Raw genomic sequence first — 57,671 nt, 5'->3', positions numbered from 1 at the left:
TCAACACCAACGTGATGTCCCACGTGTCCGATCTGGTCGGGCCCGAGCGTCTCCTCCAGGTCGGGGTGGCCCCGTACGCGACGGTAGAGGCCGGCAGCGCCGACGGCCTGGACGGCTACCTGCACGGCGTCGGGCGGCAACTGCCGCTGCTGGCCCCGGAACTCGACGACCCCGAAGCCTTCCGCGCCGTTCTCGGCACCGGCACCGACGTCTACCTCACGGTGGACATCGACGTCCTGGACCGTTCGGTGATGTCCTCCACGGGCTATCCGGCGGAGGTCGGCCTGGGCACCCGTGACCTGCTGCGCCTCATCGACTGGGTGCTCCGGGACAGCCGGCTCGTCGGCTTCGACCTGGTGGAGTTCGCCGCCCCCGCCGACGCACGCGACGCCACCACGCTCTCGGACGCCGGCCGCGCCGTACTGGTGTTCCTGCATCTCCTCAACTGGGCATGCCGCCAGGCGGCAGAGAGGGCGTGACGATGAGCGGAGCAACCCCGGACCGGATCGCGTTCGAGACGGTCGAGGTCCAGGCCAACACCTTCCAGGAGACCCTGATCGGCCTGGAGTACACCACCGGCCCCGGCCGGCCGGCGGACCTGTTCTCCCAGGCCTGCGTGGAGCAGTACGCCGACCTGCGGCTCGACCGCTTCGGCTACCTGCTCGCGCAGGTCTTCGAACCGAACGTCCTGCACGAGGTCGCCCTCCTCGCCGGCCTGTCCTACGACTCCCTGGCCGACCTGAGCCACCGGCCGACGCAGCCGGTCGCACGGCTGGCCGCGCTCGTCGGTGACACGGCCGACCTCCCGGTGACCGCCCTGGTCAACACGGCGGCCGCGCTGATCAGCGTCTCCCGCTTCGACCGCGCCGAGCGCCTGCTCGCCGACGCCTACGCCAGGGCCGCCACACCGCGCGAGCGGTTCGAGGCCGCCATGCTCGCCTTCGTCGTCACCAACCGGCGCGACGACGGCGCCGACTCGCCCCGCCAGTTCGACCGCATGCGCGAGGCCGCCGAGACCGGCGAGGTGCCCGAGGACCGCGTCCTGGACGCCTGCTCCCAGGCCGTCGTCTGGTACCTCAAGCGCAAGGAGCTGCCCGAGGCGGAGTACGAGTGGTTCCGCGCCACCGGCACCCGGCTGGCCGAGGCACGCGACCGGCTCGATCCCGGCGCGATCTCCTCCTGGTACCGCGCCCTCGCCATGGTCCCGGCCTCCGTCGGCGAGAAGGAGACCACACGCCGCTACATGGAGTACGCCCGGGAGGCGGCGGAGGACACCATGGCCCGTCGCCCCCGCGCCTACGAGACGCACTTCCTGAAGACGTACCACGAGTCCTCGCTCAAGGAGCACATGTATCTCACGCGCGACCTCGACCGGGCCGAGGAGGCGGGGAGAGCCCTGATCGACCTCGACCCGGCCTGGGCCCCCAGCTACGGCGAAGTCGCCGAGGCCTACGCCGCCTTCGGCCGGCCCGAGCAGGCAGCCGACCTGTACGAGCAGGCGGTCGCGGCCGGTCCGCCGTACGTCGGCCACCACATGCTGCGTGCGGCACGCTGCCACCGCAAGGCCGGCGCCGCCGACCGTGCCCTCGCCCTGCACCGGGACCTGGCCCGCCTCGCCCCCGACGACGAGCAGGTGCTGCGAGCCGGTCTCGACCTGGCCGACGGCCTGGGCGACGACACCTCCCGGTCCCTGTTCCGGGCCGCGCTGGAACGACTCGGCCACGACGGCTCCCGGGGCGCCGGGCCACAGGCGGGGGACCAGTAGCCGCCATGGAGCACACCCGGTTCACCGTACGGAACTACACCGGCTACACCGCGCTGGTCTTCGGCCTGGGCGTGGTCTCGGTGGGGTTCGGGGCCCTCGACCTCATCATGGTCGCGCCGAAGGGCCTGGACCAGGCGGCGGCCGTCGGCCAGGCGGATGTGCTGATCTCGGCGATCTACGCCGTCTTCATCGGTGTCGTCGACGTCTTCAGCAGCCGGCTCGCCATGGCCGAGGGCGAGCAGCGGTCCAGCCACCGCCTGCCGGTGCTCGGCAGCGCCCTGCTGCTGATGCTGATCCCCTGTCAGCTGCTGGGCCTCGCCCTCGGTCTGGGCATCGAACCACTGCTGCGGGCCACCGGGCAGAAGGCCGAGCTGGTCCCGCTGGTCGGCGACTACGTACAGGTCCGCACCTACGGCATCGCCCTGGTCCTCGGCTACATCGTCATCAGCGAGTCGCTGAAGATCTGCGGCCTGAAGAACCTGTCGGCGGTCAACCTGGTCTTCGGCCTCGCGGTGAACGCCTCCTGCAACTGGGTCTTCCTGGACACCGGCGCGGCCCGGCTGTTCGCCTCCCCGGCCCAGGCCGTCGCCGCGTCGACCCTGGTCGCCCAGGCGGTCATGCTCACCACCGGCGGCATCGTCCTGGTCCGCCGGCTGCGCACCCGCCCGGACCGCTTCGTACGACCCCGACGCCACGAGGTCCTCACCGAGTTCCGCTCGATGGCCCGCACCGCACCCGGCATCGGTCTGCGCCACTTCAACGACTACATGGGCACGACCATCCCGTTGCTGTTCATCGGCACGCTCGGCGTGGTCCAGTTGGCCGCCGCCACCGTGGCCACCAAGATCTACACCCTCTTCTGCCGGGTTCCGCAGGCCTGCTTCGCCGGGTCCTTCGTCTTCTACGGCTACGCCCTGGGCCGCGGCCCGGACGACCTCGGCCGCACGGTGCGCAAGATGCGCCTGTACGCCGCCGTCCCCACCGCGGTGGCGACCGCCGTCACCGCGCTGCTCGCGCCCTGGCTGGTCGACGCCTTCGCCAGTCCCGGCCTCGACCGGGACCTCGCGCGCAGCCTGCTGCTCGCCTATCTCCTGTACGTCCCCGCCTACTTCTTCGAGCAGGTCTTCGGCGAGATGCTCACGGTCCACCAACGCGGCGGCCTGCTGTTCGTCTCCTCGACCGCGGTGACGTACCTGCTGACCATCCCGCTCGCCTGGTACGCGGTGTTCGCCCTGGACTCCACCTTCCTCGCCGTCGCCTGCAAGGGCATCCCCACCGCGGTCCTCGCGTTCGTCTTCTGGCGCGCGCTGCGCCGCACCGGCCGGCCCGGCGCGGACCGGGCGGAAAGCGAGATGAGCCTTGCCCAGTGATCTCCGGGCCGGCTCGGTCGGCCTGCCTTCCTTCCGCCACGACCCGGTCAAGTCGGTGCTGCCCGGCCGCGGCGGCGGCGCCTTCCACTGGGACCGCGAACCCGCCGTCTGCGGGTACCGCCGCCTCACCCACGACAGCGCCCACCTCGGGCGGACCGTCCCCGTCCCGGTCAGCTCCACCCCCGCCGTCGTCGCCGGCGTCGGCGTCGTGGTCGCCAGTGACGACGGCCGGCTTCGGTTCTTCGACACCGGCCTCGGCCGGATCTACTGGGAACGCCGCCTGGACCGCTCGGTGTACGCCTCCCTCGTCGTCGACCAGGCGCGCCGCCATGTCATCGTGGCGACGACCAGCGGGCTGATCGCCTGCTTCGACCTGCGCGGCACCCTGGTGTGGTCGCGTAAGGCCGAGTTCCCGGTCTTCGCCACACCCACCGTGCTGCCGGGCGCCGACCTGCTCGTGGTGGCGGCCTTCCACAGCCGGTGCCTGGGCCTGGCCCTCGGCACCGGCGAGATCGTGTACGACCGCCCGCTGCCCCGCCCCTGGTCGGCGGCCCACGGCGGGGTGGCCGCCTACCGCGACCCGTACGCCAGCCCGGTCCCCGTGGCGGACGACACCGCCGCGCTGTGCTGCGGCGAACACGTCGTCGCCCTGGCCGCGGACGGCACCGAGGTGTGGCGGCAGGAGATCGGCCACCCCGTCAAGGCCTCACCCGCGCTGCTGCCCGACACCGGCCGGCTGGCCGTCTGCCCCGTCGACGGGCGCTGCGTCCTCCTCGACGCCAAGTCCGGCCGTCCCGAGGCGGAGGTCCGGCTCGGGGCGAAGATCACCGGCAGTCCGGCCGTCTCCGGGGAGGTACTGGCCGTCGGCACCCAGCTCGGCACGGTCACCGGCCTGACCTCCTCGGGCGAGGTGCGGTGGACCTCACCGCAGGGCGCGCCCCGCTCGTACACCTCGTTCACCGTGCTGCCCGACGGGAACTTCGTGGCGACGGCCGAACGCGGCAACATCGTGTGCCTCGGGCGCGAGGACGGCCGGTTCCTGTGGGAGAGCAGCCAGGTGCTCGGCCTGCCCGACCACGAACCGGCCCTGGACATCACCCCGGTGGCAGTGTCCTCGGGCAGCATGTACGCCGCGTCGTACGGGGGCGACCTCTACCAGTTCCTGTTCCAGCCGTGCGACGAGGAGTGACCTCATGTCCGTAGACCCCGTTCTGGCGCCGGACCGGGAGAGCCTCACCGCCATGGAGGAGGCCCTGGAGGCGATGATGAGCAGGCTCCGGGAGATCGTGGACGAGCCACGGCTGACCCAGGAGACGCTGGTCGAGATCACCTCGATCTACAACAACGTCGCCTACATCTTCCTCTACCTGGAGGCCAACGACGAGTTCGTCGACTTCGAGCGCCTGCTGCCCTGGCGCGATGCCTTCCACAAGGACCCCGAGCTGGACCGGCGGATCCTGCAGAAGCTGCTGCGGCTGCGCTGCCCGGACCCGGAGGCGGAGGAGTCCCGGCTGGCCTACGTCGCCCAGCTGAGCGCCAAGCGGGAGCCCGCGGACGTCGCCGCCGAGAACGAACTCGACGCCCTGCTCACCGAGGCCAAGGGCGTCCTCGACGACGTCCAGCGCGACCAGTCCCGGCTGCTGGAGCGCCTGGGTGCGCCCGCCGGCTCGGGCACCCCGTCGGCCGTGTTCTACAAGCTGTCCAGCCAGGTCGGCAGCCCCGCCACCCGCGGCAAGCTCGCCCGGGCCTGGCAGGGCGCGCGCGACGCGCATCTGCCGCGGCTGCTCGGCCTGGTCGACGGGATGATCGAGACGCGGCGGCGGCAGAGCGCCGCGCAGGGTCACGCCAGCGTGCTCGCGCGGACGTTCACCAAGTGCGCCGTCCAGGAGGCCGACGTGGCCGCCTTCCTGGAACGCCACCTGGCACGCGCGCTGACCGCCCACCTCGAACTGGCGGACGAGATACGGCAGTGGTGCCCAGACGCCGGCGACGAGCCGTTCGCGCACTTCCCGCACAGCGTCCGTACGGCCACCGGCGGCGCCAAGCCGCCGATGTTCGACCTGGACGACTGCCTGGACTACATCTTCACCGTCGCCCGGCACGTCTTCGGCCTCACCCTGACCCGGCAGACGACCAGCGCCGCGCAGGTCGTCACCGTCGTCGTGCGCTCCGAACACGGCGAGGTCGGCCACATCAACTTCGACCTGTGGGACACCGGGAACAAGACGATCGGGGCCAACCACACCAAGGGCATCCGCAACCGCACCGACTTCAGCGGCGTGGTGCAGCGGCCGGTCGCCTACGTCTCCTGTCGGTTCCGGCCGGGAGCCGACGGCGCGGGATGGATCACCTTCCAGAACATGCACAGCCTGTTCCACGAGTTCGGGCACGCCCTGAACCACCTGCTGATCCGCAAGCGGATCTCCAACCGCTCCGGCCTGGAGTACCTGCCCCTGGAACGGCTGGAGCACCTCAGCATGTGGTGCGAGAAATGGGCGTACCACCCCGACCTGGCCCGGTACCTCTCGCTCACCCCGGCCGCGGAGGAAGGGCTGGCCCTGTGCCGGCGCATCAAGATGATCGAGTACCGGCGCACCTACCTGGAGCGCGCCGTGCTGGCTCTTCTGGACTTCGACGTCCACCGGCGCGCCGACGGCGGCCTGGAGGAGTCCTTCCGGCGCCTGGACGAGCGGTTCGGTATCGGCCGCCACTGCGCCCTGGGCGACTTCCCCGGCTACTTCACCTGGCCCATGTTCACCGCCAACCCCGGCGCCAACTTCGCCTACCTGTTCGGCAGCGCGGACAGCGCCGAGAAGTTCGCCCCCTTCCACCGCACCCCCCTCGCGGACGTGACGCCCGACCAGGCACCCGGACTGTTCCTGCCGTGCTTCGACTTCGACGCACCCACCACCCGGCCGGACAGCGAGGCCCTGTTCGCCTTCTACGACACCGCCCGCCTCCACGACGGCACCGCTCCCTCGGCACCGGCCGGGACCCACGGCGCTTGGCACCAGGGGGCAGACGCGTGACGACGATCCCGCACGGCTACATCCGCGCCGTCCTCGGCCCCCGCGAGGAGGTGCTCGACGGCATCCTGCGGCGCTCCCTGCTCGACGACCGGCTGCCGACCATCCAGGTCGACGACAACGCGGGCCGCGTCCTGCAACTGCTCACCCTGCTGCGCCGGCCCCGGCATGTGCTGGAGATCGGGACGCTGTTCGGCTACTCCACCATCCACCTGGCCCGCGGCCTGCCCGAGGGCGGACGGGTGACCACCCTGGAGATCGACCCGCGGGCGGCCGAGGCCGCCCGCCGCAATCTGCGCACGGCGGGGGTCGAGGAACGGGTGGACATCGTCGTCGGCGACGCCCGCGCCCACCTGGAGACCGTCCCGCCCGAGAGCGTCGGCCTGGTCTTCATCGACGCCGACAAGAAGTCGTACCCCGACTACCTCCGGCTGTGCTACCCGCTGCTGGAACCCGGCGGCGTGCTGATCGCCGACGACGCCTTCGCCCAGGGCGACTTCACCGCCGAGCGCACCGAGGGGTCCGACGAGGACCTCCAGGCGAAGGCCATCCACCGTTACAACCGCGCGGTCGGGCGCAGCGCCCGACTGTTCTCCGCATTCATCGGGACCCAGAGCGGTCTCCTGGTGAGCGTCAAGGAATAGACATGGCCCAGCACGCCCTCGTCACCGGAAGCAGCCACGGCCTCGGTGCCCACCTGGCCGCCCGACTCGCCGCCGACGGCTGGAAGGTGACCGGTCTCGGGCGCCGCCCCGCGACCGAGACCCCCGGCACGCCCGGGGTCGACTACGTCCAGGCCGATCTGTCCCGCCCCGAGACACCGGAGCGGATCACGGACCTGCTCGGTGAGGCACCCGACCTGATCGTCCACAACGCCGTCGGCTATCCGCCGCGCCCCGCCCACGAGTTGTCCCTGGCGGAGCTGGAGGACGTCTTCCGGGTCAACGCCCTCACCCCCTACCGGCTGACCCTGGACCTGCTGGCCGCCACCCCCGACACCCGGTTCACCTCGGTCGTCGTCATCAACTCGGAGTCGGTGTTCCACGCCGACCGCGACTCCGGCGCGTACGCGGCGAGCAAGGCGGCGCTGCGGGTGCTGACCAGTTCCCTCGCCGACGCCTGCCGCTCCCGCAACGCCGGCGTCGCCACGCTGCTGCTCGGTCCACTGGCCGACCCGGACAAGGTGGCCCAGCTGCGCCGTGTCGCCGCCCGCCGCGGCGTCGACGAGGCCGAGATCACCCGGGTGTTCCTGCGCAAGTCGAACCCGAACCTGGTCATCGAGGAGCTGATCGACTTCGACGCCTGCTACCGCAGCGTCCAGTACCTCGTGGGCCTCGGGCGGGCGGCCAACGGCATGCTGTGCCGGCTCGACGGCGGCTCCGCCGGTTCACTGATCTGAGCCGGGGGAGCGAGGAGCGCCGTATGCCGAAGGTGACGTACCGTCTGCTGGGCCGCACCGGACTGAAGGTGTCGAACATCGCGCTCGGCGTGGCCACCTTCGGCTCGCAGTGGGGGCCGCGCTGGACCATGCCGTCCGCCGAGGCAGACGCGCTGCTGGGCGTCGCCCTCGACCACGGGATCAACTTCTTCGACACCGCGAACGTCTACAACCGGGGCGAGAGCGAGACCTGGCTCGGCCGGGCGCTGCGCGACCGGTCCGCGCGGGACCGCGTGGTGATCGCCACCAAGTGCGGGTACCGCACGGACCCGCGGGACGTGAACTCCGGCGGGTGCAGCCGGCGCAACGTCGTCGCGTCCGTCGAACGGTCGCTGCGCCGCCTCGGCACCGACCACATCGACCTGCTCTACCTGCACCTGTGGGACGGTGTCACCCCGGTCGAGGAGAGCCTGGCCGCGGCGGCGGACCTGGTCTCGGCCGGGAAGATCCGCTACGTCGGGCTGAGCAACGTACCGGGCTGGTACGCCGGTCAGGCCGAGGCCGTCGCGCGGTGGCGGGGCTGGCCCGTCCCGGCGGCGGTCCAGCTCAACTACAACGCGCTGGAGCGGACGATCGAGCACGAGTTCTTCCCGTTCACCGCGGCCACCGGCGTCGGCCTGGTCGCGTGGGGACCGCTCGCCAACGGCCTGCTGACCGGCCGGTACCGCGTCGACCTGGAGGAACGGCGGATCACCGGCGACGGGCGGGTGACGGAGACCTTCACCACCGGCGACGTCGACCCGTTCCGCCCGGCCGTGCCCCGTGTCATCGCGTGCCTGACCGACCTCGCCGCACGGACGGGGCACACGCCCGGACAGCTGGCCCTGGCCTGGATCCTGAGCAAGCCGGAGATCACCAGCGTGGCCGTCGGCGTCTCCTCCGGCGGCCAGCTGCTGGAGAACCTGGCCGCGCTGGAGATCTCCCTGCGGCCGGAGGACCTCACCCGGATCGACGAGGCGAGCGCGCAGCCGACCCCGTACCCGTACACCTTCCTCGCCGACGACATCCAGGCACTGGTGCATGGCCCGCAGCAGGTGAGGGCAGTGCGGCCCACCACTCCGTAGCGAAGGGGAACCGTATGACGTCAGACGTCCCGTTCGAACAGCCGTCCTTCGACTTCGGTCTGTTCTTCTCCGCCTACTGGCGCAAACGGCCGCTGTACGTCCCCGGCGGCGCGAAGGAACTGCTGGACCGCGTCTGGACCGACGACGACTTCGACGCCGCCCTGGCCGGAGCGCGCGCCGACGGCACGGAGGTCAAGGAGCGGCCCGGTGAGGTGACCTTCATCGAACAGGTCTCCCGCTTCGACACCGGCCTGCGCGACCACGCGGACCGGCTCGCGGAGGTCTTCGGCGCGCCGCAGGCCTGGTTCGACGCGATCCGCACGTACGCGCGCAGCGGCATCGGCGCCCACTTCGACCACAGCGACAACTTCGTGCTCCAGCAGAACGGCACGAAGGAGTGGACCCTCGCCTCCTCCCGGCACCTCGACCGCCGGACCGTCATGCGGCGCATGATGAACCACCCCGGTGTGGGGGCCCACGAAATGCCGGATCACGACAGCGTCCGTTTCACCGTCGGCCCCGGCGACCTGCTGTACATCCCCCTGCTGTGGCTGCACTCCGGTGTCTCCCGGAGCGACTCGCTCAGTGTGTCCCTGGTCTGTCCCGCCGTCTCACTCCAGGCCGCCGTCCTGCCCCTCCTCGCCCAGGTGCTGCGTGCCCGCGGCGTCGGTCACCAGCCGGTCCCGGCGCTCCACACCGGACTGTCCGCGCAGCAGCGCGCCGACGCCAGGGCCGCCCTGGGCCGCGCGACCCGTGCCTTTCTGGAGCGGATGAGCGACGACGCGATCGCGGACGCGGTCCTCGCCCTGCAGAACCGGCGCCTGCCGGGGGAGGACGGCTGACGCCCGCCCCCACTTCACGCAAAAGACCCCCTCTCACCAACGTTTCCGCAGGTCAGAGGGGGTCTATCAGTGTGGAACCCAGGGGAGTCGAACCCCTGACATCCGCCATGCAAAAGCACATGCACCGAAACCCGAGCGTCGCCGAGTCTCGCCGAGCGACTCCGTTCTCCTTCGGGAGGCGGGGCCGCTTTCGTCATGCCTGGATACGCTCAGCTCATGATTCGCGCAGTGATCTTCGACGTGGGCGAGTGCCTTGTAGACGAGACGACCGAGTACGGGACCTGGGCCGATTGGCTCCAGGTCCCGCGCCACACCTTCGCCGCGATGTTCGGCGCCGTCATCGCCCAGGGCCGCGACTACAGGGAGACCTTCCAGGAGTTCCGGCCCGGATTCGACCTGTACGCCGAACGCGAGGCCCGCGCGGCCGCGGGGAAGCCGGAGACCTTCGGCGAGGACGACCTCTACCCGGACGTCCGCGACTCCCTCGCCGCGCTCCGCGCAGACGGCCTGTGGTTGGGGATCGCCGGGAACCAGACGGTGCGCGCGGGCCGGATCCTGCGCGAGCTGTTCACCCCGGACGTCGACCTGATCGGCACGAGCGACGACTGGGGCGCGTCCAAGCCGGACCGTGCTTTCTTCGACCGCGTCGCCGAGGTCGTCCCGGCCGAGCCCGGCGAGATGCTGTACGTCGGCGACCGCATCGACAACGACATCCGTCCGGCTGCCGCTGCGGGGATGCACACCGCGCTCGTGCACCGCGGGCCGTGGGCGACGATCCAGTGGAACACCGAGGAAGCGAAGAAGCTCCCCACCTTCAGAGTGGAGAGCCTGCTCGAACTGTCGCCGCTCATCGCACGGTTCAACGAGCCAGAGCGCTGACCGTCGTAGACCAGCCGTACAGGCGGTCGTCCAGGTCACGGACGCACTGCTCGTGTTGGTGCGACGCCAACGAGCGCCGCACCTCCCGCACTCGGTCCATGCCCATCGCGTACCACGTGCGCTCCAGCTGATCGAGCGCGCGGACTGCGTAGCCGCAGGCGGCCTCGGGATCGCCGGCCGCGGCCTCGACCGCGGCCAGGTCACCAAGGAGGACGGTGGTCTGCTTCTCATCCTGCGGGCCGAGCGCGTCGAGGGCTTCAAGGAGCGTGGCCCGGGCCTGCGGTAGGTGACCGGCGCGCAGCTGAGTATTTCCCTTGAACGCGGCCAGGCGGATCGGGGAGAACCAGTCCAGCCACTCCGGCGAGGGGTGATCGCTGCCCCGGGCCAGTACGTCCTCGGCGTGCCCGATCAGGTGCAGCGCGGTGCGGGGGTTGCCGCAGCGGGTCTCGCATTCCGCCTCCACCGCGTCCAGCCACGCGAGCAACTCCGCCGAGGCCGGTGCGCGCCGGGCGTAGGTCCGGGCGGCCACCATCCGCTCCACCGCCTCCTCCCGGCGGCCGTCCCAGCCGGGGATGAACGCGGTGTGCGCCAGGATCGCGGCGCCGAGCAGAGGATCGTCCGCTTCGCCGGCTGCCTGGAGCGCCCGCAGCAGAGTGTGCGCGGCCCGGTCGGGCTCGCGCAGGTCGAAGAACTCGATCCGACCTGACAAGAGCCATGTCTCGGCGAGCGCTGCGGCGATGCGCTGGCGGGTCTGGCCAGCGGCTTCGGGGAGGAGGGCGCAGCCGAGTGTGGCGTGCGCGATTGCGGCCGGGTGCAGTGTGGCCGGGGCGACGGACCAGTACAGGCGGCGGTGCGAGCGGGTGACGGCTTCGAAGTCCTCGGCCGCTGTCGCGGGTTGTACTGCGACGGTCTGCGTAGGGACGGCAGCGAGGCCTACGGCGGCTGCTGTCCCGGCCGGCACTGTGCGGCGCGGATGCCCTGCGGCCCCACCAGTAGGGGTGAAGCCGAGCGCTTCGAGGTCCTGGCCGAGGAGCCGTGTGAGAGCCTGAGCCACCTCCGGCTGTGGAACTGGCGGATGGTCAGACTCCCACCGTCGGACCTGCCGGACACCGACCCTGAGGGCATCCGCGAGGGCCTGCTGTGAGTGGTAGCCGGCCGCTACCCGGGCGGCCTTGAGTCGGGTGTTGCGTGCGGGGCGTGCCACTGCTGCACCTCCGTAGCCGAGTGCTGGGGCAAGTGTCGCCGGACGCCCTCTCGTTGGCCAGTCGTCACCCGAGTGAACCAAGAAAAGTCCTCTTTGCGACGCACAAGAGACCCGTTCAAGTCCTCGGATTCATGCAATTACAGGGCCAGCCTGGTGTGTGTCCGATCACACCTGCTGCGGAGGAATCACCATGCCCACCGCTCCACCCGTGGACGCCCCCGAGTGGGATGCCGTCCGCGTCCCCCGACAGCTCGGCCTCTCGGCGATGGAGATCCTCGGCGCCCGCGCCGGCGCCGTTGTGGAGGACCCTGCATACAGCGCCCTGTACTTCTTCACCCCGGTCGGCACCGCAGATACGTGGGATGTGGGCAACACGGTTGCCCTCAAGTCCGGAGTGTCCGTTCCTGTCCCGCCGGCCCGCCGCACTGAGGGCCCCGGCCCGTACTGGCGGATCTGCCCGAGCGACGACGGATGGTGCACCGATCCGGCCACGCTCGCCGCGGCCATCGAGGACGCGTTCCGGCCGCGCATGGGCGAGGGAGCGCGCCGGATGATGACCCCGACGCAGCCTCTCGCGGTCCTGCCGCTCCCCGAGTTCCACACCCTGTCGCAGGACCAAGTGCGGGGTATGGACTGCGCCTACGACGGGGTGACGCTCACTCAGGCAACGTCTGTCGACCTCGGTGAGCGACGCCTGCGCCGGGTCGGGGACCGGACGAGTTGGTTCCCGCGGGCATGCCGCCGGTGCGCCCTGGAGCAGGCGATGACCTCCCTCGTGGCCCACAGCCAGTCGTGCGAGCAGTGCGTGGACGACGGCAACCTCTGCGCGGACGGGCTCTGCCTGGTTCGCGCCGTCCGCGCGGCTCGCAAGGAAGGCCGATGAGCGAGCAGCCGAAGCCGCTCGCAGTGCGCCGGGCGGAGGCCGCTGGCTCGGTGATACGGAAGGCTGGCTACTGCGATCTGGAGCACCCCGCGGGCCGCGCTTGGTGCACGCGGCGCCCCCACACCGACCGGCAGCACGTGGACTACTACAACGGCCGTCAGTTCCTCGGGGACGCCTCCGGAACCGAGTGGGAGGAATAGACCCCGCGCCCGGCGCACGCCGATCGTGCCGGGCACGGATGTACTCCAGCGGCACGAGGTCCAGCTGCACATATGTGCGCTAGGTCACCGAGACATTGCCGTGAGTGACTACATGGAGGCAAGCTGGGGCACGTGCCACCTGGGCGTGCCGCCCCCATCGCATACTGATGGCGGCCGGTGTACCTGTGTCCGCCGGCCGCCATCCTCGCTCCGGTCAAGCCGGAGCGGACCGCCCCACCCCCAGCCCGGGGTGGGGCGGTCCACGTTTGTACGAGCGATCCCCGCCGATGCGCTCGGTGGGGATCGCCGCCCGCGGGCCGGGTCTCCCGTGCGGACTCAGGACACAGGAACACCCTCCGAGGTGAATCCTCGGAGGGTGTCTGACCTGCTGTGGAGCCTAGGGGAGTCGAACCCCTGACATCCGCCATGCAAAGACGGCGCTCTACCAACTGAGCTAAGGCCCCGGAAAGGGAGCGCCCGACCGGAGGAATCGCGTTCCGACGGGTGCCGCAGACCAGAGTACCGGGTCACCCCCCGTATCCCGCAAAAAGATTAGGGGTCCCCGCGGATGACCACTCTCCGTAAGATGCTCGGCGTGGTTCGCTACAGCGAACCGCGGTTTTCAGGGGAAGCGATGGGGAGACGCAATGGACGCCGCACAGCAGGAAGCCACCGCGAGAGCGCGGGAGCTGCAGCGGAACTGGTACGGGGAGCCGTTGGGGGCGCTCTTCCGTAAGCTGATAGACGATCTCGGGCTGAACCAGGCGCGGCTCGCGGCGGTCCTGGGCCTGTCCGCTCCGATGCTCTCGCAGCTGATGAGCGGCCAGCGCGCGAAGATCGGCAATCCGGCGGTGGTCCAGCGGGTGCAGCTGTTGCAGGAACTGGCGTCCCAGGTCGCGGACGGCAGTGTCAGCGCCGCCGAGGCGGCCGAGCGCATGGACGAGATCAAGAAGTCGCAGGGGGGCTCCGTGCTCAGCAGCAACACCACCCACACCACGAACAGTTCGGGTGTGCCCACGGTCAGGCGGGTGGTCCGCGAGATCCAGTCGCTGCTCCGCTCGGTGGCCGCCGCGGGCGACATCATCGACGCCGCGGACACCCTCGCCCCGAGCCACCCCGAACTCGCCGAGTTCCTCCGCGTCTACGGCGCGGGCCGCACCTCGGACGCCGTCGCGCACTACCAGTCGCACCAGAACTGACCGGCCGGCCGGCGCACCGGAGGGGGTCCGGTGCGCCGGCCGGGCACGGGGCACGGGGCCGGGGCACGGGGGTTCGTCGGGTCAGGGGAGGAGCGGCGGCTGCATGGGTGAGGTGTTCGCCGGCCGGTACGAGCTGGCCGATCCGATCGGTCGCGGCGGCGTGGGCGCCGTATGGCGGGCCTGGGACCATCGCCGCCGGCGGTACGTGGCCGCGAAGGTCCTCCAGCAGCGGGACGCCCACGCCCTGCTCCGTTTCGTGCGGGAGCAGGCGCTGCGCATCGACCATCCGCACGTGCTCGCCCCGGCCAGCTGGGCCGCCGACGACGACAAGGTGCTGTTCACCATGGACCTGGTCGCCGGCGGCTCGCTGGTCCACCTGGTCGGCGACTACGGCCCCCTCCCACCGGCGTTCGTGTGCACCCTGCTCGACCAGTTGCTGTCCGGGCTCGCCGCCGTGCACGCGGAGGGCGTCGTCCACCGGGACGTCAAGCCCGCCAACGTGCTCCTGGAGGCCACCGGTACGGGCCGGCCGCGGCTCCGGCTGTCCGACTTCGGCATCGCCATGCGGCTCGGGGAACCCCGGCTGACGGAGACCAACCTCGTGGTGGGCACGCCCGGCTATCTCGCGCCCGAGCAACTGCTGGGCGCCGAACCCGACTTCTCCGCCGATCTGTTCGCCGTGGGCCTGGTCGCCCTGTACCTCCTCGAAGGCGCCAAGCCCGACGTGAAGGCGCTGGTGCGGTACTTCCTGGAACACGGCACGCCCGGCGCGCCCAAGGGCATCCCGGAACCGCTCTGGCAGGTCGTGGCCTCGCTGCTCCAGCCGGACCCCGCGAACCGTTTCCGCACGGCCACGGGGGCGCGCAAGGCGCTCGCCGCCGCGGTGGAACTCCTGCCGGAGCCCGGACCGGACGACGAGCTCATCGAGATCTTCGACCAACTCGGGCCGCTGCCGCCGGGTTTCGGTCCGGACGGCCCCCTCCAGCAGGCGTCCGGTGTGGCGTTGGACCTGATCCCGGGCGAGACGGCGGAGACGACCACCGAGAGGGTTCCCGAAAGGCCGCCGACAGTGGGCGGGTTGACGGGTTCCGGTGCGGGCTCCGGCACCGGTACGGGTACGGGCTCCGGTACGGGCACGGGTTCCCGTACGGCCGCCCGCACCGGCTCCCTCTCCGACACCGGCAGCTTCCGCCTACCGCCGCCCCAGCAGCCCCCGGCCACCGATCCGTACCCCACCCCGTACCCCCACCCGCACCCGCACCCACACCCGCACCCGGTGCCGGGCGGTGTCCCGGACCCCCGGGTCGACACCACCACGGCGGCGTACACCACCCGCGACCCGCGGGTTCCGCCCCCGCCCCCGCCCGAGGCCCCACCCGTCCGGGGCCGGAGGGCGCGGCGCGCGGCCCGCCGTCCCGGGCCCCCGGCCAGGGTCGCGATCCCGGTGCTCCTGCTGGCGCTCGCCTGCTACGCGGTGGGTTTCTGGGCGCTGACCCGGATGTGAGCCCGCCGGGCCGCCACCCTCCAGCCGCCGAGGAGCAGCAGCAGCGCGGTCCCCGAGCCGATCCCGCCGACGGCGACCAGCCGCATCGCCCGGTGGCCGGAGCCGTCCCCGGCACTCCCGGTCGCCCCGGTCACCGCGGCCTCCCGGTCCCGCTCGGTGATCGTGAAGACGTCGTCGGGCACGGGCCGGCCCGCGTATCCGGGCCCGGCGTGCGCCTGCCCTGCCACCCGTACCCGCAGGGTCACCGGGAACGGCCCCTGCCCGAACGTGCCGGCCAGCTGCGTGCTGAGGTGGACGACGAGGTAGTAGTCCCCGGCGAAGCGGACGGAGGTCACCCCGGCGGGCACGGCGTAGCGGTTGGCGTACTCCACCGGCGGCAGCGGGGCGAGGACGGCGGACTTCGGGGCGCCGGTGTAGCCGAGGGAGGTGTCGTCGACGTAGCCGCGCACGGGGTTGTAGAGGGAGAGGTTCAGCGCGCCGCCGACATAGCCGTGGCCGGGGGCGCCGGCCAGGTCGGCGGAGGCGTGCAGGCGCCGGCCCCAGTCCAGCGCCACCTTGTAGAAGCGGGTCTCACCGGGTGCGAGGGTGCTGCGCCAGACGCCCTGGCCGAGGGGGCGGGCGGTGCTGAACCCGGTGCCGCCGGGGCGCTCGCGGGGGATGCCGGTGACGGGCTCCGGGGTGGCGGAGTCCCAGGTCCCCGGCGCGGTGGTGGGGCCGGCCCGGGTGAGGCCGGGTTCCGTGGCGGGCGCGAGCTCCAGGTCCCACCGGGCGGCCGGGGCCGCCGCGTCGGAGCCCTCGGCGTCGAGCCGTTCGACCAGCACGTAGTACGTCCCTCCGCCCTGGCACAGCGCCTTGCCGGCCTCGCGCTGCGCGAGGGCGGTGACCGGGCGGGGGCTGAGCCCGGCGCCGAAGCGGGCGGAGGCGTAGGAGCAGGGTGTGCCCCCGGCGTCCTGGAGCGAGACGCGGATGCCGTCGGTGGCGGAGACGGTGGTGTCCGCGGGCGGTACGGCGGTGACGGGGACGTACGCCGTGTCGGCGGCGGTGAGGCGGAGGCGGTAGTAGAGCCTGCCGGCGCGCGGCACGGAGCCGCGGTAGGTGCGGCCGGGGTCCAGCAGGGGGGCGTCCGCGGTGGGCCGCGGCGCGCCGGTGACGCTCCGAGCGCCGGGCGCGAAGGCGTACGGCACCACCCCCGGGGGCTCGGCAGCGGTGGCCCGGACGCCGGCCGGCGGGGCGAGTGCGGCGCACAGTGCCAGCAACAGGACCAGGGCGCGCCGGGCGACCAGGGCCTGCCACCCCACCCCGGCCGCCCTACCGCCTCGCGCCCCCACCGCCGTACCGCCTCGCCGCACGCGCCACCACCCCCGGTACCGGCTTCTGTCGTCGGACGGTCCCCCGCGGACCGCGGGGAACATCCTGCCCCGGCCGCCGCTGCGCCATCCGGGCAACGCACGCGCCCGTCCGAAACCCGTCCGGCGCCCCTGAGGCCCCGGCGCGCCCGCTAACCCACCCGCCGGGTGCCCGCAACCCGGGGGGAACGCAAAACCCCGACCGCGTGGGCGGCCGGGGTCGGTTCAGATCGGGTACCGGGACTCACGAACCCGTGGGCACGGAGTCAGTCGCCTCCGTCCACAGATCCTGCTCGGCGCGATCCGCCTGGATCTGGCGGTACACGAGGAGCCCGCCGATGGCGGCCAGTGCGACCAGGAGCAGCTTCTTCACCGCGCGACCTCGTCTTTCCTTGACGTAGGGGACCTCTGGCGCCCGACTATACACACCGACCGATATCGATCGGTGACCTGCGTCGGGGCCCAACTCCCGCCTCTTCACGCGCAATAGGCCAGGTCGCGGGCCGTTCCGGCCGGAGGGTGACGGCGCCTCCACGGACGGTTACTTTGCTCCCTCTTCGCTCACCCTCAGCGCGTTCTGCGGCGATTTCCGCTCTCTTGCGGCCGTTCGGGTGGTGTTCATCTGAACATCGACGCGCCACGGGCGGAGGTCCACCACTTCGCGGCGCTCATACACATCATGAGGAAAGTACGCAAATCGCCCAACCCGAAAGTGAGGGGCCATGACCGCGAACAAGGTCATGAAGCTGTGGACCGCCATCGTCACCGCCTTCCTCGCGCTGTGCACGGCGCTCGGACTCGTCACCGCCGCCTCCGCGACCGCCACCGCGGCCGGACCCCGGACCGAGAGCCCCCGCACCGACACCGCGCAGCGCACGACCCCGACGATCCCGGCGGCACGCCACTGGGCCTGGTCCTATGCCAAGGCCCTGCCCCCCACGATGAAGCAGCGGATCCGGGCCGAGGCCCACGGGAAGACCCCCGGCTGCCGGCACCGTCCACTCCCCGACAGCCAGGCGGAGACCACGACCGAGGACCACCTCTCGGGCTCCCTCGACTGCTGATCCTCCCCCGCCGCAGTACCGCAACGTCTCGACCGCACGGCGACTTGCGTACGCACCACAGTCGACACGTCACAGACCCCCGGCCGGGCTCGGCCGGGGGTCTCGCGCTGTTCCGGGATGCGTCATCCTCGTACGGCAACGACCCACACCCGCACGGAAGGTGGTGAGCGCTGCCGTGAACCGGCGCGTCACCGTAGTCACCGCTGTCCACGGCCCCTCCGCCCGGTTCCTGCCGGAGGCGTACGCGTCCCTGTGCGCGCAGCGGCTGCCCGCCGGCTGGGAGTGGGACTGGGTCGTGCAGCAGGACGGCACCACCGAGGAGGTCCACCCGCACCTGCCGGACGACCCCCGGCTGTCCTTCCGCCGGGGCCGGCCGGGCGGGCCCGGGGTCGCCCGCACGATCGCGCTGGCGCGCGCCGAGGGCGTGTACGTGAAGGTGCTGGACGCCGACGACCGGCTCACCCCGGGTGCGCTCGCCCGGGACGTGGCTGTGCTGGAGGCGCACCCGGCCGTCGGCTGGACCACGTCCCGCGTCCTGGACCTGCTGCCCGACGGCTCCACGGCCGGCTTCCCCGGCGATCCCGACGACGGCCCGATCGAGCGCGGCAGCGTCCTCGACCGGTGGAAGCGGAACGACTTCCGGGCCCCGGTCCACCCGGCGAGCCTGTGCGTACGACGGGAGCTGCTCACCGCGCTGGGCGGCTGGATGGCGCTGCCCGCCTCGGAGGACACCGGTCTGCTGCTGGCACTGGACGCGGTGAGCCGCGGCTGGTTCTCGGCCGAGCCCGGTCTGCTGTACCGCAAGTGGGAAGGGCAGGTCACGGGGCACGCGGCGCACGTCGACCCCGCCGAACGCGCGGCCCGCACGGCGGTCGCCGAGGCCCGGGCCCGCGCACTGGCCGCTTTCGGCTGGACCTACCCGCCGGCCCCTACCCGCTGAACGGCTCCTCCTCGGTGAGGAGGATCGCCTGCGAGGGACACCTCTCCGCCGCCTCCCGCACCCCCGGCTCGTCGGCCGCCTCCACCACGCCGGCCCGTACGACGCCGTACCCGTCCTCGAACGCGAACACGCCGGGCACCCGGTACGCGCACTCGCCGGAGCCGTAGCACAGGGACCGGTCGACGGAGACCTTCATACGCCCTCCAGGCGTCGGCAACACCCTCCGGACCGACCCTGCCCACCGGCACCCTCGCCGAACCGGCCCGCCGTGCCTACCCCCGTCCGCCCGCCGTGGCGAGCCAGTGGGCCACGCGGCGGATCGTCGGCTCGTCCAGGCGGTCGGTGAGGGTGCGGACCGCCTCGCCGTCCTGCGGGCCCAGGTCGTACAGGCCCGCCTTACTCAGCCCGGCCATGAGCACCTGGTGCCGGCGGTCCGTCATGCGCTCGGCCAGCCGGACCGGCTCCGCGGCGCCCGGCGCGGGCCGCTCCGGCGCAGGGGCGGGGGCCGTGGCGGACGGGGTGTCGCAGAGGCGCCAGTCGCCGTCCCCGGGCCCCCACAGGGCGACGGTCGCCTCGGCTCCGCGCGCCCGCAGGGTCCGGGTCATGTCCCCGACGGCGTACAGCACCGGCTCCCGGTACGGGGACTCGGCGCCCACCGTCCAGGTGCCCCGGTCGGGCTCGTGGAACATCGCCACCCAGCGGGGTGCACCGGGCGGCCGCGGGCACCGGGGACGCTGCTTCTCCATGGGACACCTCACCCCTTCGGAAAGGACCGGCGGAGCGACCGTAACTGACACACCGTCAGATCACCAGGGGTGCGCCACCGGTCCCGCACGCCCGGCACCGGTCCCTCCCCTCGTGGGGACCGGTGCCGGACGGTGCCGGGCCGTCGGCCCGTGCCCTGTCGGCGCTGCGGCACGGGTCGAAGTGCGGGGGCGGACGGCGTCCGGGGCACCCGGCTCACCCGCCGGGCACGGCACGCGGTGAGCGAATTCGGCCGAGAACGTTCGGCGTCGTGGGCCGTCTCCCCGAGCACCGGGCCGGTGGCCTGTCCGGACGAGGGGTGACGGGTCCACTACCGGGTCCGGATCCTGCCATCTACGGCCCCGCAGGGGGAGGTTCCGGTCTCCGGCCCCGCCCTTCGCCGCAGGTCAGCCGTATAAGGTGAGTTTTCCGGTCCGGACGTCCACACGTGGGGGAAAGTAAGGGGTGGGACCTTGAGTTCCGACTCAGGGGCACGCACAGCCTTCGCCGAGCGCCTCGCGCTGCTGTACAAGGAGGCCGGAAACCCTCCCCTCAAGAGCGTCGCCGAGGCGGTCGTACGACTGCAGCGCGTCGACGAGCGCGGCCGGCCCGTACGGGTGTCGGCGCAGCGGATCAGCGACTGGCGCCGGGCCCGGAACGTACCGGCCCAGTTCGCCGCCCTCGCCGCGGTGCTGCAGATCCTGATCCCGGAGGCGCGGCGCCTGCGGCCCACCCCGGTCTCCACCGGCCTGTACGACCCCGCCCACTGGCAGCGGCTGTGGGAGCTGGCGCTGACCGGTCCGAGCGGCGAGCGGCCCGCGCCGCCCGCCCAGGAGAACCGTCGGCCACCGGCCCAGGCCCCGCCGGTCGCCGGCGGCGTGTGCCCGTACCGGGGGCTGGCCCCGTACCGGCACGAGGACGCCCGCTGGTTCTTCGGCCGGGAACGCAGTACGAACGCCCTCGTCGCCCAGCTCCGCGCGGCCGAGCGGACGGGCGGCCTGGTGATGCTGGTCGGCGCCTCGGGAGCGGGCAAGTCGTCCCTGCTGAACGCCGGCCTGGTCCCCGCGGTCCGCAACGGCTCCCTGGACGCTCCGACGGCCGCCACGGCCAGCGCGACGGGTGCGGCCGGTACGGCCGGTGCGACCGATGCGACCGGTGCGGCCGGTGCGGCCGGTGCGGCGAACGAGACGAACGCGGTCGGCGCGACGAACACGGCGGGCGCGACGAATGCGGCAGGCACATCGAGTGCGGCGGACGCGACGCATGCGGCGGGCACACCGAGTGCGGCGGACCCGGCGGCCCGGGCCGGCACCCCGCACCCCCCGACAGCACCCGGCACCGCCCGCTCCCGGAAAGTCCTCCAGTTCGTCCCCGGCGCCGACCCGCTCGGGGAGCTGACCGGCCGCATCCCGGAGCTGGCCGAGGTCGCCGCCGTCGCGCGCCGGGCCGAGCGGAAGGCCGCGGAGAACCCGGCGCTGCCCGGCAGCGGCGCCCCGCACCTCGCGAGGGCCGTGCGCGAGGCGATCGCGGCCTGGGCGGGCCACGACCGGGACCCGGACGCCCGGCCGGTCGTCATCGTGGACCAGTTCGAGGAGGCGTTCACCCTCTGCGCCGACGAGGCGGACCGGCGCACCTTCATCCAGTTCCTGCACAGCGCCTGCACCCCGCCCGCCGGTTCCGCCGGACCCGCCCCCGTCCAGGTCGTCCTCGGCATCCGCGCCGACTTCTACGAGCAGTGCCTGCGCTACCCGGAACTCGCCGACGCGCTACAGCACCGCCACATGGTGCTCGGCCCGCTGACCAGCACCGAACTGCGCGAGGCGGTGACCGGCCCGGCCAAGGCGGTCGGGCTGGAGCTGGAGCCGGGGCTCGCCGAGCTGATCGTGCGCGAGGTGAGCGCCGACAGCCCGCGCGGCGCGCACGACGCGGGCGTGCTCCCGCTGCTGTCGCACGCGCTGCTGGCCACCTGGCAGCGCCGCAAGGCGGGCAGGCTGACCCTGGCCGGCTACCGCGCGGCGGGCGGCATCCAGGGCGCGGTCGCGGCGACCGCCGAGCGTGCCTGGTCCGGCCTGGACCCGGCGGCCCGCACCGCCGCCCGGCTGCTCCTGCTGCGGCTGGTCCGGCTGGGCGAGGACACCCAGGCCACGCGCCGGCGCGGCACCCGGCGGCAGCTGGCGCAGGAGGCCGCGGACCCCGGCAAGACGGAGGAGTCCCTGGAGGCCCTGGTGCGGGCCCGGCTGGTGACCCTGGACGCGGACACCGTGGAGATCACCCACGAGGCGCTGCTGCACGCCTGGCCCCGGCTGCGGCACTGGATCGACGAGGGCCGCGGCGACCACCTGCTGCGCCAGCGGCTGGAGGAGGACGGCCGGGCCTGGGAGGACTCGGGCCGCGACAGCTCCCTGCTGTACCGGGGGTCCCGGCTGGAGCAGGCCCGCAACTGGGCCCGCTCGGCCGGGGACACCTACCTGACCCGCAGCGCGGTGGAGTTCCTGGCCGCCTCGGTACGGCTGCGCACCCGCTCGGTGTGGCTGAGCCGGGCCGCGGTGGCGGCGCTGGTCGTGCTGGCCGTGCTCGCCGCCGGTTCCGCGGTGCTCGCCTTCAAGCAGCGCGACGACGCCGTGTTCGCGCAGGTGCTCGCCGAGGCCGACCGGGTGCAGCACACGGATCCGTCGCTGGCCGCCCAGCTCGACCTGGTCGCGCACCAGCTGCGCCCCGGCGACGAGGGCACCTACAGCCGCCTGATCTCCATCGTGAACGCGCCGCTGGCCACCCCCCTGTCCGGTCACACCGGTGCCGTGTACCTGACCTCGTTCAGCCCGGACGGCCGCACCCTGGCCACGGCCGGCTACGACCGCACGGTCCGGCTGTGGAACGTCAGCAACTCCCACCGCCCGGCCCCGCTCGGCAAGCCGCTCACCGGCCACACCAGCTGGGTGAGCAGCGCCGTCTTCAGCCCGGACGGCCGCACCCTGGCCAGCGCCGGCGACGACGGCACCATACGGCTGTGGAACGTCACCGACCCCGGGCACCCGGCCCCGCTCGGCACACCGCTCACCGGGCACCGCGGCACCATCTACCTGGTCGCCTTCAGCCCGGACGGCCGCACCCTGGCCAGCGCCGGCGAGGACCACACCGTACGGCTGTGGGACGTCACCGATCCGCGCCGGCCGGCCCCGCTGGCCACGCTGCGCGGGCACTCTGCGGCGGTGCGCTCCGTGGCCTTCAGCCCGGACGGCCGCACCCTGGCCAGCGCCGGCGACGACGACACGGTCCGCCTGTGGAACGTGGGCGGTACGACGGCCGGGCGCGGCCGGGACGCGGACCACGACGGCGGCACCGCCACCGCGCCCCGCCGGCCGACGGTGGTGCGCACCCTGCGCGGGCACACCGACCTGGTGCACTCGGTGGCCTTCAGCCCCGACGGGCGCACCCTGGCCAGCGGCAGCGCGGACGACACCATCCGGCTGTGGAACGTGACCGACCCCGCCCGCGCGGCGGCGATCGGCGCCCCGCTGACCGGCCACACCGGGCCGATCTGGTCCGTGGCGTTCAGCCCCGACGGCGGCCGGCTGGCCGCCGCGAGCGCCGACAGCACGGCCAGCCTGTGGAACGTCGGCGACCCGGCCGCGCCGTCCCAGATCGGCGAACCGCTCGCGGGCAGCAGCGGCGAGATGTACGCGCTGGGCTTCAGCCCGGACGGCCGTACCCTCGCCACCGGCAGCGGCGACGGCAAGGTGCGCCTGTGGTCGGTGCCGACCTCGGACATGATCGGCCGCGGCGGGGCGTTCCGCCCGGACGGTCGGGTTCTGGCCACCGCGGCCCGGGACGGCCGGGTCCGGCTGTGGAACGTGGCCGCGCCCGGCCGGCCCGTGCTGCTGGGCAAGCCGTTCATGCGGCCCGACGGCGGCAACCGTTCGATGATGTTCTCCCCCGACGGCCGCACCCTCGCCGTACTCAACGGCATGAGCACGCTGTACCTGTGGAACGTCACCGACCCGTCGCACCCGGTCCGCGCCAGGACCGTCGCCCTGCGGACCCGGTTCGCGGGCCCCCGCACCCTGTCGTACAGCCCGGACGGGAAGGTGCTCGCCACGGCCTACGACGACCGCACCATCCAGCTGTGGAACGTCGCCGACCCCACCCGTGCCGTCCCGCTCGGCAAGCCGCTCACCGGCCACCGCGGCTTCGTCGACGCCGTCGTCTTCAGCCCGGACGGCCGCACCCTGGCCAGCGGCAGCGCGGACCGCACCATCCGCATGTGGGACGTCACCGACCCGGCCCGCGCCGTCCCGCTCGGCAGGCCGTTCCCGGCACACGCCGGCCCGGTCAACGCCCTCGCCTACAGCCCCGACGGCCACACCCTGGTCAGCGGCGGCGACGACGACCTGGTCCGGCTGTGGGACGTCACCGACCCCGCCTCCGTGAGCGCGCTGGGCGCCCCGCTCACCGGCCACACCGAGGCGGTCACGTCCGTGACGTTCAGCGCCGACGGCCACACCCTGGCCAGCGGCGGCAACGACAACACCGTCCGGCTGTGGAACGTCACCGAGCCGGACGCGGCGACCGCGATCGGCCAGTCGATGAGCCCCAACGCCAAGACGGGCGCCTTCCTCTCCTTCAGCCCGAGCAGCCACGTCCTCGGCGTCTCCAGCGGCAGCGACACCATCCGCCTGTGGAGCCTGGAGGCCGACGCGGCGATCCGGCACATCTGCTCGGTCACCCGGGGCGTCCTGACCCCGGACCGGTGGCACGAGTACCTCTCCCGCCTCTCCTACGACCCCCCGTGCGGTCGATGATCGGCCAACCTCCCTGATTCACTCCGGACTTGGCCCCACGAAACCAACAACCTTGTTACCCTTGGCCATAGCCCGGTCGCTGGTGCATCCCCCGTCGCCAGCGGCCGGGTCTTCCGCGTGCCCGCGGAGCAGCCATGACGGCACTCCGGCACCAGCCGTCCACGGGGGGACCATGAACATCCGCATCACCGCCGCCGCACTCGTCGCGGCCGCCGCCGTAGCGCTCACCGCCTGCTCCACCAGCAGCGACTCCAGCACCAGGAGCGCCCCGAGCCCCAAGGCCCACGCCAGCAAGGCGACCACCGCCGGAACTCCCGCGGAGAAGCCCGCGGGCACCTCCACCGGCATCCCGCCCGAGCCGAACCCGGCCAAGCGCGCCGAGCTGCTGCGTGCCCTCGCCGCGGCCAACCCCGACATCGTGAAGTACGAGGACAAGGCCGTCGACGCGGCCCGCAACCAGTGCTCGTCCCTCAACGGCGGCGCCACCCGCCCCGACCAGGCCGCCGCGCACCGCTTCACCTACCAGGACGTGACCACCACCGAGGCCCAGGGCAGGCAGATCAACGAGGCCCTCAAGGGCCTCCGCTTCTGCACCACCTGACCAACAGAGAAAAACCCCCGGTCCTGGTGGACCGGGGGTCTTCGTGCTGGTGGGGCTAACAGGATTTGAACCTGTGGCCTCATCCTTATCAGGGATGCGCTCTAACCAACTGAGCTATAGCCCCGCCGCGCTCTGCGGTGTGTGTCCCGCGCGCTGACTCCTGAAGATTAGCGCACGACCGCGCCAGTCCCAAAATCGGTTGCCGGGGGACCGCGGAACGCGGGTCAGGCGGTCACTCGTCCTCCGCGAGGGTCAGCTCGATGCCGCCGACGAAGCCCGCGGAGAGGTTGTAGATGAACGCGCCGAGCGTCGCGAGGGCCGTGGCCAGGACGACGTCGATGACGGCGATGATCATCGTGAAGGTCAGCACGTGGGGGAGGGACAGGAACGCCTGGAGGTCGAAGCCGTTCGCCTCGTTCGAACCGGTCGCCTCCGAGATCGTGCCACCGACCGTCGAGAACACGCCCATCGCGTCCATGACCATCCACAGCACCGCCGAGGCGACGATCGTGCAGATGCCGAACGCGATGGAGAGCAGGAAGCTGACCTTCATCACCGACCAGGGGTCGGCCTTGGCCACCCGCAGCCGCGCCTTGCGGGTCCGCGGCGCCGTCCGCACACCCGTACGCGGCTTGCGCACCGCGCCCGCCGGGGCCTGCGCCGGGTAGGCCTGCGGCGGGTGGTAGGGCCCGTCGGGCTGCTCCGAGTGCCGCTCACCGGGAAGCGGCGACGCCGGCCGCGCCTCACCGGCCGCGGCCGGACCTCGGGTGTCCGTCACAGTTCCCCCCTGGGACTTCTGCCGGGATTTCCTGGTGCCGCTCGTGCCGCTCGTGCCGGAGGACTCCGCCACGGAAGCCTTCACCGGCTTCAGGTTCGTCGTGTGCGGATCGCTCGCGCTCCCCGCGCTCGCACTCTCCGCACGCGCGGCGGAGCCACGGCCGCCGCCGTCCGTTTCCGTACCCCTCGAGGTACCGGCCGATCCGGCGCCCGTGGCTCCGCTCACGATGACTCACTCCTCGTGCTACTCGGCCGAGGGCGCCTCACCCTCGTCCGTGCCGGCGGTCGCGGCACCCTCGGCGGTCTCGTCCACGGCCACGTCGCCGTCGACTTCCTCCGCCTCGCGTCCGGCCTCGGCGTTACGTGCGATACCGACGACGGCATCGCGCTTGCCCAGGTTGATCAGTTGGACGCCCATGGTGTCACGGCCCGTCTCCCTGACCTCGCTGACTCGCGTACGAATCACACCGCCGGAGAGGGTGATCGCGAGGATCTCGTCGTGCTCCTCGACAATCAGCGCGCCGACGAGTGAACCGCGGTCCTCCACGATCTTGGCGGCCTTGATACCGAGGCCGCCGCGGCCCTGGACGCGGTACTCGTCGACGGCGGTCCGCTTCGCGTACCCACCGTCGGTGGCAGTGAACACGAACGTACCGGGTCGGACCACATTCATCGAGAGAAGCTCGTCGCCCTCCCGGAAACTCATCCCCTTGACACCGGAGGTGGCGCGCCCCATCGGGCGGAGGGACTCGTCCGAGGCGGTGAACCGGATCGACTGCGCCTTCTTGCTGACCAGCAGCAGGTCGTCGTCGGCCGAGACCAGCTCGGCGCCGATCAGCTCGTCGTCCGAACCGTCCTCGCGCTCGCGCAGGTTGATCGCGATGACACCGCCCGAGCGGGGCGAATCGTAATCCTTCAGTGGCGTCTTCTTGACCAGGCCCGACTTGGTGGCCAGCACCAGGTACGGCGCCGCCTCGTAGTCCCGGATGGCCAGGATCTCGGCGATCGCCTCGTCCGGCTGGAAGGCGAGCAGGTTCGCCACGTGCTGGCCGCGCGCGTCCCGGCCGGCCTCGGGCAGCTCGTACGCCTTCGCCCGGTAGACCCGGCCCTTGTTCGTGAAGAACAGCAGCCAGTGGTGCGTGGTGGAGACGAAGAAGTGGTCGACGATGTCGTCTTCCTTCAGCTTCGTGCCCCGCACGCCCTTGCCGCCGCGCTTCTGCGCCCGGTAGTCGTCCGTCTTGGTCCGCTTGACGTAACCGCCGCGCGAGACGGTGACGACGATGTCCTCCTCGGCGATCAGGTCCTCGATGGACATGTCACCCTCGTACGGAATCAGCTTGGTCTTGCGGTCGTCGCCGTACTTCTCGACGATCGCCGCCAGCTCCTCGCTGACGATCCCGCGCTGACGGACCGGGGAGGCGAGGATCTGGTTGTACTCGTTGATCTTCGCCTGGAGTTCGTCGTGCTCCTGGACGATCTTCTGGCGCTCCAGGGCGGCCAGCCGGCGCAGCTGCATCTCGAGGATGGCGTTGGCCTGGATCTCGTCGATCTCCAGCAGGCCCATCAGGCCCGTGCGCGCCACGTCGACGGTCTCGCTGCGCCGGATCAGCGCGATGACCTCGTCGATGGCGTCCAGGGCCTTCAGCAGACCGCGCAGGATGTGGGCGCGCTCCTCCGCCTTGCGCAGCCGGAACCGCGTGCGGCGGACGATGACCTCGATCTGGTGCGTCACCCAGTGCCGGATGAACGCGTCCAGGGACAGCGTGCGCGGCACGCCGTCGACCAGCGCCAGCATGTTGGCGCCGAAGTTCGTCTGCAGGTCGGTGTGCTTGTACAGGTTGTTCAGCACGACCTTGGCGACCGCGTCCCGCTTGAGGACGATGACCAGGCGCTGACCGGTGCGCGAGGAGGTCTCGTCGCGGACGTCGGCGATGCCGCCGATCTTCCCGTCCTTGACCAGGTCGGCGATCTTCTGCGCCAGGTTGTCCGGGTTCACCTGGTACGGCAGCTCGGTCACCACCAGGCACTGGCGGCCCTGGATCTCCTCGACCTCGACCACCGCGCGCATGGTGATCGAGCCGCGCCCGGTGCGGTACGCCTCCTCGATGCCCTTGCGGCCGACGACGAGCGCGCCGGTCGGGAAGTCCGGGCCCTTGATGCGCTCCATGAGCGCGTCCAGCAGTTCCTCGTGGGAGACCTCGGGGTTCTCCAGGTACCACTGGGCGCCGGCCGCGACCTCGCGCAGGTTGTGCGGCGGGATGTTGGTCGCCATGCCGACCGCGATGCCGGCCGAGCCGTTGATCAGCAGGTTCGGGAAGCGGGCCGGCAGGACGGTCGGCTCCTGGGAGCGGCCGTCGTAGTTGTCCGTGAAGTCGACGGTCTCCTCGTCGATGTCGCGGACCATCTCCATCGACAGCGGCGCCATCTTGCACTCGGTGTACCGCATCGCCGCGGCCGGGTCGTTGCCCGGGGAGCCGAAGTTGCCGTTGGAGTCGACCAGCGGCATCCGCATCGACCACGGCTGGGCGAGACGCACCAGGGCGTCGTAGATGGAGGAGTCGCCGTGCGGGTGGTAGTTGCCCATGACGTCGCCGACGACACGGGCGCACTTGTAGAAGCCGCGCTCGGGGCGGTAGCCGCCGTCGTACATCGCGTACAGCACGCGGCGGTGGACGGGCTTGAGACCGTCCCGGACGTCGGGCAGCGCACGGGACACGATGACGGACATCGCGTAGTCCAGGTACGAGCGCTGCATCTCCGTCTCGAGCCCGACGGGCTCGACACGCATCGCGAGCTCGCCGCCCTCCTCGGGCGTCACGGGGGTGTTCTCGTCGGCCATGGCTGGTGAAGATCCTTCCTGGTGCGGTCAGCTGAGACCGACTCAGATGTCGAGGAAGCGGACGTCCTTGGCGTTGCGCTGGATGAACTGGCGCCGGGCCTCGACGTCCTCGCCCATCAGCACCGAGAACAGGTCGTCGGCCTGGGCGGCGTCGTCCAGGGTGACCTGGCCGAGGACCCGGTGCTCCTGGTCCATCGTGGTCACGCGCAGTTCCTCGGCGTTCATCTCGCCGAGGCCCTTGAAGCGCTGGATCGAGTCCTCGCGCACGCGCTTGCCGCGCTGCCGGCCCATCTCGAGCAGCGCGTCGCGCTCGCGGTCCGAGTACGCGTACTCGATGTCGTCACGCCCCCACTTGATCTTGTACAGCGGGGGGCGGGACAGGTACACGTGCCCGGCCTCGACCAGCGGCCGCATGAAGCGGAACAGGAAGGTCAGCAGCAGGGTGCTGATGTGCTGGCCGTCGACGTCGGCGTCCGCCATCAGGATGATCTTGTGATAGCGGAGCTTCTCGATGTCGAAGTCCTCGTGCACACCCGTGCCGAAGGCCGAGATCAGCGCCTGGATCTCCTGGTTCTGCAGGATCTTGTCGATCCTGGCCTTCTCGACGTTGAGGATCTTGCCGCGGATCGGGAGGATCGCCTGGTACTGCGGGTTCCGGCCGGACTTGGCCGAGCCGCCGGCGGAGTCACCCTCGACGATGAAGATCTCGCACTTGGTCGGGTCGTTCGACTGGCAGTCGGACAGCTTGCCCGGCAGGGACGCCGACTCCAGCAGGCCCTTGCGGCGGGTCAGGTCGCGGGCCTTGCGGGCCGCCACGCGCGCGGTGGCCGCCTGGATGCCCTTGCGGATGATGTCCGCGGCCTCGACCGGGTTGCGGTCCAGCCAGTCGTTGAGGTGCTCGTAGACCGCCCGCTGCACGAAGGTCTTGGCCTCCGTGTTGCCCAGCTTGGTCTTCGTCTGGCCCTCGAACTGCGGCTCGCTCAGCTTGACCGAGATGATCGCCGTCAGACCCTCACGGATGTCGTCACCGGTGAGGTTGTCGTCCTTCTCGCGCAGCAGCTTCTTGTCGCGCGCGTACTTGTTGATGAGCGAGGTCAGCGCGGCCCGGAAGCCCTCTTCGTGCGTACCGCCCTCGTGCGTGTGGATGATGTTCGCGAAGGAGTACACGCCCTCGGTGTAGCCGCTGTTCCACTGCATGGCGACCTCGAGGGACAGGCTCTTGTCCCTGTCCTCGGCCTCCAGCGAGACGACCGTCGGGTGCACCGCCTCCCCCTTGCGGGAGTTGAGGTACTTCACGAAGTCGACGATGCCGCCCTCGTAGTGGTACGTGACGGTCTTGACCTCGGCCTTCTCGTCCGCACCCGCCTCGTCGGCGCCGCTGGTCGCCTTCGCCGACTCGCGCTCGTCGGTGAGCCGGATCGTCAGGCCCTTGTTGAGGAACGCCATCTCCTGGAAACGCCGGGAGAGCGTCTCGAAGGAGTACTCGGTGGTCTCGAAGATCTCCGGGTCGGCCCAGAAGGTGACGGACGTGCCCGTCTCCTCCGTGGCCTCGTGCTTGGCCAGCGGGGCCGTCGGGACGCCCATCTTGTAGTCCTGCGTCCAGCGGTGGCCGTCCGTGCGCACCTCGACGGCGACCTTCATGGACAGCGCGTTCACGACGGACACGCCCACGCCGTGCAGACCACCGGAGACCGCGTAACCGCCGCCGCCGAACTTGCCGCCCGCGTGCAGCACGGTCAGCACGACCTCCAGGGCCGGCTTGCCCTCGGACGCCACGATGCCCACGGGGATACCGCGGCCGTTGTCGACCACCCGGACCCCGCCGTCGGGGAGGATCGTCACGTCGATGGTGTCCGCGTAACCGGCCAGCGCCTCGTCGACCGAGTTGTCGACGACCTCGTACACCAGGTGGTGCAGGCCGCGCTCGCCCGTGGAGCCGATGTACATGCCGGGCCGCTTGCGGACCGCGTCCAGCCCTTCGAGCACGGTGATGGCGCTGGCGTCGTACGAGGCCGAGGCGGTGGCCTCGGTGCTCACGCCGGCGTCGGTGGACGGGATGTTCTCGTTGGGGTTGCCGGAATCGGCCACGAAGCGCCCTTTCTGGCACAGCACGAGCCGGGCTCGGCGGCGGATTGCCGGAGCGGCTGCGGCATGTTGCGTTGGTAAGCCTTGATCAGCGTTGCTCAGCTTTTCCCGGGCGGTCCCCACGTTGGGGCGGGATTGTCTTCCAGTCTACCGGTAGCACTGACATCGATGGGGGTTTGCCGGTACCTGAGTCCCCATGTGCCGCCCTCAACCGGTCTCCGCCGGGTCCCGATATACGGATGGGGGCCCCAAGGGGCTCACAGCGGCACTCAGCGCTTCGAGCCGTCAACCCTTGGCTACCGGGGGGTCAGATGGGGATTTGCGGCCTTTCCGGGCACGGTACGGCGGTGATCCACGCCGGTGCGCACGGGTACCGCGGCCCGCCTGGACGACCGCCCGACGTGAGGTAGATCACCCGTAGGTGTCGCCGGGTCCGGTGCTCCCCGGGGCCCGCAGCGGGCCGTAGCGACGGGTCTGACCACCCGGGTTGAGCACCTTGATCATCCGTACGCTGCCGTGCCCGAGGTCCTCGTTGATCCGCGCCACCAGCGTCGGCGCGAGCACCCGCAGCTGGGTCGCCCAGGCCGTCGAGTCGCACTGCACGGTCAGCACCCGCTCGTCCTCGTCGTACCGCTGCGGCACGCAGTGCTTGGCCAGGTCCTCGCCGACGATCTGCGGCCAGCGGCCCATCACACCGCCCACCGCGGCCGGCGTCTCCCAGCCGCGCTCGGTGATCAGCCGGTTGATCGCCGAGCCCAGCGCCATCGGATCGCGGCCGTCGGCGCGCGCGCCGGAACGCAGGCCGGCACCCCGCCGCACCTGCTTCCTCTGCCGCGCCGCGTCCCCACGCGCGCGTGCCTGCTCCTTCGCCGCGCGCAACGCCACGCGCGCGAGGTCGACACCGGAGGACTCGGCCTTCTTCGGCGTCTTCGGGGCCGGGGCCTTGGGCGTGGGGTCCTCGCCGCTCATACGCGCTCTACCGTCCCGTCGGCCACCGCGTACCGGGCACCGGCCAGCACCCCCGGCACGTCGTCGTCCACGGCGGCCGTGACCAGCACCTGCTCGCCGGGCGCGACCAGCTCCGCCAGCCGTTCCCGGCGGCGGGCGTCCAGCTCGGCGAAGACGTCGTCCAGGACCAGCACCGGCTCGTTGCCCTCGGCGCGCAGCAGGTCGTAGGAGGCCAGCCGCAGGGCGAGCGCGTAGGACCAGGACTCGCCGTGCGAGGCGTACCCCTTGGCGGGCAGCTGGCCGAGCCTGAGGACCAGATCGTCCCGGTGCGGGCCGACGAGGGTGACCCCGCGCTCGATCTCCTGCTTGCGGGCCTCGGCCAGCGCCGCCATCAGCCGGTCGTACAGCTCCTCGCGCGTGTGCGCCTCGCCGGGAGCCGACGGCTTGTACTCCAGCGCGACCGGTCCGCCGCCGGGCGCCAGCTGCTCGTACGCCTTGTCGGCCAGCGGCTGCAGCGCGCCGATGAGGTCGATCCGCTGGGCGAGCAACTCGGCCCCCGCGCGCGCGAGATGCTGGTCCCAGACGTCGAGGGTGGACAGGTCCATGGAGCGTCCGCCGTGCCGGCGCGCCAGGGCGGCCGTCTTCAGCAGCGTGTTGCGCTGCTTGAGCACCCGCTCGTAGTCGGAGCGCACGCCCGCCATCCGCGGGGACCGCGCGGTGACCAGCTCGTCCAGGAACCGCCGCCGCTCGCCCGGGTCCCCCTTGACGAGCGCGAGGTCCTCGGGCGCGAACAGCACGGTCCGTACGATCCCCAGCACGTCCCGCGGCTTGACCTGCGAGGACCGGTTGATGCGGGCCCGGTTGGCCCGGCCCGGGTTCAGCTCCAGCTCGATCAGCTGCTGCCGCTCGCCCTGCCGGACCTGCGCCCGGACGACCGCCCGCTCGGCGCCCATGCGCACCAGGGGCGCGTCGGTGGCGACCCGGTGACTGCCGAGGGTCGCCAGATAGCCGACCGCCTCCACGAGGTTGGTCTTGCCCTGCCCGTTGGGGCCGACGAAGGCGGTGACGCCCGGGTCGAGCGGGACCTCGGCCCGGGCGTACGAGCGGAAGTCGGCCAGCGAAAGATGCGTGACGTGCATGGTCGTCCGCCGACCTCCCTGCTTGTCTCCGGCCCGCTGCCGCGCGGCCTACTTCTTCTCTACGGCGTGGCCGCCGAACTGGTTGCGCAGCGCGGCGATCATCTTCATCTGCGGCGAGTCCTCCTGGCGGGAGGCGAACCGCGCGAACAGCGACGCGGTGATCGCCGGCAGCGGCACCGCGTTGTCGATGGCGGCCTCCACGGTCCAGCGTCCCTCGCCGGAGTCCTGTGCGTAACCGCGCAGGCCCTCCAGGTGCTCGTCCTCGTCGAGGGCGTTCACCGCGAGGTCCAGCAGCCAGGACCGGATGACCGTGCCCTCCTGCCAGGACCGGAACACCTCGCGGACGTCCGTGACGGAGTCGACCTTCTCCAGCAGCTCCCAGCCCTCGGCATAGGCCTGCATCATGGCGTACTCGATGCCGTTGTGGACCATCTTCGCGAAGTGGCCCGCGCCGACCCTGCCCGCGTGCACCGCGCCGAAGTCGCCCTCCGGCTTCAGCGCGTCGAAGACCGGCTGCACCCGGGCGACGTGCTCGGCGTCGCCGCCGTACATCAGCGCGTAGCCGTTCTCCAGGCCCCAGACGCCGCCGGAGACACCGCAGTCCACGAAGCCTATGCCCTTGGCGGCCAGCTCCTCGGCATGCCGCTCGTCGTCGGTCCAGCGGGAGTTGCCGCCGTCCACGACCACGTCACCGGGCTCCAGCAGCTCGGCGAGCCGGTCGATGGTCGACTGGGTGGCCTCGCCGGCCGGGACCATCACCCAGACCACGCGCGGGCCGCTGAGCTTGCCCACAAGCTCTTCCAGGCTGTGGACGTCCGCGAGGTCCGCGTTGCGGTCGTATCCGATGACGGTGTGGCCCGCGCGGCGGATCCGCTCGCGCATGTTGCCGCCCATCTTGCCGAGGCCGACGAGACCGAGCTCCATCAGTTGTGTTCCTTAGGTCGCTGTGTGGCGTGTGAGGCACCTGCGTGCCGTGGCGAGCCTAAACCCGACCACTTCCGCACAGCTGTGGGCATACGCGCTCATCTGCGGAAACCCGGGCACCACCACGCCTGGCCACGGTGCCGGATTCCCACAGGGGCCCCGGCAACCGTGCACAGCTGTGGACGACGATCAGCCGCTGAGGCGCACCGGCATGATCAGGTACTTGTACGCGTCGTCCGCCTCGGCGTCGACCGCCGGCTTGCCGCTCAGCAGCGCCGGCTTGGTGGACGTGGTGAACGCCAGCTGGGCCACCGGCGAGTCGATCGCGCTCAGGCCGTCCAGCAGGAACGTCGGGTTGAAGGCGATCGAGATGTCGTCGCCCTCCAGCTGCGCGTCGACCCTTTCCACAGCCTGTGCGTCGTCGCTCGACCCGGCCTCCAGGATCAGCACGCCCTGCTCGAAGCTCAGCCGCACCGGGGTGTTCCGCTCGGCCACCAGCGCCACACGCTTGACGGCCTCCACGAACGGCGCCGTCTCGATCACGGCGACGGTGTTGAACTCGGTCGGGAACAGCGTCCGGTACTTCGGCAGGTCGCCCTCGAGCAGCCGCGTGGTCGTACGACGGCCCGCGCCCTCGAAACCGATGAGGCCCTCACCGGCGCCGGAGCCGGACAGCGCCAGCGTGACGCTGTCGCCCGCGCCCAGCGACTTCGCGGTGTCCAGCAGCGTCTTGGCGGGGACCAGGGCGACGGCGGAGGCGTCCGGGTTCTCCGGCTTCCACAGGAACTCGCGGACCGCGAAGCGGTAGCGGTCGGTGGAGGCCAGGGTGACCGTGTCGCCCTCGATCTCGATGCGCACACCGGTGAGCACCGGGAGCGTGTCGTCACGGCCGGCCGCGATCGCCACCTGGGAGACGGCGGCGGCGAAGACCTCGCCGGGGACGGTGCCCGTCGCGTTCGGCATCTGCGGCAGCGCCGGGTACTCCTCCACCGGCAGGGTGTGCAGGGTGAAGCGGGAGGATCCACAGACCACGGTCGCCCGTACACCGTCTGTGGAAATCTCCACCGGCCGGTTGGGCAGCGCGCGGGAGATGTCGGCGAGCAGACGGCCGGAGACGAGGACGGTGCCCTCCTCCTCGACCTCCGCGTCGACGTTGACGCGCGCGGAGACCTCGTAGTCGAAGCCCGACAGGCTCAGCTGGCCGTCCTCGGCCTTCAGCAGCAGGCCGGCGAGGACAGGCGCCGGCGGACGGGCCGGGAGGCTGCGTGCCGCCCACGCCACTGCCTCCGCGAGTACGTCGCGTTCCACCCGGATCTTCACCGTAAGCCGCCTCCTGCTGTTGCTACTGAGTCCTCCGACTCGGTGTCACCGCCCACTGCGAAGGGCAGGACACCGGGGACCAGTCTGACGCACCCCACTGACAGTAGGTGCCCCTCGGGGTCAAGTCGGTCCGAGGGCCGGCCGGGCGCGAGACGGCGAGTTGTGCACAGCCCCCGCTTCAAAGCGATTGCCGAGCTCTCTCTAGTTGGGAGTAGTAGTAGGGCCTGTGGATACCGTGGATAACCACGTTTGCCCAGCTCAGCGCAGGTTTTTTATCCACCGGGCCTGTGGGTGGAGGCGGTGGATAACCAGGGGTGTCTGTGGAGAACAAAAAGTTCTGCACACACCGCCCACAGGCCGGGGGCAGTTCTCCCCAGCTGTGTCCCCAGGAATACCCACGTTACCCACACCCCAACCCGGCAGCTTCCTGTGACGCCTTTCACTCGACGCGGTGACGGGGCGCGCCGCGTTGCCGAACAGTGGACAGCGCTGTGGAGAAGCCGGGATTCCCTGGGGACAACCGCCCTGGACCTGTGGGCGGCCGGTGGAAAAGCCCGCGCCCGGGCGGCGGGGTCCCGCGTTGTCCACAGTCTGTGGAGATCCTTTGTCCACGAATCCACAGGCCCCTGAGCTGGGCGGAAGCTCTGGGGCCAGCCTCCCTGTGGACACAGTTCGGGACAACTCCGCAGTCCCCAGGATGTGGACGGAAGAAAGTCACCGAATCTGTGGAGAGTGGCCGTAACCCGGCAATTAATCGAACACCGGGCGGCGGCGGGGGGACGCTCCACAGCCCCGCGGGGGCGGCGGGATGGCTGCGGCGGCCGGGGTGCTGGGGGCCGGGGCGGCGCGCGTGCGGCGATGGCGGGGTGCGGCGATGGCGGGGTGCGGCGGTGGTGGGGTGTGGCGATGGCGGGGTGTGGCACGGCGGCGCCCCGCCGATCGCCGCCTCGCCGCCCCGCCGATCGCCGCCTCACCGCCTCGCCACCCCGGCGACCAGCGCCCGGTGGCCGCCGCCCGCCACCGCCGCCCGCCGCGCCCCGTCACGACGAAAGGGCGCCCCGGGGACGCGTGCGTGTCCCCAGGGCGCCCTCGGCGCCGCCGTACGGCCGGTGTCAGCCGTTCTTGATGCGGTTGGTCAGCTCGGTGACCTGGTTGTAGATCGAGCGCCGCTCGGCCATCAGCGCGCGGATCTTGCGGTCGGCGTGCATGACGGTCGTGTGGTCCCGGCCGCCGAACTGCGCGCCGATCTTGGGCAGCGACAGATCCGTCAGCTCCCGGCACAGGTACATCGCGATCTGCCGGGCCGTGACCAGCTGGCGCCCGCGCGAGCTGCCGCACAGATCCTCGACCGTGAGCCCGAAGTAGTCCGCGGTCGCCGCCATGATGGCCGGCGCCGTGATCTCCGGCGTCGAGTCCTCACCGCCGGGGATCAGGTCCTTCAGGACGATCTCGGTCAGGCCCAGGTCCACCGGCTGCCGGTTGAGCGAGGCGAACGCCGTCACCCGGATCAGCGCGCCCTCCAGCTCACGGATGTTCCGCGAGATCCGGGAGGCGATGAACTCCAGTACCTCCGGCGGGGCGTTGAGCTGCTCCTGGACCGCCTTCTTCCGCAGGATCGCGATACGCGTCTCCAGCTCCGGCGGCTGGACGTCGGTGATCAGGCCCCACTCGAAACGGTTCCGCAGCCGGTCCTCCAGCGTGACCAGCTGCTTGGGAGGCCGGTCGCTGGAGAGCACGATCTGCTTGTTGGCGTTGTGGAGCGTGTTGAAGGTGTGGAAGAACTCCTCCTGCGTCGACTCCTTGTCCGCCAGGAACTGGATGTCGTCGACGAGCAGGATGTCCATCTCGCGGTAGCGCTTGCGGAAGCTGTCGCCCTTGCCGTCGCGGATGGAGTTGATGAACTCGTTGGTGAACTCCTCCGAGCTGACGTACCGCACCCGCGTGCCCGGGTAGAGGCTGCGTGCGTAGTGCCCGATCGCGTGCAGCAGGTGCGTCTTGCCGAGACCCGACTCCCCGTAGATGAACAGGGGGTTGTACGCCTTCGCGGGCGCCTCGGCGACCGCGACCGCCGCCGCGTGCGCGAAACGGTTGGAGGCGCCGATGACGAACGTGTCGAAGAGGTACTTCGGGTTCAGGCGCGCGGTCGGTTCACCGGGGCCGTTCGCCGGTGCCGGCTGCGCGGCCAGCGGACCGGGGGCGCCCGTGGGGGACACGTCCGGGCGGCCGGTGCCGCCGCGGTGCGCCGGCGGCTCGGTCAGCTCCCGGCGGACCGGGTCCCGCTGGTCGTACTCGGTCCGGGACGGGTCGTACTCCCCGCGCCCGGTGTCGTAGTCGGGGCGGGACGGTTCGTACTCCGCGCGCGGGTTGTCGTACTCGCCGCGCTGCTGCTCGTACGGCGGCCGGTCCATGCCCTGGGGGCGGTAGTCCTGGGCCGGCGAGCCGTACGTGTCGGCGCCGGAGCCGTAGCCGTCCTGGGACGACGGCGAGGCGTACGGGTCCCGCTCGGGGAAGCCGAGCCGGGGCTGCTGCCAGCCGTAGTCGTCCTGCCCGGGGCGCGGCCAGGCGCCGGGCTCGGGGCGGTGGTACTCGGACGGGTAGGCGGGGCGGACGGTCGGGAGCTGGTCCGGGCGGGCCGGCGGGTGCTCGGCGCGCGGTTCGGTACCCGGGGGCTGCTCGGTGCCGCGGTGGCGGCCGTAGCCCTCGTACGGTCCGGAGGGCAGCTCCGGCTCCTCGTAGCGCGGCTTCGGGCCCTGCGCGGCAGGGGGCGCCGCGGGGGCCGGCGGTTCGCCCGCCGAGTCGTCCACGGTGATCGCGATCCGGATGGGACGGCCGCACTCACGGCTGAGGGTCTCGCTGACGACCGGCGCGAGCCGGCCCTCCAGTACGCCCTTCGCGAATTCGTTCGGTACGGCGAGCAGGGCGGTGTCCGCGACCAGCGCGAGCGGCTGGCAGCGGCGGATCCAGTGCTCGTCCTTGCCCTCCACACCCGCTCCGCGGCCCTCGCCGAGGAGCTGCTCCAGTACTCGTGGCCACACTGCGGCAAGATCGGCAGGTACGTCAGCCACAGGGCACGCTCTCTCACAAGTCCCACGAACGTGTGGTCCGGGGACGGGTCGGGATGGGATCCGGGTGATGGTCGGGGCGGTCCCGCTCGGGTGGGGACAAGGGAACGAATCGGAGTCCAGCCACGGTAGTCAGCGCGGCGGGTAGGGTTCAAGTTGTTGTCCCCAGCCTGTGGACAGTGTCTCCCGGCGACCCCTGGTTTGACCGAATGGCGCAGCCCCGCGTACCGTAACCAGGTCGAGTTGTCGATGGCTGCTGCCGCCTGCCTCCGATGGGCACAGGTCACTTCAGGTGATCGGGAAGCGGTGCACTCGGGCGTGAGCGAGCTACTCGTGGGCGCACGGTGACAGCCAGGACGGCACCCCGCCACTACCGATTTTCTGGAGCCCCCGAGTGAGCAAGCGCACCTTCCAGCCGAACAACCGTCGTCGCGCGAAGACCCACGGCTTCCGGCTGCGTATGCGCACCCGTGCCGGCCGCGCGATTCTCGCGTCCCGCCGTAGCAAGGGTCGCGCCCGCCTGTCCGCCTGATCCCGATCAGGTCATGACGTCGTGCTGCCCACCGAGAACCGGCTGAGGCGGCGCGAGGACTTCGCGACCGCGGTACGACGGGGTCGTCGGGCCGGACGCCCGACTCTCGTCGTCCACCTTCGTAGCGGTGCCACGGACCCGCACGCGCCTGGGGAGAGCGCTCCCCCGACGCGTGCGGGTTTCGTCGTGAGCAAGGCCGTGGGTGGCGCGGTCGTACGCAACACAGTGAAGCGCAGACTGCGCCATCTGATGCGTGACCGAGTCACCCTGTTTCCCCCCGGTAGCCTGGTAGTCGTACGAGCGCTGCCCGGAGCGGGCGACGCAGACCACGCACAGCTGGCCCGAGACCTGGACGCCGCCCTGGAGCGGCTGCTGGGAGGGGGCGCGCGATGAAGTACCCGCTGCTGGCTCTGATCAAGCTGTACCAGTGGACGATCAGTCCGCTGCTGGGGCCGGTGTGCAAGTACTACCCGTCGTGCTCCCACTACGGCTACACGGCCATCGACCGGCACGGTGCGATCAAGGGAACGGCACTCACGGCCTGGCGCATCCTCCGGTGCAATCCGTGGTCGCTCGGCGGTGTGGACCATGTTCCGCCGCGTAAGCGCCCGCGGTGGCACGAAATGCTGCGCAACGCGTGGCGCGCACGCAGGGGCGGGCCCTCCGCCGCCGAACCGGCCACCGAAGCGAAGCTCGTTCCCGAGTCTCCTTCGGGCCCGGCCGCAGAGACCTCGTCCCATGCCCAAGGAGCATGATTAGTGGACACGATTGCCAGCTTCTTCAGCTTCATCACGACACCCGTTTCATGGGTCATCGTCCAGTTCCACACGGTGTACGGCGCCATCTTCGGCCCTAACACCGGGTGGGCCTGGGGCCTGTCCATCGTGTCCCTCGTGATCCTGATCCGTATCTGCCTGATCCCGCTCTTCGTGAAGCAGATCAAGGCGACCCGGGCCATGCAGACGCTGCAGCCCGAGATGAAGAAGATCCAGGAGCGCTACAAGAACGACAAGCAGCGCCAGTCCGAAGAGATGATGAAGCTGTACAAGGAGACGGGTACCAACCCGCTCTCCTCGTGCCTTCCCATCCTGGCGCAGTCCCCGTTCTTCTTCGCCCTGTACCACGTGCTCAACGGCATCGCCTCGGGCACGACCATCGGTGTCATCAACGAGTCGCTGCTCGCCAGCGCCCGTAAGGCGCACATCTTCGGGGCCCCGCTGGCCGCCAAGTTCAAGGACGGTGCCGGCACCGTCCACGCCCTGGGCGCCACGGTCACCGATGTGCGGGTCGTCACCGCGCTCATGATCGTCCTGATGTCGGCGTCGCAGTTCTACACGCAGCGCCAGCTGATGACGAAGAACGTCGACACGACGGTGAAGACGCCGTTCATGCAGCAGCAGAAGATGCTGATGTACGTCTTCCCGGTCATGTTCGCCGTCTTCGGCATCAACTTCCCGGTCGGTGTCCTCGTCTACTGGCTGACCACCAACGTGTGGACCATGGGCCAGCAGATGTACGTCATCCGCAACAACCCGACCCCGGGTTCCAAGGCCCAGGCCGCCTACCTGGAGCGGCTGACCAAGCACGTCACGCACCACGGCAAGGTCCGCCGGCGCAGCGAGAAGACCATCATCAAGGCGATCGTCGCCAAGGGCCGCGACCGCAACGAGTTCGAGCGCAAGTTCATCAACGCCCTGAACAAGGCCGGCCTCGCCGCCCAGCCCGACGGCACGGTGGCGCAGAGCGCGACCCAGGCCGCGGCGCAGACCGAGGAGGGCGCGGTCGCCGGCACGGCCACGGCCACGGCGGTCCGTCGCCAGCAGCCCAAGCGCCAGTCCAAGTCCCAGCGTCAGTCCGGCACGGCCAAGCAGGCGGAGGACTCCCTCTCACTGGAGAAGTCCGAGCCGCAGGACGCCCAGCCCGCGGCTGCCAAGCAGCCCCAGAAGCCCGGCTCCGGCACCCGCAGCAAGGCCCAGTCCGGCCAGCGCAAGGGTGGACCGCAGCGGCCCAAGTCCCCGTCCAAGAAGTAAGAAGGAGCCCATCCCGTGACGGAAGGCACCACCTCCGCCGCTGCCGAGGGTGCAGACACCCTCACCCGCCTGGAGCAGGAGGGTGAGATCGCGGCGGACTACCTGGAGGGTCTGCTGGACATCGCCGACCTCGACGGCGACATCGACATGGACGTCGAGGCCGACCGCGCCTCCGTGTCGATCATCAGCGACACCGGCGGCCGCGACCTGCAGAAGCTGGTCGGCCGGGACGGCGAGGTGCTGGAGGCGCTGCAGGAGCTGACGCGCCTGGCGGTGCACCGGGAGACCGGTGATCGCAGCCGGCTGATGCTGGACATCGCGGGGTACCGGGCCAAGAAGCGGTCCGAGCTGTCCGAGCTGGGCGCCAAGGCCGCCGCCGAGGTGAAGAGCAGCGGCGAGCCCGTGAAGCTCAAGCCGATGACCCCGTTCGAACGCAAGGTCGTGCACGACGCGATCAAGGCCGCCGGGCTGCGCAGCGAGTCCGAGGGCGAGGAGCCCCAGCGCTTCGTCGTCGTGCTGCCCGCCTGATCGGTCCCCTCGTTTCACCGGCCCCGTCTGTTGCGCAGGCGGGGCCGAACTTTGTCAGCCTGGTAGTTCTGGTGGCCGGTGCGTGTAGCGCCGGCGCTGTACGGAAGGACGGTCCCCGTGACGGAGGCAGCGGAGCTTCCCCCCGTGCCCGAGCAGGCGCGGGAAGTGTTTGGTGAGCGCTTCGCCGATGCGGTCCGCTATGCGGAGCTGCTCGCCGAGGCGGGCGTGCAGCGGGGCCTGATCGGCCCGCGGGAAGTGCCCCGCCTGTGGGAGCGGCACCTGCTGAACTGCGCGGTGCTCTCGGAGGCGGTCCCGGAGGGAGTGACGGTCTGCGACGTGGGCTCCGGTGCCGGGCTGCCGGGCATCCCCCTGGCCCTGGTCCGCGACGACCTGAACATCACGCTGTTGGAGCCGCTGCTGCGGCGCACCAACTTCCTGACCGAGGTCGTCGAACTGCTCGGCCTGGACCATGTCACCGTGGTGCGCGGCCGGGCCGAGGAGGTTCTGGGCAAGCTGCCGCCGGTGCATGTGGTGACCGCCCGGGCCGTGGCCCCGCTGGACCGCCTGGCCGCCTGGGGCATTCCGCTGCTGCGCCCGTACGGCGAGATGCTCGCGCTCAAGGGCGACACCGCCGAGGAGGAGCTGAAGGCCGCGGCCACCGCCCTCAGCAAGCTCGGCGCGGTGGAGACGTCCATTCTCCACGTGGGCGAGGGCGTGGTGGATCCGCTGTCCACGGTGGTGCGGGTCGAGGTCGGGGAGAGCCCGGGCGGTGTGCGCTTCGCGGCCAAGCGGGCCAAGGCCGCCCGGACCGGCCGCGCCCGTCGACGGCGGTGAGACGGGGCGGACGCGGTGAATCGAGGGACGGGCGCCGTGCGACGGGGGACGGACGTCGCTGATCCGTCCTGAGGACGAGACGTACTCCACACAAGCTGCCAAACCTACGCAAGCCGGAGTGTCGCGGAGGCCCCGTCGCCGCGGCTGTGCATCGTGTTTCACGTGAAACGTCGCTCACTGCTGCACGGCATCATCAGTCGTGGCCGCGCTGCGGCCGAACCCCGCGACCGCAAGCCTCTCGGTGCCCTCCGGGAGGGCACTGTCTCCCCTGACACCCCGTCCCCCTCCCGGGGTACGGAGTTGTCCACAGAGGTGGATTTCTCCACAGAACACCAGGCCTCACTGGTTCACGACCCTGAAGACATGGGAGGCTCTGTTCATTGCGAGCCTGAAGTCGAGGAGAGTGAATCCTTGCGGTCCGACGCCAACATCGCGGGACCGATGACCGATCCGGTCCCCGGTCCCCGTACCGAGTCGATGGGGGCGGATGTTTCACGTGAAACACCGCCCCCGATGGACGACACTCCCATCGGTCGTGCGGCCCAGCTGGCGGTGGAAGCTCTCGGCCGCGCCGGCGAAGGCCTGCCACGACCGGAGCAGACCCGAGTCATCGTGGTCGCCAACCAGAAGGGCGGTGTCGGCAAGACGACGACGACCGTCAACCTTGCCGCCTCACTGGCTCTGCACGGTGGTCGGGTCCTGGTGATCGACCTCGACCCGCAGGGCAACGCGTCCACGGCCCTGGGGATCGACCACCACGCCGAAGTGCCCTCCATCTACGACGTGTTGGTGGAGAGCAAGCCTCTCGCCGACGTCGTCCAGCCCGTTACCGATGTCGAAGGCCTCTTCTGCGCCCCCGCCACCATCGATCTCGCTGGTGCGGAGATCGAGCTGGTGTCCCTGGTGGCCAGGGAGAGCCGGTTGCAGCGGGCCATCCAGGCGTACGAGCAGCCGCTGGACTACATCCTCATCGACTGCCCGCCCTCGCTCGGCCTGCTGACGGTCAACGCCCTCGTCGCGGGCGCCGAGGTCCTCATCCCGATCCAGTGCGAGTACTACGCGCTGGAGGGCCTGGGCCAACTCCTGCGCAACGTCGACCTGGTGCGGGGACATCTCAACCCCACGCTGCATGTGTCGACCATCCTGCTCACCATGTACGACGGCCGGACGCGTCTTGCGTCCCAGGTCGCGGAAGAGGTGCGCACCCACTTCGGTGACGAGGTGCTGCGGACGAGCATTCCTCGCTCCGTCCGTATCTCCGAGGCGCCGAGTTACGGGCAGACGGTGCTGACTTACGATCCAGGATCGAGCGGCGCCCTCTCGTATCTCGAGGCGGCCCGAGAAATCGCGCTGAAGGGCGTTGGCATCAGCTACGACGCGAGCCAGGCCCACATCGGCGCCCAGAAAGACCCGAGCATGGTGGAGGGGATCCAGTGAGCGAGCGACGGAGGGGACTGGGCCGTGGGCTCGGCGCACTGATCCCCGCTGCCCCGACCGAGAAGGCCCCGGCCTCGGCGGCGGTGGGAGGCGGAGCGTCCACCTCCCCCGCGGCCGTCCCGGTGCTGACGGCCGACCGTGGGGTGGCGGCGGCGAAGGTGGCCATGCTGCCACCGGTCGCCCAGGAGACCGAGGCGGCGCCGGCGATCCCGGAAACCGAGGTACCCTCGCCTCCGATGGGGGCCCACTTCGCGGAGATCCCCCTCGACGCCATCTCGCCGAACCCACGCCAGCCGCGTGAGATCTTCGACGAGGACGCGTTGCAGGAACTGGTCACCTCCATCCAGGAGGTCGGTCTTCTGCAGCCCGTCGTGGTGCGGCAGCTGGGGCCCGCCCACTACGAGCTGATCATGGGCGAGCGCCGCTGGCGGGCCTGCCGCGAGGCCGGCCTGGAGGCCATCCCGGCCATCGTCCGGGCCACGGACGACGAGAAGCTCCTCCTGGACGCGCTGCTGGAGAACCTGCACCGCGCGCAGCTGAACCCGATCGAAGAGGCCGCTGCCTACGACCAGCTGCTGAAGGACTTCAACTGCACGCACGACCAGCTGGCCGACCGGATCGGGCGTTCCCGCCCGCAGGTCTCCAACACCCTGCGGCTGCTGAAGCTCTCCCCGACCGTCCAGAAACGGGTGGCCGCCGGAGTGCTCTCGGCCGGCCACGCCCGGGCACTGCTGGCCGTGGAGGACTCGGAGGAGCAGGACCGGCTGGCGCACCGGATCGTGGCCGAGGGGCTGTCGGTGCGGTCCGTGGAGGAGATCGTGACCCTGATGGGCTCGCGGCCTCAGAAGGCCTCGCGTGCCCGGGGGCCCCGGGCCGGCTCGGTGCCCTCGCCGGCGCTGAGCGAGCTGGCCACGCGGCTCTCGGACCGCTTCGAGACGCGGGTGAAGGTCGAGCTGGGCCAGAAGAAGGGCAAGATCACCGTCGAGTTCGCTTCCGCGGACGACCTGGAAAGGATCCTCAGCACGCTCGCCCCGGGCGAGAAGCTGGCGCTCCAGAAGAGCCTCCACGAGAGCGACGGCGAGGAGACGTACGACTGATCCTCGTGCGCTGGCGGTGGGGCAGGGGAGCGGGCCGTGGCCGGTGTGTACCGGACAGGGCCCGCTCTTTGCTCTGAGGCGGTGTCGAGCGATCCCATCGTGGATACGATGCGATCAGGTAGGGCATCCACCGGACAGCATCTGCATCTGTGAGGAGGATCAGCCTTCATGGGGCGTCGGCTCGTGCCGCTTACGCTGGACAACCTTCAGGACGTTCCCCACCGTTGCCGTTCGTGCGTCTTCTGGGAGCTCGACCCTGTCAGCGGCGAAGCGGCAGTCAAGGGGGGCACGGCCGCCCTGGAGAAGGAAGCCTGGATCTCCGCGGTCCTGCTGGACTGGGGCTCGTGCGGCCGGGTCGTGTACGTCGATGACGTACCGGTGGGCTTCGTCCTCTACGCTCCGCCGGCCTACGTCCCCCGCTCGACGGCCTTCCCCACGAGCCCGGTGTCACCGGACGCCGTCCAGCTGATGACGGCCTTCGTGATGCCCGGTTACCAGGGGCAGGGGCTGGGCCGGGTGCTCGTGCAGGCGGTGGCCAAGGATCTGCTGCGCCGGGGCTTCAAGGCGATCGAGGCGTTCGGGGACGCCCGCTGGAAGGAGCCCGCTTGCCTGCTGCCCGCCGACCATCTCCTCGCCGTGGGCTTCAAGACGGTCCGCCAGCACCCCACGCACCCCCGGCTACGGCTGGAACTGCGGTCGACGCTCTCCTGGAAGGAAGACGTGGAGATGGCACTCGACCGACTCCTGGGAGCCGTCCAGAAGGAGCCGGCGCTCAGACCGCTCTAGTTCTGGGCGGCTGCCGCGCGCGAGGTCCTTCTCTGCGAATGGGCCAACCCAGGAGGGTTGGCCCATTCGTGTTTCACGTGAAACGTCACTCGGCGATGAACTCATCCAGGTCGCGGAGAAGCGCGGCCTTGGGCTTGGCGCCGACGATGGTCTTGGCAACCTCGCCGCCCTGGTAGACGTTCAGGGTGGGGATGGACATGACGCCGTACTTGGCAGCCGTGCCCGGGTTCTCGTCGATGTTGAGCTTGACGATCTCGATCTTGTCGCCGTGCTCGGCAGCGATCGCCTCCAGGGACGGAGCGATCTGGCGGCACGGGCCGCACCATTCCGCCCAGAAGTCCACGAGGACAGGCTTGTCGCTCTTGAGGACTTCCTGATCGAAGGAGTCGTCGGTCACAATCTTCAGGTTGCCGGCCACGGAGGGCTCCTTACCTTGGTCGTGCGGTGGGGCGGGGAGAGGGAAGAGTCAGACTGCGGTCTTCTCGGGTTCCGCCTGCTCCTCGTCGGCGAGGGCGGCGAGGTAACGCTCGGCGTCCAGAGCGGCGGAGCAGCCGGTGCCGGCCGCGGTGATCGCCTGGCGGTAGGTGTGGTCGACCACGTCACCGGCGGCGAAGACACCGGTGACATTGGTGCGGGTGGAGGGCGCGGCGACCTTCAGGTAGCCCTCCTCGTCCAGGTCCAGCTGGCCCTTGAACAGCTCGGTGCGCGGGTCGTGGCCGATCGCGATGAACAGACCCGTCACGGGCAGCTCGGACAGCTCGCCGGTCTTGACATTGCGCAGCTTCAGGCCGGAGAGCTTCTGGTCGCCCTCGATCTCGGCGACCTCGCTGTCCCAGACGAACTTGATCTTCGGGTCACCGAAGGCGCGCTCCTGCATCGCCTTGGAGGCGCGCAGGGTGTCCCGGCGGTGGACGACCGTCACGGACTTGGCGAACCGCGAGAGGAAGGTGGCCTCCTCCATCGCGGTGTCGCCACCGCCGATCACGGCGATGTCGTGCTCCTTGAAGAAGAAGCCGTCGCAGGTGGCGCACCAGGAGACACCACGGCCGGAGAGCGCGTCCTCGTTGGGCAGGCCCAGCTTGCGGTGCTGGGAGCCCGTGGTGACGATGACGGCCTTGGCCCGGTGGACCGTGCCCGCGGTGTCGGTGACGGTCTTGATCTCACCGGTGAGGTCGACGGAGACGATGTCGTCCGGAACCAGCTCGGCGCCGAAGCGTTCGGCCTGAGCGCGCATGTTGTCCATGAGGTCGGGGCCCATGATGCCGTCACGGAAGCCCGGGAAGTTCTCCACCTCGGTGGTGTTCATCAGCGCACCACCCGCGGTGACGGCGCCTTCGAACACCAGGGGCTTCAGCGACGCACGGGCGGTGTAGAGCGCCGCCGTGTAGCCTGCGGGCCCGGAGCCGATGATGATCACGTTACGGACGTCGCTCACGGCTTGATTCCTCGTCTCTGGTCTGCGTCAGTCGACCGGGGCGAATCCCTTTCGGGACTCCCACCCCACCCAACGGATCCTACGGGGCGCGCATTCCCGGTGTGTCCGGGCACACGCGGGGCCCGGGGCGGCCGAAGGAAGGTTCCCGGCGATTCAGGGGCGCGCGACGGACTGCTTCAGCAGAACCGTGCCGGCCGAAGCCGTCTGCCCGTGGACGCAGGCCGCGTCGACCACGTACGCGGTGACCCGCTCGCTGTCCTGGGCGTCGGCCACGACGACGAGGTAGGCGGCCTTCCCCGCGTACGTTCCCGTCTTGGCTCCCAGGACGTCGGTGTTCTGCCGGAGCGCCTGCCGGACGCAGTCGGGGACGGGAACCGCGGTCTGGATGAAGGTGTTCGGCGCCTCGGTCGATCCCGGCGTGCCGGACCCGCCGTCGGAGTTCAGCCGGGGCCGCTCGCTGCCCCGCTGCAACCCCTTCTTGGTGGTGAGGAGGGTCGCCACCTGGTGCTGGACGCTGTCACCGGAGAAGCTCTCCGCGGAGGGGGTCGGTGTCCCGTGGGCCGTCGTGTGGCCGCCGTTGTCGCCGAGTGACGGCAGGACCAGGCTCCCGGCGCCCAGTACCGCGGCCGTGAGTACGGCACCCACCACGAACCGCCCGCGCCGGCGGCCTCGCCTGTCCTTGCGTCCCGGCCCGGTCGCCGCGCGTGGACGCCCCGTCGGACGGTCGGCGGGGTGATCGGCGGAGGTCGATGTTTCACGTGAAACATGGCCCCCGGTGTCCTCGTCGTCAACGGTCGGTGGTGTCTCGGCGACAAGGGCGGCGTCGATACGCGCGGCCACCTCGTCCGGCATCCGCTCCACCACCGGCACAGAGCCCAGCAGCCCCCGGATCTCCTCCAGCGAGGCGTACACCTCCGCGCACGCCTCGCAGGCGTCCAGATGACGCCGTACGTCCGTGTCGCGGTCCGGTGTGAGCAGGCCTTCGGTGAGGTCGGAGATCTCGGCGACGTCCGGGTGCCCGGCCGTGTCCGTCGTGGAAGTCACGCTCGCCCACCTCCGCCCTTCGCTACTGCTGAATCGCTCGGTCCCACATCCTCGGGGTGCCCGCCCGGGGATCCCGTCGCCGGTGGGACGGATGTCCCCGGCCCCCGGTTCCGTCCCCGGCCGGCTTCTTTTCCGCTCCCGCTGCGGCCGGGCGTCGGATCGCCGGTGCCTTCGGGTCGCAGGTGCGTGAGCAGGGGCAGCAGTCTGGCTCTGCCCCGGGCGCACCGGCTCTTCACCGTCCCCGTGGGCACGTCCAGGATCCGCGCGGCCTCCGCCACGGGATACGCCTGCATGTCCACGAGGATCAGGGCGGTGCGCTGCTCCGGCGGAAGGGTGCCGAGCGCTTCGAGGAGCTGGCGGTGTACGTCCTTGCGCTCGGCTGGAGCCGCAGCGGACTCGTGCGGCTCCAGCAGCTGCTCCAGCCGTTCGGTGTCGTCGACCGGAGCCGTCTTCCGGGAGGCGGTCTTGCGTGCCCGGTCCAGGCAGGCGTTCACCGTGATCCGGTGCAGCCAGGTCGTGACGGCCGACTGGCCCCGGAAGGTGTGGGCGGCCCGGTAGGCCGACACCAGGGCGTCCTGCACCGCGTCAGCGGCCTCCTCGCGGTCCCCGAGGGTTCGCAGGGCGACCGCCCAGAGCCGGTCCCGGTGCCGCCGCACAAGCTCACCGAAGGCCTCGGGGTCGCCTGCCACGTGGCGGGCGAGCAGGTCGCTGTCGCCCACTCCGTCGTATCCGGCGCCCTCCGCCATCTGCCCCCTCCGGTCCGGGTGAGACGTCAGCCCGTGAACTTCACTTCACCGATGGCCTGCTTGTAGCCCGCGCTGGCGTACAGAGTGGAGTCGTACCCCGAGGTCGGCACGGCCGTCAGCCAGACCAGTACATATTGCGTCTTGACCGGCTTGGTGACCTTCACCGTGGCGGTGGTGCCCGTGGTCGTGACGCTGCCGAGCTTCGTCATGGAGTCCAGCGACGCCGGCGTCAGCGAGTCCGTGGCGTACAGCTCGACCGTCGTGTGGTCACCGCCGTAACGCAGGTCCAGGGTGGCGGTGCTGAGCTGCTTCGCCGAGCCGAGGTCGTACACGATGCCGACGCCCGGCTTGTACGGCGCGAACGTCGGTCCCTCGGTGTAGCTCTTGGTCTTCCAGTACGTCGAGGTGTCGCCGTCGTACGTCTTGGATTCGGCACCGGAGTTCTGGGGGTCGCCCTTGGCGACGAACTCCTGCCCGTTCTGGATCTTTATCGGCGTCGGCTTCGGCTTCACGGCGTTCTTGTCGCCGCCGTCCGTCGTCTCGGTCTTGTGGGTGTCGTCCGACTTCTCGCCCTGGCCCATCAGGGTGTCCGCCAGCTGCCAGCTGCCCAGGCCGAGGGCGGCGATGAGCAGGGCCGACACCGCCCACTTCAGGGCCTTTCCGGTGCGGCTCTGGAGCGGGGGCGGCGGAGCCGTGATCGGCTGGGTGGCACCGGGGTGCGGCGCCGGGCGGCCGTACGTGCCCTGCTGGTAGGTCGTGCGCTGGTAATCCGGCGGGGTCGCGAACGCCGGCTCGGGCGGGCGGATGCGCGGCATCTCGCCGATCGCCTTCACCAGCTCCTCCGGCGTGGTGCACGGCGCCTCGTGCCGGGACGCCGTGGCCCCGTCGTTGACGAGGGCGCGCATGGCCAGCTCGGACAGGCCGCGGTGCACACCGGCCCGCACCTGGTCCGGGGCGATGAGACCGATGTCCTTGGGGAGGCCGGACAGCCCGTAGGCGTCGTTCTCGTAGGGCCAGCGCTGGGTCAGCGCCGCGTACAGCAGGGCGCCGATCGCCTCGGTGTCGGCGCGCTGCGGGGTGTCGGAGCTGATGCCCCGCAGCGCCGCGTTCACCGCCAGGCCCCGGATGCGCCACTGGCCGGTGGAGGCGCGCAGGACGGCGTTCGGGTTCAGCCGCAGATGGGCGAGGCCCTCCCGGTGCGCGGCCGCCATGGCGGAGGCGACCTGACTGGCCATCTGGTAGGCGTCGTGCGGCTCCAGCGGGCCGGCGGCGAGGAGTGCGGACAGCTCGGTGGCGTCGGGCAGCCACTCGTGGACGACATAGACGAGGTCGTTCTCCTCGACGGCGTCGAGGACCTGGACGAAGCGTGGATCACCGAGCAGGGCGGACGAACGGGCGGCGGCGAGGACGGAACGGGCCCGGGCGTGGTCCGCGGGCAGTACATGGATGCCGACGGCACGACGGAGTTTCTCGTCGACCGCACGCCAACTGCTGAATCCGTCCAGACGGGTGACGCACTCCTCCAGCCGGTAGCGCCTGGCGAGCTTGTGACCGCTGTGCAGCTCGGGAGGTGACGTCTTCCGTCCGGGACCTTCGGTACCGCCGCTCCCCTGCGCCTCGTCGCTGTCCGTGTCCCGCTCCGGGTTCTTGGCCACCCCGTCGGCCGTGGACTGGTCCGCCTTCGCGGTCAGCGGCTGCTCGCCGCTGTTGTCTGCCACGTCGACGGCAGCCGTGCTCCGTTCCGCCACCGTCGTCCCTGCCTCCCCATCCGTTGCACGCTGTCCGACGCCGAAACCAATTGTGCCCACAGTCCGCCGCTATGCACGACACGCGGCGGCGGACGATGGTTGTGCGGCTACCCCCGCCTCAACGACCCAGGCGCCCGCGCACCATGCCGACGAGCGCGTTGAGTTCCTCGATGCGCATCCGGCGCGCGGCGACGAAGAAGACGCCGAACAGGACCACACTGCCGACGAGCAGCGCGGCGAACGAGCCGACGACGCCCTGGCCGAGGGTGTGGCCGATGCCGTAGCAGGCCGCGCCGCTGAGCAGGGCCGCCGGAACGGAGGCGATGCCCAGCCGCGCGTACGTCCGCAGCACCCGGGAGCCGTCCAGGTCCCCGCCGAGCCGCTTACGCAGCCGGCGCCAGGCGACACCCACACCGATGGCGTAGGCGAGACCGTAGGCGGCGGCCATGCCGACGACCGCCCAGCGCGCCGGCAGCAGGAAGTAGCACAGCGCCGCGGCGCCCGCGTTGACCGCGGCCACGATGACCGTGTTGTAGAAGGGGGTCCGGGTGTCCTCGTAGGCGTAGAAGGCGCGCAGGACGACGTACTGCACGGAGTAGGGGATCAGGCCGAGGGCGAAGGCCATCAGCATGTAGCCCATGTTGGTGGCCGAGCCGGTGCCGGCGGAGCCGAAGACCAGGGTGCACATCGGGATACCGAGCGAGATGAACCCGAAGGCGATGGGCACGATGGCGACCGCGGTGGTGCGCAGGCCCTGGGAGATGTCGTCGCGGACGGCACCCGAGTCCCCCTCCGCGGCCGAGCGGGAGATCCGCGGCAGCAGGGCGGCCATCAGGGACACGGTGATGATGGCCTGCGGCAGACCCCAGATCAGCTGGGCGTTGGCGTAGGCGGCGAAGCTGGTGCCCGCGACGCCGGAGTCCTTGCCCGCGGCGATGGACAGCTGGGTCACCACCAGCGCGCCCGCCTGGTTGGCGAGGACGAAGAGCACCGTCCACTTGGCGAGCATTGCGGCCTTGCCCAGACCGTGGCCCCGCCAGTCGAAGCGCAGCCTGATCCGGAAGCCGGTCTCGCGCAGATAGGGGATCATCGCCAGGGCCTGGACGACCAGGCCGAGCAGGACACCGACGCCGAGCAGGCGCTGGCCCTCCGGCGGGATGCTGTCGACCGTCAGGTGCGAGTGCGAGGCGCTGCCGTAGACCCAGATGAACATGCCGAGCGTCACGATGATGACGATGTTGTTCAGGACCGGGGTCCACATCATCGCACCGAACTTGCCGCGGGCGTTGAGGATCTGCCCCATCACCACGTGGACGCCCATGAAGAAGATCGAGGGCAGGAAGTAGCGGGTGAAGGTGACCGCCACCTCGTTCGCGGCCGGGTTGTTGGCCACGGGGTTGGCCAGCGCCCGCACCAGCAGGGGCGCGCCGAGCATCGCGAGTCCGGTCAGCGCGGCCAGGGCCACCATGACGAGGGTCAGCAGCCGGTTGGCGAAGGCCTCGCCGCCGTCCTCGTCCTCCTTCATGGAGCGCACCAGCTGCGGCACGAACACGGAGTTCAGACCGCCGCCGACGGTGAGGATGTAGATCATGGTCGGCAGCTGGTAGGCCACCTGAAAGGAGTCGGCGAGGAAGCCGAGGCCCAGTGCGGCGGCGATCAGCGCGGAGCGGACGAAGCCGGTGAGGCGGGAGACCATCGTGCCCGCCGCCATGACCGCGCTGGACTTCAGCAGCCCGGTGGCCCGCCCGCCCTTCTTGGCGGGAGCGGCCGTGGCGGGCTCCGGTTCGACGATCACGGGCGGGCCTGCGGTCTCCGGAGCGCCGGCGGGGGCGGGCACCGGGGACTGCGGCGGATATCCGGCGTCCGCGTACGGGTGGGCCTGCTGCGTGCCCTGGCCGTGCGGCCGCGGGTACTGGCCGGGGCCGAGCCCGGCGCCCGGTCCGGCGGACGGTGCCGAGACGGCCGGGGAATCCATGGGCGTGTGGCCGCCGCCCTGCTGCTGGTCCTTGAAGAGATGCGCGAAGGCGTCCGGCTCGTGGTACTCCTCGCCGGAGTGCGTGACCAGGTCGTCCACGCCGACGAACTGGGTCGTGCGCGGATCCTCGCCGTGGGGCAGGTACTGGGTGGGGCCCGCCGGCTCCGGTGCCGGGGTCTGCGCCCACACGTTCGGGTCGGGGGCGTAGGGCGACTGGGCGGGCGGGGCGTACAGCGGCTGCTGCTGGTCGTACGGGCCCGGGGGCGGCGGCGGGTGCGCGGCGCGGTCGTACAGCGCCTCGGCGACCGGGTCCTGGGCGGCCAGGTCGTGCGCCCGGTAGGGGTCCTGCTCGTAGGCGTCCTGGAGGTACATGTCCGCCGCGTGCTGCGGCGGCACCTGGCCGGGCTCGGGCGGCGGCTCGGGGTAGCCCGAGCCGGCCGCGCCCTGACCGCGGTCACCGTCGTACGGCGCGTTCATGCTTACCCCACCTCATCGTCCCGGGCCCACCGGCCACGACATCGCTCAACGGTCCACTCTCTCACCCGTCCCGGACGGGTCGGCGCTTTCCGGTGCGGTGTCCGGCGCAGGGTCACTCGGCTGCTCCGGGTCCTCCGCCCCGGAGGCGGAGCCGGACTCCTCCGGGAGACGGTCTCCGGGCGCTCCGGGGTTCCCGGGCTCGTCCGCGCCCTCCCCCGCCGTGCCGGGACCGTCCTCGCCGGCCTGGCGGGCGGCGGCACGCTTGCGCTGGGTGTACATCCGGAAACCGGCGAGCACCAGGAGCAGGACACCGCCGCCGATGACCAGCATCACCGTGGGCGTGACCTCGGTGACCTTCACATCGAAGCTGACGGCGTCACCGTAGGGCTGGCCGTCCTCGGTGAACAGCTGGGCGAGGACCGTCACCCGGCCGTTGGCGTTGGCCGAGGTGGTGAACTTCACCGACTGGCTGTGACCGCCGGAGATCTCCACACGCTGCTCGTCGTACGGCTTGCCGCCGATCTTCAGCCGGGTCGGCATGGTCGAGGTGAGGCGCAGTACCAGGTGGCCGACGGGCTGGACGAGGTTGTTCTGGACGGTCACCGGGATGGTGGCGCTGCGACCCGAGAGCTTGGTCTCCGACTTGTCGATCAGCTTGACCTGGTCGGCCAGGTCGTCGACCCAGGCCTCCACGCCGTCGCGGTAGCTGTCCGACTCATCGCTCCGGCCACGCCAGGACGTGGACATCTCGCGGTTTATGGCCCGCCCGAACGGCGTGACGACCCGGGACTGCTTGGAGAGGACCACCCGGAACCGGTCGAGCTTGTCCTGGGTGCGGGCGATCTGCTCGAAGGCCGTCCTCGGCAGCTCCTGCCGGCGCAGGGAGGAGGGGTAGGCGGACCTCGACGGGATGCGGGTGGTGGCGCCCGGGTCGGGCTTGTCCTTGGCAGCGGCGGTGAGGTTCTGGGACTGGGACCAGGTGCCGCCCTGGAGCGCCTTCAGCGCCGCCGCCATCGCCTGCGCCTGGCTCGCCGTGGGCGTGCGCTGCGGGGCGACGACGATGCTGCGCTGCTTGTCCGTCTGCGCGTTCAGCTCCAGGCTCTGGGCCAGGAACCGCTGGACGGCGAGGGTGGCCGAGCCCGCCTTCGTCAGGTCGTCCTCGAATGCCGTGGACAGCCGGGCGTCGGCGACCACCGCCGTGGTGCCGCCGCCGACCGGCCTGGCGGACGACGGCGTGTACGACAGCCTGGCGGTCTCCTGGAGGCTGTCGCTGCGGGCGATCACCCGGTCGGCACCGGCGGAGGTCGCGACCTTCATGATCGACGGGTCCACGGCGCCGTCCACCGGCCAGGCGAAGTCGGTGCTCGGCGTGACGTGGAGCACCGTTTTGATGGTGGTCGCGGCGACGTCGGTGGCGTCCTTGAGGTGGCTGAGTGAGCCGGTGACGCTGGTGCCGCTGTGCGCCAGGGAGGCGAGGTCCGGGTCGCCGAACGGCAGCGCGACGACCTCCTTGCCTGCCACCGCCTTCTGCAGCCCCGCCAGCCACTGCTTGGCGACCGCCTGGTGCTCCCGCGGGCCGGGCGTGCTGGTGCCGTCCGGGCCCTGGAGCCGGTAGTTGCCGGCGGCCATGGCGTCGACCGAGGCCAGCAGGTCCGGGTCGATCACCCAGGTGATGTCCAGGTCCTTGCCCAGCTCCACCATCCGCGCCAGCCGGCCGCCGGGGGACAGCTCCTTGGCCAGGTCGTCGTCGAGGAACTCCGGTGTCTGCGCGTCGCCCGCGCCCGTCTTGGCGGTCATGTGGACCCTGGAGATCAGCGGCCACAGGAACGTCGTCTTCGTCTTGGTGTCGGCGTCCGACGACTGCCACGGCAGGAACGTCCGCTGGATGCCGAGCACCTGGTCCCAGGGCTGGGCGGAGGTCCGGCCGGAGAGGGCGACCCCGAACTCGTAGACCCCGTCCCCGCCGAGGTCGAGCTTGTCCACGGGGACGGAGATGGTGAAGTGCTCGGCGACGCCCGGGGCCAGCTTGGCGAAGTTCTCCTCGTACTTGTCACCGACGTCGGTGCCGGTGCTGCCCTGCGTGTCGTCGGCGTGCCGGGCGACGGAGTCGATGGCCGAGCGGGTGGTCAGCGGGGGGCCCACTCGCAGCCCCACATGGGCGTCGGTGACGGCCTGCCTGCCCCGGTTGGTCACCGTGCCGGACACGGTCAGCGTGTCGCCGTCCGTGGGGGCGCTGGGACTGAGCGAGTCCAGGGAGACGGACACCCCGTCGGAGGAGGCGGCCTCCGCGGGCCCGGCCGCGGGCAGCTGGAGCAGACCGGCCAGCAGCGGCGCCCCGCAGAGCAGTGCTCCGGCGCGCCGCAGCCACCGGCGGGCAGGTGAGGCACTGGTCCTCTGGAAGTCAGCCGCCTCGGCCACGCGCTCGCCCGTCCCTCGTCGTCGTCAGTGGTCGTCGGAATGTGCGTCCACGCATGGTAACGATGTGCGCTGAACGGAAGTGCCGCGGTCTCCGCCACAAGATCGAAGGACGGTCGCGACCCGTCCTCTATATCCAGTATCGAGGGAAGAGCGCCCGTACGCCGCGAGAGCAGTGCTTGCAGCGGGTATGCCGGGAGCTGTCCGCACCGCCGTTATGGGGGCGCCCCTGGTCGCGCGGGGCACGTACCCTCTTCTGTTGTGCCGAACCCCAACGAAGACACTCCCTCCGCCCTGAGCCAGGCGCAGCAGCGCGCGGTCGCCGAACTGCTGCGGGTGGCCCCCGTCGCCGACGATCTCGCCCGCCGATTCCAGCAGGCCGGCTTCTCGCTCGCCCTCGTCGGCGGATCGGTCCGCGACGCGCTGCTCGGCCGGCTCGGCAACGACCTGGACTTCACCACCGACGCCCGCCCCGAGGACGTACTGAAGATCGTCCGACCATGGGCGGACTCCGTCTGGGAGGTGGGCATCGCCTTCGGCACGGTCGGCGCGCACAAGGGTGGCTACCAGATCGAGATCACCACCTACCGGTCGGAGGCGTACGACCGCACCTCCCGCAAGCCGGAGGTGTCCTACGGCGACTCCATCGAGGAGGACCTGGTCCGCCGTGACTTCACGGTCAACGCCATGGCCGTGGCACTGCCGGAGAAGGAGTTCATCGATCCGCACGGCGGCCTGGAGGACCTCGCGGCACGAGTGCTGCGCACGCCGGGCACGCCCGAGGAGTCGTTCTCGGACGATCCCCTGCGCATGATGCGGGCCGCCCGGTTCGCCGCCCAGCTGGACTTCACGGTCGCCCCCGAGGTCGTCACCGCCATGACGGAGATGTCCGGGCGCCTGGAGATCGTCTCGGCGGAGCGGATCCGGGACGAGCTGAACAAGCTTGTCCTGTCCGGGCACCCGCGCAAGGGTCTGACCCTGCTCGTCGACACCGGGCTCGCCGGGCATGTGCTGCCCGAGCTGCCGGCGCTGCGCCTGGAGAGCGACGAGCACCACCGGCACAAGGACGTCTACGAGCACACGCTGATCGTCCTGGAGCAGGCGATCGAGCTGGAGCAGGAGGGCCCGGACCTCACGCTCCGCCTGGCCGCGCTGCTGCACGACATCGGCAAGCCGCGCACCCGCCGGTTCGAGAAGGACGGACGGGTCTCCTTCCACCACCACGAGGTGGTCGGCGCCAAGATGACCAAGAAGCGCATGACCGCGCTGAAGTACTCCAACGAGCTGGTGAGGGACGTCTCCCGGCTGGTCGAACTCCACCTGCGCTTCCATGGTTACGGCACCGGGGAGTGGACGGACTCGGCGGTCCGCCGGTACGTCCGTGACGCGGGCCCGCTGCTGGACCGCCTGCACAAGCTGACCCGCTCCGACTGCACCACGCGCAACAAGCGCAAGGCGGCGGCGCTGTCCCGGGCCTATGACGGCCTGGAGGAGCGCATCGCCCAGCTCCAGGAGCAGGAGGAGCTGGACGCCATCCGCCCCGACCTGGACGGCAACCAGATCATGGAGATCCTCGGCATCGGTCCCGGTCCGGCCGTCGGCAAGGCGTACAAGCACATGCTGGAGCTGCGCCTGGAAAACGGTCCGATGGGGCATGACGGCGCGGTGACGGCTCTCAAGGAGTGGTGGGCCGCGCAGGACTGAGTGAGGGCCGGGCGATGTTTCACGTGAAACACCCGCCTGAACGAGGACACCGAGGGGCGATGTTTCACGTGAAACATCGCCCCTCGCGCTGTCTCACTGGCGCTGGACGTCCCGCAGGCGCCGGAAGCGGGCCAGTCCGGCGGCGGTCACGCCGTAGATGACGGCGACGAGCACCACCAGCACCGCCGAGCGACCGTCCGGCGGGAGCATCAGGGCCGCCACTCCGGCCGCGCCGACGAAAGCGACATTGAAGAGCACGTCGTACACGGAGAAGATCCTGCCGCGGAAGCCGTCCTCGACGCAGGCCTGGACGATCGTGTCCGTGGCGATCTTGGCTCCCTGGGTGATCAGCCCCAGAACGAACGCCGCGACCATCAGCGGCCCGGTGGCGAACGGAAGACCCAGGGCCGGTTCCAGCACCGTGGCCGTCCCGGAACACACCGCGATCCAGCCGACGGGGCCGAGCCGTCCCGCCGCCCAGGGCGTCACCACCGCCGCCGCGAAGAATCCCGCGCCGGACAGCGCCAGTGCCACTCCCAGCAGCCGCAGCCCTTCCTCGGGGGTGTCGGCGAGGGCGTAGCGGCAGAGCATGAGCAGCAGGACGAGGAGTGCGCCGTAGCAGAAGCGCATCAGCGTCATCGCGGTCAGGGCCGAGGCCGCCTGCCTGCGCTGCGGCGCCGCCAGGTGCCGGACGGCGGCGAGCAGCTCGCGTGCCGTCTCGGCGAGCACCGTGGCCAGACGCGGGCGCGCCGCGTGCCGGTCGGGGCCGAGGAGACCGGGCGCCAGTCTCAGGGACGCGAGGCTCGCGCACCCGTACAGGAAGGCACCCGCCAGGACCACGGCCGCGTCGGAGCCGGAGGCCACGATCCGTACCCCGAAGGCCAGGCCGCCGCCGGCGGTCGCGGCGAGGGTGCCGGCGGT

49 protein-coding genes and 2 tRNA genes (2 of these 51 cut by a window edge) are annotated in these 57,671 nt (G+C 71.4%); 28 read left to right on the top strand and 23 right to left on the bottom strand.

What is annotated here, in order from left to right; all coding sequences use genetic code 11:
- The 10 genes from ACZ3ZD_RS16460 to ACZ3ZD_RS16415 all read left to right on the top strand — a co-directional run.
- Positions 1-479: the final stretch of an arginase family protein gene (locus ACZ3ZD_RS16460; RefSeq protein ID WP_467397439.1), read on the top strand. The gene continues 493 nt to the left of window position 1, outside the view; only the last 479 of its 972 coding nucleotides appear in the window; the start codon falls outside the window, past its left edge; its stop codon occupies positions 477-479.
- Positions 480-481: 2 nt separating this feature from the next.
- On the top strand, positions 482-1,765 hold the full coding sequence (locus ACZ3ZD_RS16455) for a hypothetical protein (protein WP_467397436.1): 1,284 nt from the start codon (positions 482-484) through the stop codon (positions 1,763-1,765).
- Positions 1,766-1,770: 5 nt separating this feature from the next.
- Positions 1,771-3,135 (top strand): MATE family efflux transporter, encoded by a 1,365-nt coding sequence (locus ACZ3ZD_RS16450; protein WP_467397434.1) that lies wholly within the window; start codon positions 1,771-1,773, stop codon positions 3,133-3,135.
- Positions 3,125-4,324, top strand: a complete 1,200-nt coding sequence (locus ACZ3ZD_RS16445; RefSeq protein ID WP_467397431.1) for an outer membrane protein assembly factor BamB family protein — start codon at positions 3,125-3,127, stop codon at positions 4,322-4,324. The genes ACZ3ZD_RS16450 and ACZ3ZD_RS16445 overlap by 11 nt, the downstream gene beginning before the upstream one ends.
- A 4-nt stretch (positions 4,325-4,328) precedes the next feature.
- Positions 4,329-6,164 (top strand): M3 family metallopeptidase, encoded by a 1,836-nt coding sequence (locus ACZ3ZD_RS16440; protein WP_467397429.1) that lies wholly within the window; start codon positions 4,329-4,331, stop codon positions 6,162-6,164.
- Positions 6,161-6,805, top strand: coding sequence for an O-methyltransferase (locus ACZ3ZD_RS16435; RefSeq protein ID WP_467397427.1), 645 nt, complete (start codon positions 6,161-6,163; stop codon positions 6,803-6,805). Before ACZ3ZD_RS16440 ends, ACZ3ZD_RS16435 begins: the two co-directional genes overlap by 4 nt.
- A gap of 2 nt (positions 6,806-6,807) precedes the next feature.
- Positions 6,808-7,560 carry an SDR family NAD(P)-dependent oxidoreductase gene (locus ACZ3ZD_RS16430; protein ID WP_467397425.1) on the top strand — a complete coding sequence of 251 codons (753 nt, stop codon included), beginning with the start codon at positions 6,808-6,810 and terminating at the stop codon, positions 7,558-7,560.
- Between the two features lie 23 nt (positions 7,561-7,583).
- Positions 7,584-8,663: an aldo/keto reductase gene (locus ACZ3ZD_RS16425; RefSeq protein WP_467397422.1), complete on the top strand. Its 1,080-nt coding sequence runs from the start codon at positions 7,584-7,586 to the stop codon at positions 8,661-8,663.
- 14 nt (positions 8,664-8,677) lie between these two features.
- The gene (locus ACZ3ZD_RS16420) at positions 8,678-9,505 is read left to right on the top strand and encodes a JmjC domain-containing protein (RefSeq protein WP_467397420.1); all 828 of its coding nucleotides are present in this window, start codon (positions 8,678-8,680) and stop codon (positions 9,503-9,505) included.
- Positions 9,506-9,721: 216 nt separating this feature from the next.
- Positions 9,722-10,384 (top strand): HAD family hydrolase, encoded by a 663-nt coding sequence (locus ACZ3ZD_RS16415; RefSeq protein WP_467397417.1) that lies wholly within the window; start codon positions 9,722-9,724, stop codon positions 10,382-10,384.
- Here ACZ3ZD_RS16415 and ACZ3ZD_RS16410 read toward each other — a convergent pair.
- On the bottom strand, positions 10,365-11,588 hold the full coding sequence (locus tag ACZ3ZD_RS16410; protein WP_467397415.1) for a helix-turn-helix domain-containing protein: 1,224 nt from the start codon (positions 11,586-11,588) through the stop codon (positions 10,365-10,367). The genes ACZ3ZD_RS16415 and ACZ3ZD_RS16410 overlap by 20 nt on opposite strands.
- A gap of 190 nt (positions 11,589-11,778) precedes the next feature.
- Between ACZ3ZD_RS16410 and ACZ3ZD_RS16405 the strand changes: the two genes are divergently transcribed.
- Together ACZ3ZD_RS16405 and ACZ3ZD_RS16400 are read left to right on the top strand one after the other, a co-directional pair.
- Complete coding sequence (locus ACZ3ZD_RS16405) at positions 11,779-12,471, top strand: hypothetical protein (protein WP_467397413.1); 693 nt, start codon at positions 11,779-11,781, stop codon at positions 12,469-12,471.
- Positions 12,468-12,671, top strand: a complete 204-nt coding sequence (locus ACZ3ZD_RS16400; protein ID WP_467397410.1) for a hypothetical protein — start codon at positions 12,468-12,470, stop codon at positions 12,669-12,671. The genes ACZ3ZD_RS16405 and ACZ3ZD_RS16400 overlap by 4 nt, the downstream gene beginning before the upstream one ends.
- A 391-nt stretch (positions 12,672-13,062) precedes the next feature.
- On the opposite strand, the gene ACZ3ZD_RS16395 is transcribed toward ACZ3ZD_RS16400, so the two are convergent.
- A tRNA-Ala gene (locus tag ACZ3ZD_RS16395) sits at positions 13,063-13,135 on the bottom strand.
- A gap of 183 nt (positions 13,136-13,318) precedes the next feature.
- On the opposite strand from ACZ3ZD_RS16395, the gene ACZ3ZD_RS16390 reads away from it, so the two are divergent.
- Together ACZ3ZD_RS16390 and ACZ3ZD_RS16385 are read left to right on the top strand one after the other, a co-directional pair.
- On the top strand, positions 13,319-13,870 hold the full coding sequence (locus ACZ3ZD_RS16390) for a helix-turn-helix domain-containing protein (RefSeq protein WP_467397409.1): 552 nt from the start codon (positions 13,319-13,321) through the stop codon (positions 13,868-13,870).
- A gap of 103 nt (positions 13,871-13,973) precedes the next feature.
- Positions 13,974-15,374, top strand: coding sequence for a serine/threonine-protein kinase (locus ACZ3ZD_RS16385; protein ID WP_467397406.1), 1,401 nt, complete (start codon positions 13,974-13,976; stop codon positions 15,372-15,374).
- On the opposite strand, the gene ACZ3ZD_RS16380 is transcribed toward ACZ3ZD_RS16385, so the two are convergent.
- On the bottom strand, positions 15,338-16,672 hold the full coding sequence (locus ACZ3ZD_RS16380; protein ID WP_467397404.1) for a hypothetical protein: 1,335 nt from the start codon (positions 16,670-16,672) through the stop codon (positions 15,338-15,340). The genes ACZ3ZD_RS16385 and ACZ3ZD_RS16380 overlap by 37 nt on opposite strands.
- Before the next feature lie 292 nt (positions 16,673-16,964).
- On the bottom strand, positions 16,965-17,093 hold the full coding sequence (locus tag ACZ3ZD_RS16375; RefSeq protein ID WP_003999697.1) for a DLW-39 family protein: 129 nt from the start codon (positions 17,091-17,093) through the stop codon (positions 16,965-16,967).
- A gap of 349 nt (positions 17,094-17,442) precedes the next feature.
- Between ACZ3ZD_RS16375 and ACZ3ZD_RS16370 the strand changes: the two genes are divergently transcribed.
- Positions 17,443-17,784, top strand: a complete 342-nt coding sequence (locus ACZ3ZD_RS16370; protein ID WP_467397401.1) for a DUF6344 domain-containing protein — start codon at positions 17,443-17,445, stop codon at positions 17,782-17,784.
- A 163-nt stretch (positions 17,785-17,947) separates the two neighbouring features.
- Positions 17,948-18,724 carry a glycosyltransferase family 2 protein gene (locus ACZ3ZD_RS16365; RefSeq protein ID WP_467397399.1) on the top strand — a complete coding sequence of 259 codons (777 nt, stop codon included), beginning with the start codon at positions 17,948-17,950 and terminating at the stop codon, positions 18,722-18,724.
- Here the strand turns inward: ACZ3ZD_RS16365 and ACZ3ZD_RS16360 are convergent.
- Positions 18,714-18,920, bottom strand: coding sequence for a ferredoxin (locus tag ACZ3ZD_RS16360; protein WP_467397396.1), 207 nt, complete (start codon positions 18,918-18,920; stop codon positions 18,714-18,716). The genes ACZ3ZD_RS16365 and ACZ3ZD_RS16360 overlap by 11 nt on opposite strands.
- 76 nt (positions 18,921-18,996) lie before the next feature.
- On the bottom strand, positions 18,997-19,470 hold the full coding sequence (locus ACZ3ZD_RS16355; protein ID WP_467397394.1) for a hypothetical protein: 474 nt from the start codon (positions 19,468-19,470) through the stop codon (positions 18,997-18,999).
- Positions 19,471-19,941: 471 nt separating this feature from the next.
- Between ACZ3ZD_RS16355 and ACZ3ZD_RS16350 the strand changes: the two genes are divergently transcribed.
- Complete coding sequence (locus tag ACZ3ZD_RS16350; RefSeq protein ID WP_467397392.1) at positions 19,942-24,267, top strand: nSTAND1 domain-containing NTPase; 4,326 nt, start codon at positions 19,942-19,944, stop codon at positions 24,265-24,267.
- A gap of 172 nt (positions 24,268-24,439) precedes the next feature.
- Positions 24,440-24,868: a hypothetical protein gene (locus tag ACZ3ZD_RS16345; protein WP_467397389.1), complete on the top strand. Its 429-nt coding sequence runs from the start codon at positions 24,440-24,442 to the stop codon at positions 24,866-24,868.
- Between the two features lie 47 nt (positions 24,869-24,915).
- Here the strand turns inward: ACZ3ZD_RS16345 and ACZ3ZD_RS16340 are convergent.
- The 9 genes from ACZ3ZD_RS16340 to dnaA all read right to left on the bottom strand — a co-directional run bounded on the left by ACZ3ZD_RS16340 (position 24,916) and on the right by dnaA (position 37,965).
- A tRNA-Ile gene (locus ACZ3ZD_RS16340) sits at positions 24,916-24,992 on the bottom strand.
- A 108-nt stretch (positions 24,993-25,100) separates the two neighbouring features.
- Complete coding sequence (locus ACZ3ZD_RS16335; protein ID WP_467397387.1) at positions 25,101-25,871, bottom strand: DUF3566 domain-containing protein; 771 nt, start codon at positions 25,869-25,871, stop codon at positions 25,101-25,103.
- An 18-nt stretch (positions 25,872-25,889) separates the two neighbouring features.
- Positions 25,890-28,484 (bottom strand): DNA gyrase subunit A, encoded by a 2,595-nt coding sequence (gene gyrA / locus ACZ3ZD_RS16330; RefSeq protein ID WP_467397384.1) that lies wholly within the window; start codon positions 28,482-28,484, stop codon positions 25,890-25,892.
- Between the two features lie 42 nt (positions 28,485-28,526).
- On the bottom strand, positions 28,527-30,596 hold the full coding sequence (gene gyrB, locus ACZ3ZD_RS16325; RefSeq protein ID WP_467397381.1) for a DNA topoisomerase (ATP-hydrolyzing) subunit B: 2,070 nt from the start codon (positions 30,594-30,596) through the stop codon (positions 28,527-28,529).
- Between the two features lie 384 nt (positions 30,597-30,980).
- Positions 30,981-31,538: a DciA family protein gene (locus ACZ3ZD_RS16320; RefSeq protein ID WP_467397379.1), complete on the bottom strand. Its 558-nt coding sequence runs from the start codon at positions 31,536-31,538 to the stop codon at positions 30,981-30,983.
- Entirely contained in the window at positions 31,535-32,656 is a 1,122-nt protein-coding gene (gene recF / locus ACZ3ZD_RS16315) for a DNA replication/repair protein RecF (RefSeq protein ID WP_467397377.1), read from the bottom strand. Before recF ends, ACZ3ZD_RS16320 begins: the two co-directional genes overlap by 4 nt.
- A gap of 48 nt (positions 32,657-32,704) precedes the next feature.
- A complete protein-coding gene (gnd, locus tag ACZ3ZD_RS16310) occupies positions 32,705-33,580 on the bottom strand; it encodes a phosphogluconate dehydrogenase (NAD(+)-dependent, decarboxylating) (protein ID WP_467397375.1) in 876 nt (291 codons plus the stop codon).
- 189 nt (positions 33,581-33,769) lie between these two features.
- Positions 33,770-34,900, bottom strand: coding sequence for a DNA polymerase III subunit beta (dnaN, locus tag ACZ3ZD_RS16305; protein ID WP_467397373.1), 1,131 nt, complete (start codon positions 34,898-34,900; stop codon positions 33,770-33,772).
- 1,112 nt (positions 34,901-36,012) lie between these two features.
- On the bottom strand, positions 36,013-37,965 hold the full coding sequence (dnaA, locus tag ACZ3ZD_RS16300; RefSeq protein WP_467397370.1) for a chromosomal replication initiator protein DnaA: 1,953 nt from the start codon (positions 37,963-37,965) through the stop codon (positions 36,013-36,015).
- A 391-nt stretch (positions 37,966-38,356) separates the two neighbouring features.
- Between dnaA and rpmH the strand changes: the two genes are divergently transcribed.
- From rpmH to ACZ3ZD_RS16255, 9 genes are all read left to right on the top strand, one after another.
- On the top strand, positions 38,357-38,494 hold the full coding sequence (rpmH, locus tag ACZ3ZD_RS16295) for a 50S ribosomal protein L34 (protein ID WP_003956500.1): 138 nt from the start codon (positions 38,357-38,359) through the stop codon (positions 38,492-38,494).
- A gap of 21 nt (positions 38,495-38,515) precedes the next feature.
- A complete protein-coding gene (gene rnpA / locus ACZ3ZD_RS16290) occupies positions 38,516-38,887 on the top strand; it encodes a ribonuclease P protein component (RefSeq protein WP_467397368.1) in 372 nt (123 codons plus the stop codon).
- Positions 38,884-39,249, top strand: coding sequence for a membrane protein insertion efficiency factor YidD (yidD, locus tag ACZ3ZD_RS16285; RefSeq protein ID WP_467397366.1), 366 nt, complete (start codon positions 38,884-38,886; stop codon positions 39,247-39,249). The genes rnpA and yidD overlap by 4 nt, the downstream gene beginning before the upstream one ends.
- A gap of 3 nt (positions 39,250-39,252) precedes the next feature.
- Positions 39,253-40,524, top strand: a complete 1,272-nt coding sequence (gene yidC, locus ACZ3ZD_RS16280; RefSeq protein WP_467397363.1) for a membrane protein insertase YidC — start codon at positions 39,253-39,255, stop codon at positions 40,522-40,524.
- A gap of 15 nt (positions 40,525-40,539) precedes the next feature.
- Positions 40,540-41,052, top strand: a complete 513-nt coding sequence (locus tag ACZ3ZD_RS16275; RefSeq protein WP_467397361.1) for a Jag family protein — start codon at positions 40,540-40,542, stop codon at positions 41,050-41,052.
- A 117-nt stretch (positions 41,053-41,169) separates the two neighbouring features.
- Positions 41,170-41,886, top strand: coding sequence for a 16S rRNA (guanine(527)-N(7))-methyltransferase RsmG (gene rsmG, locus ACZ3ZD_RS16270; protein ID WP_467397358.1), 717 nt, complete (start codon positions 41,170-41,172; stop codon positions 41,884-41,886).
- A gap of 363 nt (positions 41,887-42,249) precedes the next feature.
- Positions 42,250-43,323, top strand: a complete 1,074-nt coding sequence (locus ACZ3ZD_RS16265) for a ParA family protein (protein WP_467397857.1) — start codon at positions 42,250-42,252, stop codon at positions 43,321-43,323.
- Positions 43,320-44,420 (top strand): ParB/RepB/Spo0J family partition protein, encoded by a 1,101-nt coding sequence (locus ACZ3ZD_RS16260; protein ID WP_467397356.1) that lies wholly within the window; start codon positions 43,320-43,322, stop codon positions 44,418-44,420. The genes ACZ3ZD_RS16265 and ACZ3ZD_RS16260 overlap by 4 nt, the downstream gene beginning before the upstream one ends.
- Positions 44,421-44,588: 168 nt before the next feature.
- Complete coding sequence (locus ACZ3ZD_RS16255; protein WP_467397353.1) at positions 44,589-45,206, top strand: GNAT family N-acetyltransferase; 618 nt, start codon at positions 44,589-44,591, stop codon at positions 45,204-45,206.
- A gap of 85 nt (positions 45,207-45,291) precedes the next feature.
- On the opposite strand, the gene trxA is transcribed toward ACZ3ZD_RS16255, so the two are convergent.
- The 7 genes from trxA to ACZ3ZD_RS16220 form a co-directional block, all read right to left on the bottom strand.
- Entirely contained in the window at positions 45,292-45,624 is a 333-nt protein-coding gene (trxA, locus tag ACZ3ZD_RS16250) for a thioredoxin (RefSeq protein ID WP_467397351.1), read from the bottom strand.
- A 48-nt stretch (positions 45,625-45,672) separates the two neighbouring features.
- Entirely contained in the window at positions 45,673-46,641 is a 969-nt protein-coding gene (trxB, locus tag ACZ3ZD_RS16245; protein WP_467397348.1) for a thioredoxin-disulfide reductase, read from the bottom strand.
- 153 nt (positions 46,642-46,794) lie between these two features.
- Positions 46,795-47,685, bottom strand: coding sequence for a hypothetical protein (locus ACZ3ZD_RS16240; RefSeq protein ID WP_467397346.1), 891 nt, complete (start codon positions 47,683-47,685; stop codon positions 46,795-46,797).
- Positions 47,682-48,431 (bottom strand): RNA polymerase sigma factor SigM, encoded by a 750-nt coding sequence (gene sigM, locus ACZ3ZD_RS16235; protein WP_467397344.1) that lies wholly within the window; start codon positions 48,429-48,431, stop codon positions 47,682-47,684. Before sigM ends, ACZ3ZD_RS16240 begins: the two co-directional genes overlap by 4 nt.
- A 26-nt stretch (positions 48,432-48,457) precedes the next feature.
- On the bottom strand, positions 48,458-50,179 hold the full coding sequence (locus tag ACZ3ZD_RS16230; protein WP_467397341.1) for a protein kinase family protein: 1,722 nt from the start codon (positions 50,177-50,179) through the stop codon (positions 48,458-48,460).
- A gap of 118 nt (positions 50,180-50,297) precedes the next feature.
- The gene (gene murJ, locus ACZ3ZD_RS16225) at positions 50,298-52,631 is read right to left on the bottom strand and encodes a murein biosynthesis integral membrane protein MurJ (protein ID WP_467397339.1); all 2,334 of its coding nucleotides are present in this window, start codon (positions 52,629-52,631) and stop codon (positions 50,298-50,300) included.
- Between the two features lie 45 nt (positions 52,632-52,676).
- Positions 52,677-55,049, bottom strand: a complete 2,373-nt coding sequence (locus tag ACZ3ZD_RS16220; protein ID WP_467397336.1) for a DUF6049 family protein — start codon at positions 55,047-55,049, stop codon at positions 52,677-52,679.
- A gap of 258 nt (positions 55,050-55,307) precedes the next feature.
- On the opposite strand from ACZ3ZD_RS16220, the gene ACZ3ZD_RS16215 reads away from it, so the two are divergent.
- Complete coding sequence (locus tag ACZ3ZD_RS16215; protein ID WP_467397334.1) at positions 55,308-56,750, top strand: CCA tRNA nucleotidyltransferase; 1,443 nt, start codon at positions 55,308-55,310, stop codon at positions 56,748-56,750.
- A 93-nt stretch (positions 56,751-56,843) separates the two neighbouring features.
- On the opposite strand, the gene ACZ3ZD_RS16210 is transcribed toward ACZ3ZD_RS16215, so the two are convergent.
- Positions 56,844-57,671, bottom strand: partial view of an MFS transporter gene (locus tag ACZ3ZD_RS16210; RefSeq protein WP_467397331.1) — the 3' portion only. It continues 453 nt past the right edge of the window; the window shows 828 of its 1,281 coding nt (coding positions 454-1,281); its start codon lies off the right edge, out of view; the stop codon is at positions 56,844-56,846.

The sequence above is a fragment of the Streptomyces sp. NPDC023481 genome, assembly GCF_055560195.1.
Note: the sequence above shows the minus strand (reverse complement) of the source record. Positions and strands in the feature narration are given on the sequence as shown.

Bases quoted from the DNA above. Each gene is read 5' to 3' on its own strand.
- ACZ3ZD_RS16385 (WP_467397406.1), top strand. From the start codon at position 13,974: ATGGGTGAGGTGTTCGCCGGCCGGTACGAGCTGGCCGATCCGATCGGT.
- ACZ3ZD_RS16390 (WP_467397409.1), top strand. From the start codon at position 13,319: ATGGACGCCGCACAGCAGGAAGCCACCGCGAGAGCGCGGGAGCTGCAG.
- ACZ3ZD_RS16400 (WP_467397410.1), top strand. From the start codon at position 12,468: ATGAGCGAGCAGCCGAAGCCGCTCGCAGTGCGCCGGGCGGAGGCCGCT.
- ACZ3ZD_RS16455 (WP_467397436.1), top strand. From the start codon at position 482: ATGAGCGGAGCAACCCCGGACCGGATCGCGTTCGAGACGGTCGAGGTC.
- murJ (WP_467397339.1), bottom strand. From the start codon at position 52,631: ATGAACGCGCCGTACGACGGTGACCGCGGTCAGGGCGCGGCCGGCTCG.
- ACZ3ZD_RS16370 (WP_467397401.1), top strand. From the start codon at position 17,443: ATGACCGCGAACAAGGTCATGAAGCTGTGGACCGCCATCGTCACCGCC.
- ACZ3ZD_RS16420 (WP_467397420.1), top strand. From the start codon at position 8,678: ATGACGTCAGACGTCCCGTTCGAACAGCCGTCCTTCGACTTCGGTCTG.
- ACZ3ZD_RS16265 (WP_467397857.1), top strand. From the start codon at position 42,250: ATGGGAGGCTCTGTTCATTGCGAGCCTGAAGTCGAGGAGAGTGAATCC.
- ACZ3ZD_RS16450 (WP_467397434.1), top strand. From the start codon at position 1,771: ATGGAGCACACCCGGTTCACCGTACGGAACTACACCGGCTACACCGCG.
- yidD (WP_467397366.1), top strand. From the start codon at position 38,884: ATGAAGTACCCGCTGCTGGCTCTGATCAAGCTGTACCAGTGGACGATC.
- ACZ3ZD_RS16425 (WP_467397422.1), top strand. From the start codon at position 7,584: ATGCCGAAGGTGACGTACCGTCTGCTGGGCCGCACCGGACTGAAGGTG.
- gnd (WP_467397375.1), bottom strand. From the start codon at position 33,580: ATGGAGCTCGGTCTCGTCGGCCTCGGCAAGATGGGCGGCAACATGCGC.
- ACZ3ZD_RS16345 (WP_467397389.1), top strand. From the start codon at position 24,440: ATGAACATCCGCATCACCGCCGCCGCACTCGTCGCGGCCGCCGCCGTA.
- ACZ3ZD_RS16430 (WP_467397425.1), top strand. From the start codon at position 6,808: ATGGCCCAGCACGCCCTCGTCACCGGAAGCAGCCACGGCCTCGGTGCC.
- ACZ3ZD_RS16255 (WP_467397353.1), top strand. From the start codon at position 44,589: ATGGGGCGTCGGCTCGTGCCGCTTACGCTGGACAACCTTCAGGACGTT.
- ACZ3ZD_RS16405 (WP_467397413.1), top strand. From the start codon at position 11,779: ATGCCCACCGCTCCACCCGTGGACGCCCCCGAGTGGGATGCCGTCCGC.
- gyrA (WP_467397384.1), bottom strand. From the start codon at position 28,484: ATGGCCGACGAGAACACCCCCGTGACGCCCGAGGAGGGCGGCGAGCTC.
- ACZ3ZD_RS16415 (WP_467397417.1), top strand. From the start codon at position 9,722: ATGATTCGCGCAGTGATCTTCGACGTGGGCGAGTGCCTTGTAGACGAG.
- ACZ3ZD_RS16320 (WP_467397379.1), bottom strand. From the start codon at position 31,538: ATGAGCGGCGAGGACCCCACGCCCAAGGCCCCGGCCCCGAAGACGCCG.
- sigM (WP_467397344.1), bottom strand. From the start codon at position 48,431: ATGGCGGAGGGCGCCGGATACGACGGAGTGGGCGACAGCGACCTGCTC.
- ACZ3ZD_RS16440 (WP_467397429.1), top strand. From the start codon at position 4,329: ATGTCCGTAGACCCCGTTCTGGCGCCGGACCGGGAGAGCCTCACCGCC.
- ACZ3ZD_RS16360 (WP_467397396.1), bottom strand. From the start codon at position 18,920: ATGAAGGTCTCCGTCGACCGGTCCCTGTGCTACGGCTCCGGCGAGTGC.
- ACZ3ZD_RS16355 (WP_467397394.1), bottom strand. From the start codon at position 19,470: ATGGAGAAGCAGCGTCCCCGGTGCCCGCGGCCGCCCGGTGCACCCCGC.
- recF (WP_467397377.1), bottom strand. From the start codon at position 32,656: ATGCACGTCACGCATCTTTCGCTGGCCGACTTCCGCTCGTACGCCCGG.